This is a genomic window from Pseudundibacterium arcticum (assembly GCF_042646465.1).
GTDB lineage: Bacteria > Pseudomonadota > Gammaproteobacteria > Burkholderiales > Burkholderiaceae_D > Undibacterium_A > Undibacterium_A arcticum.
Map to the genome: position 1 here is coordinate 1 of NZ_JBHRTP010000031.1, position 57,671 is coordinate 57,671.

A 57,671-nucleotide genomic window follows, 5' to 3' on the forward strand; every position below is an offset into this window, starting at 1 on the left:
GCTCGGCTTGATGTCGAAGGTCCACTTCATGGTGAGCATGGCCCACAGCAGGAAGCCGCCGGACGAATGCTGGACCCCTTTCGGGGTGCCGGTCGAGCCGGAGGTGTAGAGGATGAACAGCGGATGCTCGGCGCTGACCCATTCCGGCTCGCACACATCGGCCTGGTGCGCGACCAGCTCGTGCAGCCAGCTGTCGCGCCCGCTTGCCATAGTGATCTTGCCGCCGGTGCGCTGATACACCACGACGTTCTTGACGCTGTCGCAGCCGCCCATCGCCAGCGCGTCATCGACGATGGCTTTCAGCGGCAATGCCTTGCCACCGCGCAATTGTTCGTCGGCCGTGATCACGGCCACCGCGCCAGCGTCGATGATGCGTTCCTGCAGCGACTTGGCCGAGAACCCACCGAATACGACCGAGTGCGTGGCGCCAATGCGGGCGCAGGCCTGCATCGCGGCCACGCCTTCGACCGACATCGAGACGTAGATGATGACGCGGTCGCCCTTCTTGATGCCGAGCGACTTGAGGCCATTGGCCAGCTTGCACACTTTCTGGTGCAGTTGCTGATAAGTCACCTGGGTGACCTTGCCGTCGTCGGCTTCGAAGATGATCGCGGTCTTGTTGGCGTTGCCGTTTTGCAAGTTGCGGTCGAGGCAGTTGTAGGACACGTTCAGGTGGCCGTCCTCGAACCATTTGTAGAGCGGCGCAGTCGATTCGTCGAGCGTCTTGGTGAACGGCTTTTGCCAGATCAGGTTTTCGCGCGCCAGCTTGGCCCAGAAGCCTTCAAAGTCCTGCTCGGCTTCGGCGCACAGTGCATTATAGGCGTCCATGCCGGAGATGGTCGCGTCTTTCACAAACGCTGCCGACGGCTGATACCGCTTCGGCGCGTGCGTTGACAGTTCAATGTCATCCATTTTCATCCTGCATCCATTTTGTTCATTCTCACACCAATTGGTCCGGAATCCAGATTGCCCGGGTATTTCACGGATTGCCTGTTGCGTCGTGAAAGCCGGTTCTCTCGAAAACAGGAATATAAAAAAGGCTGACGACGGTAGTCGTCAGCCAAAGCACCCAAGGCGGTTCGAAGAAGCCAAGGCGTCTTCAATGCCTTATGGCCTGGAGACTCGTTACTTGGCCGGAAGCTTGAATACCCATACGGAGCCGCCTTGCTCGAGGAAGTTAACCTTCTTGGCAACTTCACCGCCCCACAACGGTACCGCACCGCCCCAGCCAGACACCACGGCTACATACTGGGTATCGCCTTCCTTCCATGTCACTGGCGGCGCCACGACCCCGGAGCCGGTCTGGAATTTCCAGAGCTCCTTGCCGGTTTTGGCATCGACCGCATTCAGGAAACCTTCCGGCGTGCCGTAAAACACCAGGCCGCCGGCGGTCGTCATCACACCGCCCCACAGCGGCGCAGTATTTTTGCGTTCCCAGACAATCTTCCCTGTTTTCGGGTCGACCGCGCGCATCACGCCGATGTAATCCTCGTTGACCGGACGAATGGTGAAACCGGCACCGAGGAAAGCACCACCCTTCTTGTAGCTCACCGGCTCATTCCAGATATCCATGCCCCATTCGTTGGCAGGAACATAGAACAGCTTGGTCTGCGGGCTATACGCCATCGGCATCTGATTCTTGGCGCCAAGGAAGGCCGGAGCTGCAAACACGGTCGTTCCCTTCTTGCCTGCTTCCCCTTTGGTCGGATCGCCAGGGCGTCCCTGCGCAATGAATTTAGGGCGGCCTGTTTTCAGGTCGATGCCAGAGGCCCACGTAATTTTTTTGACGAATGGAAAAGCGTTTTCCAGTTTGCCGTTTTTGGCGTCAATCACATAAAAGAAGCCATTACGATCGGCTTTTCCACCGAAGCGTTTGCCATCCATGTCGAACGTGACGAACTCGTTGACGCCGTCGAAATCCCAGCCATCGTGCGGGGTAGTCTGATAACTCCACTTGATCTGGCCGGTGTCGATATCCAGCGCAACAGTGGATGCCGAGTACAGGTTATCGCCAGGGCGTAAATGGCTGTTCCAGGGAGCTGGATTGCCGGTGCCAAAATAGGCCAGACCGGTCGACGCATCGTAAGTCCCGCCCAGCCACGTTGCACCGCCACCGGTTTTCCACAAATCACCAGGCCAGGATTTGTTCGTCGTACCGGTAATGCCGTTTTCAATTGCCTTACCGTCCTTGCCGTATTTGTAGCCCATGTGTCCTTCAATCATCGGACGGGTCCAGATTAGCTCGCCGGTCCGCGGATTGCGTGCCTCAACCCGTCCCACGACGCCGAACTCGCCGCCCGACACCCCTGTCAGCAACATCCCTTTGGCGATCAGAGGTGCGGCGGACATGGAGTAGCCGGCGGCATAGTCGTCGACCTTCTCCTTCCAGACGATCTTGCCGGTGTCCTGATCCAATGCAATCAATTGCGCGTCGAGTGTGCCAAAGATCACGAGGTTGTCGTACAAGGCGGCGCCGCGATTGACGACGTCGCAACAAGGCATGATCCCGTCAGGCAAACGATGTTCGTATTTCCATAGCTTGGCACCAGTCTTGATATCGATCGCATAGATGCGAGAATACGATGCAGTGACAAACATTTTCCCGTTATAGATCAGCGGCTGCGACTCTTGCCCACGTTGTTTTTCACCACCGAACGAAAACGACCAGGCCGGCGTAAGCTTGCTCACGGTCTGGGTATTGATTTGCGTTAATGGCGAGTATCGTTGTCCTTGCGTGCCCATCCCCCACGACAAGACGTTGTTCGGCGCCTTGGCGTCGTTTGCAATCATCGCATCCGTTACGCCCGCCGCGTGGGCAGAAAACGAGCTGCTCACAACAACGCTGAACAGTGCACCTATCAGCTTTTTATGCATGTCACCCTCCTCATGTAAATTGGATACTTCACTTTTTTATTTCAACCAGCGTGACACCTATAGGCAAAGCGCATGCCATCAATTCTTTGTACTCATCACAGCATTTTTGGCTCAAATCCCGGCAAACTGGCAAACTCGGCTGCGCTAGAATTTGGCAGCTGTGACAGAACAGAACAAACGGCTGCTGCGCTTGCCAGCTCCACTGTCTAGACCGGAGCGCCGCCTGCATCGGGTCCGGTCGGCACCGTTTCAGATTCCAGCTGTGCACACTCTTCGTCGGAAAACAGTCTCGAGCGCGTCAGAAAACGCGATCCCGTGCCGTTATCAAGCGAGAACATGCCGCCCATGCCCGCCACAACGTCAATCACGAGCTGCGTATGTTTCCAGTATTCGAATTGCTCGGCACCTATGTAGAAGGGCTGGCCATCCAGTGTTCCCAGAAAGACATCGGCCGGCCCGATACTGAAATCGCCCGATGGGTAGCACATGGGGGAACTGCCGTCACAGCATCCGCCCGACTGGAAAAACATCAATGGCCCGTATTTTTCGCGTAACAACCGGATGAAGCTCAAGGCAGCTTCGGTCGCGACCACGCGACGGATGGCAGATGGATTCATTTTCTTCTCGCACTGAGATGCACGGCGTGCCCGACAGTTGGCAGGCACGCCGGCAGCGGCGCCCGATCAACGTTTAAAAGAATCCCATGGCGTTGGGACTGTAGCTGACCAGCAGATTTTTGGTTTGCTGATAATGCTCGAGCATCATCTTGTGATTTTCACGTCCGATGCCGGATTGCTTGTAGCCGCCGAACGCCGCATGCGCTGGGTACAGGTGATAGCAGTTGGTCCACACGCGGCCAGCCTGAATGCCGCGTCCTACACGGAAAGCACGCGAGCCGTCGCGCGTCCATAGACCCGCGCCCAGGCCGTACAGCGTATCGTTGGCAATTTCCAGTGCATCGGCTTCGTCCTTGAAGGTGGTGACCGACACCACCGGGCCAAAGATTTCTTCCTGGAAGATGCGCATCTTGTTATGGCCCTCGAAGATCGTCGGTTGCACGTAATAGCCGCCTTGCAGATCCCCTGTCAGATTGCTCCGGTCACCACCGATCAGGGTCTTCGCCCCTTCCTGTTTGCCGATATTCATATAGGACAGGATCTTTTCGAGCTGCTCCTGCGACGCCTGCGCGCCGATCATGGTCGATTTGTCGAGCGGATTTCCCTGCTTGATCGCAGCTACACGCTTGACCGCACGTTCCATGAAGCGTTCATAGATAGATTCCTGAATCAGAACGCGCGACGGGCAGGTGCACACTTCGCCCTGATTCAACGCGAACATCGCGAAGCCTTCAAGACACTTGTCGAAGAAGGCATCATCCTGATCCATCACATCGGCAAAGAAAATGTTGGGCGATTTTCCGCCCAATTCCAACGTGACCGGAATGATATTTTGCGCGGCGTATTGCATGATCAGGCGGCCGGTACCGGTTTCTCCGGTGAACGCAATCTTTGCGATGCGCTTGCTGGATGCGAGTGGCTTGCCTGCTTCCAGACCGAAGCCGTTGACAACATTCAGCACGCCCGGCGGCAGCAGATCTGCGATGAGTTCCATCAGGACCAGAATGGAAGCGGGCGTTTGTTCAGCCGGCTTGAGAACGATGCAATTTCCCGCTGCCAGCGCCGGCGCCATTTTCCACACCGCCATCAGGATCGGGAAGTTCCAGGGAATGATCTGCCCGACCACACCAAGCGGTTCATGGAAATGGTATGCATATGTTTCAGCATCGATCTGCGCGACGCTGCCCTCTTGCGCGCGAATGCAACCGCCAAAATAACGGAAATGATCTATCGCCAACGGGATGTCTGCCGCCAGCGTTTCGCGGATAGGTTTGCCGTTGTCGATCGTCTCGGCCGTCGCCAGAAGTTCCAGATTCGCTTCCATCCGATCTGCAATCCTATTGAGGATATTCGCACGGTCCGCGAGCGAGGTTTTTCCCCAGCTGGCTTTGGCCGCGTGCGCAGCATCCAGCGCCAGTTCTATGTCTTCCGCGGTGGATCGCGCAACTTCACAAAAAGCCTGGCCTGTAATCGGTGTAATATTTTCGAAATAGCCACCCTTCACCGGCGCCACGAATTGGCCGCCAATAAAATTTCCGTAGCGTTGCTTGAATGGGTTTTTGACGCCGAGTTTGCTGATGTCCGCCAGATTCATGTCATCCTCCTGTTGAAATATGTTGAGTCAAGATCTTCGGAGTAGGTACCTCCGAACACAGTACCTACTCAGCAATCGCCATGCCAGCTTTGTCGCATGGATCGAATCGGCTCCAGCACGCAGTAGCTCGTGCAAGTCACGCCATGGACTGACCAGCAAAACGACACTGGGTCACGGATTTAAACGAAAACGCCCAGTACTGGCGTCGATTGCGTCTGGCTGTGCATTCTTTCCCTGAGCAGAGCGGTACTCGAAGGGCATCCGTGCGCGACCATGCCGCGGCCAATACATCGCTGACCTGTTTCATTTTTGAACACTTGGCAAACTGACTGTTCCAAATTGTTCACTCATCGGACCCGCTGTTATTCAGATCCGTCTGTTGATGCGATCCGCCGTATCCGCATGCGCCGTCAATTGACGAAGAAACGAGCACCTTCAATCCGCTCTGAGGAACGTTCTGGAAAAACAATGTGTCGCGCTGGCGGTATGCGCGGGGATGCAGCGCTCGTGGCATTTTGCAATGAACATGAGCGCGATCAGGATATGCAGGAAGGTGAGATCGCCCGGATTTTGTCGGGGCGTGGACGGACGTCGCCAGGAAATAATATTGTTCGGCGACGCCCGCGGCCGCTCAACCGCTAACAGCTCAGGTTGAGATCCAGACAGCGCAGTTAGAAGCTGTGATTGATACCCAGCTGTACAGCGGTGGTTGTTTTTCCTGCAGCGGCAAGGAAGACATTATTGTTTGCCACCCCAAACGGGGCGCCGGAAGTATAGCCACTCCCCGCATTCACCCCGGCTACCAGGGCGTAGAGGGTGGTGCGTTTCGACAATGAATAATCATCGCTCAGGATCCATGTTCTGGATGTATCGCTTGCGCCGTCTTTGTTGCTGGAATAGTAGTACGCCAAGGTCGCGCTGTTGCTTGCTGATGTTCGATAATTCAGCCCTGCGCCATAGATTCGATACGCGGCCAATTCGACTCCGGAGGCAGGATCGCTATTCTTGTCGTTCAGGTAGTTGACCGTCACCGTGGCATCGCCAAACGTATAGCCGGCACCAAGACTATATTTTCTGGTTTGCACGCCGTCTCCTCCGGTCAAACCGGCCGGCCGACCATTCTCCGACTGGTAAGCGGCGGACAGAGTTACAGGGCCGGCGTAGGTCGCACCCAGCGCAATGACCCGGTTCGCGGCAGTGCTGCCGGGATTTTCGCCCAAGCTGTAGGAGCCGCTCAAATTGACATCTGCAATTTTTGTGCTGACGCCAATGGCATTCGCGACAAAAACGTCAATGACCGAATTGGAGTTTGCCGGGGCGGTCGCCGTTCCGACGTTTAAAGGACTTTGCGTTAATGCCCAGGACAGCAAGCCAGAAAAGGTCTCTTTCAAGCCACGCGGATCGGTTGCGGCAAATGCCAGTACCGCAGGCGAGTATTGTTTGCCCAATGTCAATGTACCGTAACTATTTGACAGACCAACGTTCGCCTGACGACCAAACAGCCCGCCCCATTGACCGCCTTCACCGGTGCCCGAAAAGAAGTGGCCTTCGAGATTGAAGTTGGCTTTCAAACCGCCACCGATATCTTCCGATCCTTTGAATCCAAAAATGCTGGGGCTCAGGCCACCCGTGTTGAATGCAAATGCGTTTCCCGTACCGCCGCTGGATTTTTTTTGATTATTGACATTGACAATACCCGCATCAACCACACCGTAGACGGTTACTGACGATTGCGCGTGTGCAGCGCCAGCAATTGCGCCCAACGCCATAAATGCCAATATCGACTTCTGTCCATCCAATATCTTTTTCACCGAGATCTCCTCTATCTATCCGTTTTTTTTCAAAATTACATCGCGTGTTGTTGCATCAGGCTATTGGCAAAATACATGCCTGTGGCAATCCGCGATGGACGTTCGAGAGCCTTGCGATTCATCGTGGAACCGCTGTTGAATTGCATCGAGGATTGAATAATCGATGGGCGTTCGTATGAAACGCCCCGATTTAAGGACTGTCACGTCGCATGATCAATGCTGCGCGGGTGGATCAGAAAGGGGGCCTGACGGTAGGGAATCCAGGTCATTCAGCGAGCGTGGCATGCGTCAAATCGGATCACATCGACATCGGTCTGTTCAGATTCTGATCGCAGTTCATCGCAGGCAGATATGCCTCAACTATGGCAGCATCCGGCTAAATACGCGGTCGCGATCGACCAGCAGATGCTTGAATGCTGCCAGCACATGCAGCGCGATCAGCGCAGCAAACACGACCGCGATGATCTGGTGAAATCCCATGAACAGATCGCGCAACTGCCTGTCCTCCCAGGCCCAGTTGGGCAGAGCGAAGCCGAAGAACTTGACTCCATACTTATTGAACGAAGATGACAGATAGCCAGTCGCGGGCTGCAGTACCATGCAAAGGTACTGCAGCCGATGACTCCACCTTGCCGCTCTTGTCGACCAGTGCGGCATGCCATTCGGCATCGGTGGCGCCGCGTGCGTCAGACGCCACCCTAAGCGCATCAATATCAGCACCCCGGCCAGCACGCCGAAGGACTTATGCAGGTTGAAATACAGTGCCCGGTCTGGCGTCCCCTTCGGAATCCCGACCATGTAGTAGCCTAGAAACAGCATACCGATGATCAGCACCGCGATCACCCAGTGCAAGCCAATCGCCGGCAAGGCGTAACGTTCGCCCCGCTTGCCTTCCGCTAATGGCAGCGTGCTCATCGGATCACCACGCCCCAGGGCAGCGCGCCGACTGCCACTTCCTTGCTGACCGTATTGGTTTCGGTATCGATGACGGACACCGAGTCGGATCGGCCGTTCGCCACATACAATTTTTTGCCGTCAGGTGTGATCGCCATGTTCCAGGGACGCTTGCCGACCGGGATGGTGGCGATGACTGCGTTGTTGGCGGTAGCGATCACCGATACCGTGCCGTCTTTGCCATTCGATATATAGACCCGGCTCCCATCCGGGGCCATGGTGACGCCATTCGAAAAATTACCGCCCTTGATCTGCGCCACGACCTTTTGCGTGCCCACGTCCACCGCATAGATCATGCTGGCAATCTCGGCCGCGATGTAGACCTGACTGCCATCCGGCTTGAAAGCGATGCCGCGCGGGCGCATTCCCAGTGTTACCGACGCGACCTGCTGCCGTTTTGAGACATCGATAATATCGATCGAGTCAGCCTCCTCTGCACTGACGTACAGCCATTTTCCATCCGGGCTGAATTCCGCGTGCTCGGGATTCTTCCCCGCCGTCTTGACGCTGAATACCTTCTTGTTGGTTGCAGTCGATATGAAGCTGACCGAATTCGTTATTTCGCTGGCTGCAACGACCCAGTCTCCTGCCGGCGAAATGCCGACCCCTTCGGGCGACTCACCCAAAGGCACCGTGCCCACTACCGCTCTTTTCCGCAAATCCACAATCAGCAATGCATTGGCCGGCTGATCGCTAACGTACAAGGTGTTTCCGTCATGACTGACGGCCAGGCCGCGCGGTTTGGTACCGGCCTGAATGTGTCCAACCACACTATCGCTGGCGCAGTCAATGATGGATATGGTCCCGGATTTTTCATTCGGAACATACGCAAATGGACTCGCGATCGACGGGCAAGGCATCAGCAGGGCAGACGACAGCACCGCGCCAAGCAGGGGCAAGCGCCGTCTAACGGCTGCGAACAAGCCGAGCCCATGCGGTGTCCGGCCAGGAAACCCGTGGGGCGATAAAGTCAGGCATTCATTTTGAAAATGATTAGTGTTCATGACGGTGGAACCTCTCGAAATTTTCGGCAGGATTAACAATCGGAATTCAGCCTCAGCTGCACGCGTCACAACACCCGGGCGCGTCCTGACACATTATTTTTCATATCATGGCGCTTCATCACTTCCACGAGTACTTCAAGCCGACCCACGCCCCGCGCGGTGCGCCCGGGCCAATGAATTGCTCGTTGCTGATGTTGGCACCGTCGAAAGAGTGTCCCGCCCCGTTGAAGAAATTCTGCCCAAGCACGCCAAAATTGGCATATTGCTTGTTGAACAAATTGTTCACTCGTGCAAACACTTGCAGATGCTTGGTGACCGCATAGGTCGTATCGAGATTGACCACGGTGTAACCCGCGATCTTGCCATTACGGTCCTGGTTATCTTCGTCGCCACGCGCAAAAATCGCACTGCGATATAGCAGGTTGGTAGCGATGTTCCAATTCGGCGACGCCGCATAGTCCAGGCGCAGCTTGATGGTGTTTTGCGGCACGCCCGTCATCTTGTTGCCGCGCCGAATGACAATGTCGCCATTGGCGTTGGCGCTGGAATTGCTTGCACTGTGCTGTACGAAGGCGGTCTGATACGTGGCATCAATGTAGTTGTAGCTGAGGGTCGCGTCGAGTTTGCCCATGACCGTGTGGGCCGCGACTTCCAGACCTTGTCGGCGCGACTTGCCGACGTTCTGAAAATAGCCAGTGGCGGTGGATGCTCCGCTGCTGCTAATGAATTGGATGTCGTTGTCCAGCGCGGTCCGAAACACCGATGCGCTCCAGCCAGATGCAGCGCCCAGCTTGCCGCGCACGCCGAACTCGGCGGTTTTGGCAACCACCGGCTTCAACGGCGGATCGGCGATGAAGGAATTTGGAAGCGAACATGGAGCGTCCGGATCTGCACAAGCCAATTCGATGGCGGTGGGAGTGCGCATTCCTTCGTTGTAAGCGGCATAGGCGGTCAGTGCTGGCGTCGGATTGTAAGTTACGCCAAACCCCGGATTGAGGCGCGAAAACGCATGATCGCCGTCAAGCAACGGCTGCGCGCCGCTGCGATCGTTGATCTTGACCCGTGCATGATTGTAACGGCCGGATGCGGTGACGGACCAATGATCGTTGAGCGACAAGGTATCGGAAAAGAAAACCCCAAGGTTGCTGTTACGGGTTTTTGCATCGGTATTCAGCCCATAGTCGCTGGAGCCGACCGTGTTGCGGTCAGCAATAAAGCGTGCGTCTTGGCTCGACTGCCGGAATTGTGCATTCGCGAAATCACCGGCGATGCCGACCACAAGCTGATTGTCCATGGCGGCCAATTTGCCAAAGTAGCTCAGTTGCAGGCTTAAGCCATAACTGCTCTGATCAACGATGGAGCGGGCATTGCGCGCCTCGATCGGATCGCTGGCGCCGTAGTCGCCGTTGACGTTGCTGCTGGTATTCTCGTTGCGGTAGTTGCGATGGTAGGCGTTGGCAGACAGCTGCAATGTTTCGTTGAAATGATGACTACCCGACAAACTCCACAGCGTCGCGCGGTTCAAATTTTGATCTGGAAAGGTGTAGGACTGCCGACGATTGTCGAGAAACGAACGCGGAATTGTTTGCGAACCCTGCAATTCGTTATCCGCCGCGGTCAGGCTCATGTTCAAGCTGTTATCGACATCCTGATAACCGACCTTGCCGAATAATTGCTTGACGCGACTTGCATTGTGATCAGCCCAGCCATGATCCAGTGCATCGTTGGCAGTCACAAAGTAGTTAAGCTTACCGACCGTACCGCCCTGCTCCAGCTCGACGGTCCTTCGACCGAAGGAGCCGCCCGAGATTTCTACCTGGCCACCGGGATTGGTTCGCCCGTTCTTGGTGGTGATGGCGATTGCTCCGCCAAGGGTGTTCAGTCCAAAGATCGGGTTCGAACCCGGCATGACCTGCAGGTGTGCAATCGCCGATTGCGGCAGCAGGTCCCAGTTGACGACATCGCCGAAAGGTTCGTTGATGCGGACGCCGTCCTGAAATACCGACAGGCCCTGAGGGGTGCCCAGCAGTGGCGACGCGGTAAAGCCCCGGTAGCTGATATCCGGCTGATAGGGATTGCCTTGCGCCGAGTTGATGGTGACGCTGCTCAGGTTGTGTTCCAGGTACTCGGTGATATTGCCGGCGTGTTGCCGCTCGATCGCCGCGCCCTTGACTGTCTGCACGTTCGCGGCAACATCGCGCAACGGCAGGCCGAGACCGGGAAGCGGCATCGTACCCGTCACGACGACGGTGGGTAATTCTTGTTCGGGCACAGTCCCCGCGTCAGCAGCCAACACCTGAGCTCGCACCATGACCAGCGCACCGACCAGCATCACTTTGGTGGCGCCTGCCAACGATTTCCAACGAAACATTTTGTCTCCGGTCTTGTCGTTCTTTGTCTGCAGAGTGATCGGTGCGTGGCGCAATGTGGTATCGCTTCAATTCGAATCGTTTCTCGGTACGATCTGATATTTGATGAGCGCCGTCCGCAACAAGCTCCGACAATAATCTACGTTGCGCAATAACCGTGCCGATCAAAAAAGCGATGCCGCATGCAAGTTCGTTGGTGCTACTCGCAGGCTATTGCCAGGTGACGAATTGTTTCAAATACACACAGCTTGAATTAATTGATCCAAATTGGAACAGTGATCAAGCTCGGCGCAATTTTATGAAAATCCGATGCCTGCACCATGGCATTGCGATGCAATAGCGACGCAATGGCGACGCAAATGAATTAATTCCAGGGAACTTTGTCTATTGAAAATAGCACCGGCAGGTGGAAAATGAAGGTCAGCAAGACATTTCCGATATCGACTTCGCCGGGCATGCATACAGGATTGCGCCATCGGGCGCGCACGTGATGGAGAATGTTGTCAGTGCCTGACGTGTGAATGGAGCGCCGACCGGCAATCCGAATGATGAATCAAATCAAAAGGCTGGCGGGTTTCACCGGATTGACCAGGTTAACCTTTAACCAATGAAAATTCGATATATTCAATCATCTTGAGGAAATGAAGCGATGATCAATACCGTGCTCGAATCGGTGCTGACATGCCCGCACTGTGGCTATGCCAAGCGCGAAATTATGCCGCGGGATGCCTGTCAGTTCTACTATGAGTGCAACTCATGTCACGCGTTACTGCGCCCAAATCCGGGTGACTGCTGTGTGTTCTGCTCGTTCGGGTCGGTGAAATGCCCGCCCATTCAGGAGAACCAATCGTGCTGCGGGTGAGCATCCCGAAATCATCAGATAGGAGCGGGCCATGCCCACGATCGGCAATACACAATACTTATCGCGGGCATGGCCCGCCCCTCCGCCTCATTTTTGCGTCAGTCCGAAGAACCCAATCTCAGTGTATGCACATACAACGACACAAGGTACTGCGATTATGCAGCCAGCATCAACGATGGTGCCCCGTCTTCTCCTTGCGCAGCTTGTGCAATATCCAGCCGCTTCGTATTGGCAAAGAACGTTAATCCGAGCGACGCCGCATCAAAAATTCCTTGCGCAGCAGTCTCGGATTCCCAAGGCTTGCGTTTGTGCGGCAGCCATGCAGAAAACGCAGGAATCATGCGCACAATGACGCAGCCGATCTCGTACTTTGTCGCTGCACCGACCTGTGAGAACACTTCCTTGATAACCCTTCGGGGATACGCCTCCATTGCGATCCCACGATGCTCCGCATAGAGCGCGATGCCACGATGGAGCCGCCGAATGCGCGGGAAACGACGTGAGCCGCGCTCGTGCGTGTCCTCGATCACGAGGACATCGGGATGAAAACGATCGATCAGTTGCTTTGCAGCACGCATACCGTCCGCATGCTTATCTCTGCCGCGAACTTCTTTGGTGCCCCAGTCGTGTGGCACAAGTGGGGGCAGTGAAAAGAACAAATGCGACCCCTCGTCTGGTCACGTAAAGCGCAAGGGTGCGCGGGAATTTTGCAGAGTGCTTCATACGTTATTTTTTATGAGCTCATAGATTCGATCCGCTCCTTTGCCGCGCGCAGGATGTCGCACTTGCGCTTGGATTTAGGATTTTTGGCGCCATCACAAGCGCCGATCTGCGACTGTATGTCTTCCCATAATCCATTGAGGACTTGGTCGCAAAGGCCGGGAACTAATTTTTCTATCGGAACGCCGAAGAGAAATTCATAACGCAATGCCTGCTCCAGCTTTGGGACGCGTTTCCCTCTCTCCACTCGGGAGAGATTCGAACGGTTCTCAAATCCCATGAGGCGAGTAATTTCGCACCGAGTAAATCCTGCGGAGCGGCGACACGTCCGCAAGAAATCTCTCGAATGTCTTTGGTGCATATATCTGCTGCTGTGAATAATGGTTTAAAAGGATAGTTGCTGTCACTTTTAAACTTGTACTATTTTCGCAAAGCAATGGGGTTTTGTGGGGGTGAATGTGCCTCCGAGGCACGTTTTTGGACGTGGGGCATGGGAGCGTTCTAAATCATGGGTGCTTTAGGAAACACATGGGTTTTCAAAGCCATAAAACAAAAGGGATGCCCTGCTTGGCATCCTGATACAACGTCTCCATGTCCCCACGTCTCACGTAATTGCTGACTTATGCAGAGGTACATCAGTCGCCGCAGCAAAACTGCATATTGAGTTCAGTCAAGCCGCAGACTTGTAATACCCCGACGTAGATTGACAGAGTTATTGGATGGACTACAGTTAATTTTGGACTAACCCGCTAGCGTGGCAGTCGCCATTACCAGCTTCATTCGTTAACCCCATATCACCCCCCGCAGGAATCGTTTTTTCTACGATGAAACTAATCAAGTCTTTTGGCTTCGTTTTTAAAAAAGAGCAAGTGAATAGCCTTGGCGGAAGACCAGGCGATAAAGTTGGCCCGCGCGCAGGTGACAGGGAGTAACAAAGTAATTTGAAAGTAGTTTGGACACACCGCAGAAGCTTAAAAACAGCTTGCAGGAAAATGAAACGCATTTTCAATAGTTTCCAAAGGAGGTGGGTGTCGCTTAAAAAAGGTCAACAAAAACTCAAGTTTTGCTTTTTATGCTTTTATCTGCCTTTCGTTAAACAAGGAGATTCATAATGAAAAAGAATATATTCGCACTCGCAGTCCTCAGTGTATTTGGCATGTCCGCTGCACATGCAGTTCATGTCGGAAGTTATGATGTGAACAGTTATTGCGGGCTATTCGATGGGAACAATAATGCTAGTCCCGTTCTTGTTGGCGAACTCAAGAATGTTATTCTCCAGAGCGGCGACAAGGTTTCAATATTGAAGTGCACCGGCAGTGTCACGCCTCCCACTACCGGTCGCGCTGTACAGTACGATTACGCATCGACGGGGGTGTCCTGCGTGATACCCAATGTGCTCGGTGCGCAAACTACTAATAGGTGGAATCAAACTGTGTCGGCGACCGGTGAGGCAACATTGACCTGTCTCACGCAAAAATGAGAGAAGTGTTGCGGCAAGGAAGGTCGGTTAGTTTCTTTCATTTTCCGGAGTTGCCGGCCAAACAGCCCCGCGTCGGTAAACATCGATTGCGGATTATTCGGATCTACGCCTTCAAGCAATTTGTCCAGCGTGGCTTTGTCGATTGTTGTCATACGTATCCTTTCCAAGGATAAATTTTATCGTATGACTTCTTTCACACAAGAAATCTGACAGGCTCCGAAATTATGCCGCGGGATGCCTGTCAGTTCTACTATGAGTGCAACTCATGTCACGCGTTACTGCGCCCAAATCCGGGTGACTGCTGTGTGTTCTGCTCGTTCGGGTCGGTGAAATGCCCGCCCATTCAGGAGAACCAATCGTGCTGCGGGTGAGCATGTTGCCTTATTTCACCTTCGTCACGACATAGTCGCCATCTTGCTTGGCAAACTCGACCTTTACTTTCTTGTTCACCGCCAGCTTATCGAAGAGCATCTTGTCTTTCACCACGAAACGCATCGTCATTGCTGGCCAGTTCAAACTTTTAACCGGTCCGTGCGCGAGGGTCACCGACCCTTTCGCTTGATCGACCGCCTTCACCACGCCAGACGCCTGATGAACGGCCGCATCCTTGGCTTTCTTGCCCTTGTGCATGTCCATCATCCCTTCGCATTTCTGCCTGTCCATGCCGTTCATGCCCTTCATTTCCATGCACTGCTTCATATCCATGTCCTTCATGTCGCCAGACTGCGCAAATGCAACATTAGATGCGGTGAATGCAAGCGTCAGGAACAGCGTTGTGAGTTGTTTCATTGTGTTCTCCTTGGTTAGTTGAGTTGAGGGGTAAAAAGTCGGGGTAAAAAAATATGTTTTCAGGCCTCTATCGAGATGCAACCCAGTCTATGTTCCATAACCGATTGCCCCCTGATCCGACATCGCGGCGCGCATGGCACGCAATTGCCGACGACGCATCAGCAAATACGCTGCCGGCATTACCAACATCGACAACAATGGTGCGGTGATCATCCCGCCCACCATCGGCGCGGCGATGCGCTGCATGACTTCTGATCCGGTGCCCGCACCGAGCATGATCGGCACCAGACCCGCGATGATGACCGGGCGTCAGCTTCACCTTCCTGGCGACCGCTTGCTGCATATCGTGCACCGTTGAACCGAGATCACGACCGCGAATATCGACATAGACCCATCGTTACGCGCATCCGAGGCGCACAAGGATGTAACCGGTTAAAACTCGGACCGCGTGCGAATGTGGAAAAATTTATCCACCGACAACACCGCCAAGATACCTGCGCCCGGGATATCGGAGTGCGCTACATCCATAATGGCATTCGTCAACTCCTCAACCTTTGACTCTTCCAAAAAAATTTCCACTTTGAGGTGTTCTGTCAGATGGTTTTTTGAAAAGAAGTCGGTGTACTCGCCGAATCCCTTTACCTTCGTCACGGTCAATCCTCGTACATGAAGGCTGCCGAGTTTGGTTTCCAGCGCCGCCAAAACGTCGGGGCGAATAATGGCAATCACATATTTCAAGTTCATTCTGCTCTCCACGTAATGGATGATTCCGTCATCCCCAATCAATCACTCCCGCCAATCACATTGACAGTGTGTCTATAAGCCGGATCCAGTCGCCCCGTCGCGGGAAAAACCTCGGTATCTGCCGCATGTAATCCTGATAGGCGGTACCGAAGCGGCTGACCATTTCTCGTTCTTCCTGGCGCGCGAGCCGAACATAGACCAGCACAATCACGGGAAAGAGTATTAAGGTAATGAGCGTCGGCCAGTGCACGATCTGGCCGAATACCGCCAGCATGATGCCTGTGTACTGGGGATGACGGATCACGCCATACGGCCCGTCCTTGACAAAACGCTCTTCGCGACGTGCTTGGTAAACTTTTCTCCAGCCAGCGATTAACAGCACGACGCCCAACAGGATAAAAGCGCCGCCGAGCAGCATTTCGGTCATCGCGCCACCCGGACCGTAACCAAGGAGCGAAGCCCATAAATGGCCGGTATGGGCATACATCGGAAGGTCGATACCGAGAAATTCCGTCAGCAGATAGATCGTCAGGGGAAAACCGTACATTTCGGCATACAGCGCGATAATGAATGCCTGAATCAATCCGGCACCGCTCCATTCGCGCCAGCCCTTGGGTGCCGCGTAGCGATATAGCATCCAGGACACGATCACGACAATAATCGCGACCCATCCCCAATGTCCATAGTGCCCGGCAAAACCACTTAGATCACGCATGGCCTGCACTCCTTGCGGCACACCAGCGCCGCTGAGTTGAATCGAACGACTTATTCTCGGCGATCAATCATTTGTCCTCCCCGTTACTTCACCGCGCTAACGACGTAATCAGCGTCCTGTTTGATGAAATCGATGGTCACTTTCTTGTCGACGGCGAATTTGTCGAAGAACGTCTTGTCCTTCACAACGAAGCTCATCGTCATTGCCGGCCAATTCAAGCTTTTGACAGGCCCATGTGCCAGCGTCACCGTGCCCTTTGAAGGATCAACCGCCTTCACGATACCTGTCGCCTTATGGGTTGTGGCGGTAGCGGTGGAATCGGAAGTCATTTTGTCCATCTGCATGGTCTTCCTGTTCATGTCTTTCATATCCATATTCTTCGTGCCACCAGACTGCGCCATGGCGAGACCGGAGGCGGACAAAGCGAGGATCAGGGATACGGTTGCGGTAAATTTCATTGCAATTTCCTTCATTGGCTAAGGTGGGGTTGGTACCACAAAACATTATCGATAGCTGCCTGGGCTGTAGCGACCTCTCCTGGGGGCATGGCCGTCCTGAGAGATCGCATTAGGCTTCAAAAACGGGTTAAGACTGCTTCATCATTTCCTGACAATCCTTCATCATTTGATCCATTTTTTCATGCATTTTCGGATCCATTTGATGGTCCATTTTGTTGTCCATTTTGCGGTCCATTCCGGCTTGATGATCTTTACTGGCTGCCGCCTGTGCCAGTTGAGCGTGCTTGGCCTTGCGCCCTTGTTCAATCACCTGCCAGTCGGGACCAGCGAAGGCCGAAAATGCGGTGGCAACGGTACTGACGCAGAGCAGAGTAAGAAGTAACTTTTTCATGATGAATTCCTCTGTAAATTGGCTGTGCTGTGAGTAGGAAGGCTTTCGCGCATTCACATCGTCGCCGCGCTAATTCAACCAGCGACAGTACAAAACTCGCAGCGCAAGCGCTGGCCGTACTGAACCCTCCGGCACAAATGCATGAGAATCGGTTGGTAGATCAAGCCGCATTATCCAAGAGGCAGCCGCAACATCAGGATGGTCACCGCTTCCGGCCATGCGCGCAGCAGAAGGTGGTGCCATATAGCAGGAGGCGCATGGCAGGCAATCTGCCATTGCCATCTGCTGCTTGATCGCCGCAGCTGCACGCACGTCGATCTGCAGCTGCAGCTGCAACGGCAACGCCTGCGCATGGCCGGCCCAGACCAAACAGATCAGCACAACCGTGCGCCTCACGCAATGCGTGATGTGCTTGCCCGAACGGTGTGCACCAAACAGTTTCATAAGGACTATGCCTCCACTTGCGACGCCATACTGGTGGCGCGAATCTGACGCCGACGCAACAGCAGATAGACCACAGGGACCACAAACATCGACAGTAGTGGCGCCGTGATCATCCCGCCTACCATCGGTGCGGCGATGCGCTGCATGACTTCCGACCCGGTGCCGGTGCCCAGCATGATTGGCACCAAACCGGCGATGATGACTGCCACCGTCATCGCCTTGGGGCGCACCCGTAACACCGCACCTTCACGAATCGCATCGAGCAGATCGGCTTCACTACCATTACCGTTGGCCAGACGTTCGTCCCAGGCATGTTTCAAATAGAGCAACATGATCACGCCGAACTCGGCCGATACGCCCGCCAATGCAATGAAGCCGACGCCGCCAGCGACCGACAGCTGATAATCGAGCAACCACAACAGCCAGATACCACCGGCCAGCGCAAACGGCAGCGTCCCCATGATCAATGCCGCTTCATCAAAGCGCTTGAACGTCAGATACAGCAGGACGAAGATAATGAGCAAGGTTGCTGGCACCACGATTTTGAGTTTGGCGGTGGCGCGCTCCAGATACTCGAACTGTCCCGACCACGCGATAGAGTAACCAGCTGGCAATTTGACTTCCTTGGCCACGACCTGCTGCATGTCGTGCACGGTGGAGCTTAGATCGCGATCACGAATATCGACATAGACCCAGCCCGACAGGCGCGCATTCTCGCTTTTCAGCATCGGCGGGCCATCGTTGATGCGAATCGCCGCGATATCCCCAAGTCGGATTTGGGCGCCGCGTTCAGTCAGCACCGATAGCTGGCGCAGTTTCTCGACCGAGTCGCGCACTTCGCGCGGATAACGCACATTGATGGGGAAGCGCTGCAAGCCCTCGACGGTTTCGCCAATGTTGTCGCCGCCAATCGCCGCCGACACAATGCTTTGCACGTCCGCAATATTCAAGCCATAGCGGGCGGCCGCATCGCGGTCGATATTCACATCGATATACCGCCCACCGTTCAAACGTTCGGCCAGCGCCGACGACACGCCCGGTACGTGCTTGACGGCGCGTTCTATTTCGCCGGTAATGCGGTCAATTTCCTGCAAACTGACGCCTGCGACCTTGACCCCGACCGGACTTTTGATGCCGGTGGCCAGCATGTCGATCCGATTGCGAATCGGCGGCACCCAGATGTTAGACAGTCCGGGCACCTTGACGATGCGGTCCAGTTCCTGCACCAGCTTGTCCGGCGTCATGCCGTCTCGCCACTGATTGTGCGGTTTGAACTGGATCATGGTCTCGAACATTTCGAGCGGTGCGGGATCGGTTGCGCTCTCGGCGCGACCCGCCTTGCCGAACACGCTTTGCACTTCCGGCACGGTTTTGATCAGCCGATCGGTCTGCTGCAATAATTCGGACACCTTGCCCGCCGACAAGCCAGGCAGCGCCGACGGCATATACAGCACGTCGCCTTCATCGAGCGGCGGCATGAATTCGCCGCCGAGCTGTGACATGGGCCAGATCGTCACGATGGCCACCAGCGCTGCCACCAGTAAGGTCGTTTTGGGGAACCGCAGCACGCCATCGAGCAACGGACGGTACGCTGCAATCAGAAAGCGATTGAGCGGGTTCCTGTCCTCATCGGGAATGCGGCCACGAATCAGATAGCCCATCAATACCGGGATCAGGGTCACGGCCAAGCCAGCGGCCGCCGCCATCGCATAGGTCTTGGTAAAGGCCAATGGGGAAAACAGGCGTCCCTCCTGCGCTTCCAGCGTGAACACCGGAATGAAGGAGAGCACGATGATCAACAGCGAGAAAAACAGCGCCGGCCCCACCTCGGCTGCGGCGTCGCCGATCACGCTCCAGTGGTCATTGCTTTTCAATTTTTCACCGGGATGGGCGTGGTTCCACGCTTCAATATGCTTGTGGGCATTCTCGATCATCACCACGGCGGCATCGACCATCGCGCCGACGGCAATGGCAATGCCGCCAAGCGACATGATATTGGCATTGACGCCCTGGTAATACATGACGATGAACGCTATCAGGATGCCAATCGGCAGCGTGACGATGGCGACCAATGCCGAGCGCAAATGAAACAGGAAGATCGCGCAGACCACGGCAACGACAATGAATTCCTCGACCAGCTTTTCTTGCAGATTGGTCACCGCGCGTTTGATCAGGCTGGAACGGTCGTAAGTCGGAATGATCTCGACACCGGCTGGCAGGGTCGCTTTCAACGTTTCAAGTTTGGTCTTCACCGCCTTGATGGTTTCCAGCGCGTTCTTGCCGGAGCGCATGATGATCACGCCGCCGGCGACTTCGCCTTCGCCATTCAGTTCGGCAATACCACGCCGCATTTCCGGCCCGACCTGGATGCGCGCCACGTCGCTCAACCGTACCGACACCCCGGCGTCGGTCGTCATCAAGGGAATCTTGCGGAAGTCGTCCAGCGATGTCAGATAACCCGATGCGCGCACCATGTATTCGGCCTCACCCAGTTCCAGCACCGAACCGCCGGTTTCCTGATTGGCCTTCTGCACCGCTTCGATCACTTTGCCATGCGCGATGTTGTAGGCGCGCATCTTGTCCGGGTCGAGCACGATCTGGTATTGGCGCACCATGCCGCCGATACTCGCCACTTCGGATACGTTCGCTACCGCCTTCAGCTCGTATTTGAGGAACCAGTCCTGCAACGCGCGCAGCTGCGACAGGTCGATCTTGCCGCTGCGATCCACCAGCGCATATTCGTAGACCCAGCCGACGCCGGTGGCGTCCGGCCCGAGTGCGGTCTTGGCCTGCGGTGGCAGGCGCGATTGCACTTGGTTTAGATATTCGAGCACGCGCGAACGCGCCCAATACGGGTCGGTGCCATCCTCAAACAGGATATAGACGAAGGAATCGCCGAAGAACGAATATCCGCGCACCGTCTTGGCGCCGGGTACCGACAGCATCGTGGTCGTCAATGGATAGGTGACCTGGTTCTCGACGATCTGCGGTGCCTGGCCGGGATAACTGGTGCGGATGATGACCTGTACATCCGACAGGTCGGGAATCGCATCGAGCGGGGTGCGCGCCAAGGACCAGATGCCCCAGGCGGTGACCATGAGTGTCGCCAACAACACCAGAAAACGATTCGCGATCGACCAGCGGATCAGTCTGGCGATCATTTGCCCGCTCCGGACGGTTCGGCAGGCGTCTTCATCGCGCGATCCATTGCTTTATCTTTCCGGTCCGACATCGGTACCGCCGCAGTCGGCGCAATTGTAGTGATCGTGAACGCGCCATCCTTGGCCGCCTGAATCTCGAACACGACACTGTCGCCTACCGCAATGTCCTTGGGCGGGCCGCTCGCCGGCAACTTGAAAGCCATCGTCATCGGTCCCCACTGCAGGGTCGGAATCGGACCATGCGAGATCGTGATCTGGTCCTTGTCGATACTTTCGACCTTGCCTTGCCCGTGATGCGTCGGCCCGGCCGCCTCGTCGCCGTTCGGTCTATTCTGTCCATGCTGTGCTGGCATGTCGCTCATGCGCGTTGCGGTTCCTTTCAGACTCGCTTCGGAATCGATCAGGAACTGCCCCGATACGACCACCTTCTGCCCGGCTGCCAGGCCCTTGCGGATTTCGCTCTGGCCGTTGGTCTCGGTTCCGATCTCGACCTCGATCGGGATGAACTTGCCATCGCCCTGCGCCAGCATCACGACGCTCCTGGTTCCGGTCTGGATCACCGCCTCGGTCGGCACCAGCAGCACGTCCTTGCGGGCGATGGACGTGAAACTGATCGTGGCAAACATGCCCGGCACCAGTTGGCCGGACGGATTGGCCAGTTCAACCCGCGCCTTCAGCGTGCGCGTGGCAGGATTGACTTCGGGCAGGATCGCACTGACCCGGCCTTTGAAGCTGGTTCCGGGTAACGAAGGCGTGCGCGCTTCCACTGCAATGCCCGGGCGCAGCTGCGCGGCCAGGTTTTCCGGGACGTCGGCATTAACCCATATCGTGCGAAGGCCATTGATCCGGAACAAGGGCGCGCCAGCCATCACGGTCATGCCTTCGCGCGCAGACAGTTCCGACACCACGCCGCCGATCGGGGCGAAAATCGTCAGGCGAGGCTGCACCTTGCCGGTGGTTTCCACCAGCCGCAGCTGGTCATCGGTCATACCGGCCAGGCGCATGCGTTGGCGGGCGCCGTCCAGCAATCCACTCACGCCATTGCCCTGCATGCGCCTGACCGACAGGTACTCTTCCTGGGCCGCTACCCAATCGGGCACATACAGTTCGGCCAGCGCTTGCCCCTTGCGTACCGGGTCGAGCGGCGCCCGCACCAACAGTCGTTCCACGAAGCCATTGCTGCGCGCCTGCACCAGCGCCACATCGCGCTCGTTGTAGGCGACGCTTCCGACCGCTTCGACTGCCGAGGTCAAATTACCCTTGGCGACTTCGGCGGTACGGATACCGAGATTTTGCTGCACCCGGGGATTGATATTGACCATGCCGTCATCAGCTGCATTGCCGGCCGCATCGTCCGCATACACCGGCACCAGCTGCATATCCATGAACGGCGATTTGCCCGGCTTGTCGAATCTTTGACCCGGCACCATCGGATCGTGCCAATACAGCACCTTCTTGCCGTTGACGGCGTTCTGCGCACTTGGTGGTGACGATGCAGCGGCGTTCGGCACCGCGGACGCCATCTTGCTGCCATGGTTCACGCCGGCCGAATACAGACCGTACGCACTTGCCATAGCCAGCACCACCGCCGCGATGGCGACGATAATTTTCTTGTGCTTCATTTCGTATCCTTGTGTTTCAACATCGCCGCGTGCGCATCAGCTTCGTCGGTGGGAAACAGAAAATTGATTTTGGCCCACAGACGATCGGTATCGGTCGCCAGTTGCAGCGCCTGGATCCGCACGTCGATTTCGTTGCGGCGCGCCGCAAGCACATCGGCGAGGCTGGCCTTGGCGCCACGGTAGGCCGCGATTACCGCTTGGGTCCGGTCATTGGCCAGCGGGAGTAATTCACGCTCGTAGCGGGCATGCCGTTCGCGATCGCTTTGCCATTCGTCGATCATGGCGCGAGTCTCGGCAACATGACTGCGCAGCATTTCGTCGCGCTCCGCCTTTGCCTGTTCCACCAGCGCCAATTTGGACGACAACTCACGGTCCTGGCGGTTTTTTTGATCCCATTGCAGCGGAATCGACACGCCAAGAGACACCATGTTCGAAAAGGCTGGGCCACGCTGTTGGAACGCAAGCTCCATGCTCCAGTCGGACTTTTTATTGGCGCGCGCCAGTTGCGCTTCGGTTTCGGCGATTTCTTCCCGCTTAACGAGCACCGCAATGTCCGGATGGTGGAGCAGCTGGCTGTCGAGCGAGGCGGGCTCCAAACGGATCGCGTCGGTGGCAGGCTTGGCGGCCAACGGCAGGTCCGCCGCTGCGCCGATCCAGCGCGCCAACATGGTCTTGCCATTGCGAATGCGACGCTCGATGTCACTGGCGCGATCATCAAACCCAGCCAGTGCGCTGCGTGCCGCAAAGACGTCGGCCTGATTGCCGCGGCCGGCACGATATGCGCCCTCGGCCGCCTGGATTTCCAGTCTGGCTTGCGCCCCCTGCTCGGCAATGACTGCCGCCATCGCTTCGGCGTAATAGCGCTCAAACCAGGCCAGCGCGGCATCGCGCTCGATTGCAGCCACAGTCGCGGTTTTTTCAACGACGGCCTTGTCTGCTTCGCGTTGGAAGCGCGCGGCACGCAATTGGCGTTTGTCGGCGCGGGTGATTTCCTGGGTCACGCCAATCCGGCGCATGGTCATGAAATCGTTGGTAGCGCTGAAGCGGTCCTGGCCATTGACTGGCAGGTTGTCGATCCCGACCTTGAGCACCGGATCAGGCAATTGAGCAGCCGCGACCGCTAACTCGCGGGAAGCGGTGGCAGCATAATCTTGCGCCGCCAATTGGCGCGAACGTTCGATGGCCAGCCGTTGTGCGCGGGCCAAGGTCAACGGAACATCGGCCGCGTGCACCGCATGCATGAGCGCAAGCGCGCCAAGCACTGTAGAGAATGCGATGCTTCGCGGTAGTCGACGGATTTTTTTAAGCGCTAGCCCATGCGCTGAAAACAGGGAAGACATGAAACCTCCAGATGGCATGGAACAACATCGCCTGCGCATGACGCGCAACGATGACGAACTACACGATCTGGAAGGTCAAATGCGGAAACAGCAGTTACGTATCGCCAAAGGCGGCGCAGTGGTTCTGGTGAGAAGTGCCGCAGCCGGCGGCGTGCCAATGGCGCGAGCAATGATGGCTACAGGGCTCAATTGAACTGCGAGCCCAGCCGTGATAAATGGCTGGACATGTGGCAGCTCGGGCTTGTCCAGCGATTGATTGCCGATTTGCCCATGCGCGTGACACAGGCTCGGCTGGACTTGATCCATGTCCTGACAGCCCGGCATATCCTGATCCGGCATGTCGGCCGATGCAGACAGCATCTGGCCAGGCTGGTCCATGCCGAATGCCGGACACACGTAAGAAGCCACCGCCAGCTGCATGAATAGCAGGCTGATCAAGGTAATTAACGCGGCAACAAAACGCGATGAGCGGGACAGTTTCATAGTCACGACCGATAATACGTATGCTTCAGCATGGTGTCAATCAAGCAGGCGATACCTTGGTCCGCCCTGGCTGGTCGACCGCACTGATGCGATGAACCACGCAGGCTCGGACCAGGGCGATGCGCCGGCCGTGGGCTTCGCTCAGGATCCGGTGCAATAACTCAGCCTTGCCACTGCCGGGCAGGCCGGTGACGATGGTGACGGGAATTTGTTGTGGCATGAACAGTCTTTCGGTGCAGCAGACGCTGCGGCAAAATGGCACCGGCCGGGTGCCATGCTCAGGCAAATTCTGCGTGAGACTTGACGTTTGACCAGCGCGCAGCAGGACTCGCGGGGCGCATGGTTGGTGCGATCAGTGGTCGCGGACGCAGGAACCAGCGCGCAGCAGGACTCGCGGGGCGCATGGTTGGTGCGATCAGTGGTCGCGGACGCAGGCAGCGCAGCCGCATTGCCAAATTCAATGACCAATCATCGTGCGGCCGGCGACGCAATTGCGCTCATTGCCGCTCGAGCAGACAGACCGCCGTCAAATCAATGATGAAGGATGGATTAAGACGGAGCACGGACGCGCTGCGGCGCCTGCGCGGGAGGGCTCAGGTAGCCGTCAACGGCGACGAAGGATTTGATCGACTGCGGCGCAATACGACTCAACACCACGGTCAGCGCGACCAGTGCGACTACTGGCGAGGCCGGACCGCCGGACGGCAGTTGTGCGGCCAGACAGCAGCTGACGCAATCGGATGACGCCTCGGTCAGGTCGTGCCGATGCCAGGCCATGCCGAGCATTTGCAGCGTGAACAGGCACAGCAGCATCCAGCGCAGCAATGGGAGGCAGGGTCGCGTAGCACGCATTCTATGAAGGATGTTGTTTGCGCTGTGGGGCTTACCGTACCGTGCCGTGCCGGGTTCATCGAATCGAAAAAAGACGATCCGATGCGCCCGCGATCCGATGCGCCTGCGACCCGGAATCGCCACCCAAGCAGCCCGGTGCGGGTGTTGCGATCAACGGATCAGTATTCCAGCTTGCGCGGCAGGGTTTTGGCCTGCTCGATCCATTTGGTGACTTCGGCTTCGGATGGCACCCGACGCGTCAGTTTCTTTGCGGTGTTGACCGAAGCCATTGCGGCGGTCAGATTGGCGGCATTGCGACGCGCCAGTTCCGGCACTGTGTCGACACCGGCCGCTTCCAGCAGTTCGGAAAACTCGGAACCGACGCCGCTGATGCGGTACAGGTCGACCATGTTGGCAAATTTCAACACCTTCGTTTCGGTGACACCGCACTTTTCAGCCAGCTCCATGCGCTGTTGCGGCGTCAGGCTGTGCGCCAGCAATGTATCGGTATCCTTCACGCCGGCGGCGCGCAGTTTGTCACCGACGACCTGGCCGATACCTTCGACGTCTTCAATTTTGTAGTTCGCCATCGCCGACCTCCTAGTTGGTGGTTGAAATTGCAGGTTCGACCATTCGCAGGAACAATTTGGATAATGAAACAGCTCGGACTGAAAATCAATGCGGGATTGCACGTAAAAAATGTGGCGCCATATTGCTTGCATCAGGTTCTCTGTCTGTCGATCACAGCGCATTCTATTTCCTCGCGGCAAAATTCGTCTTTCGTATTGCCGCCGCCGCAGCCCCCATTCAACATGATATATTCGCAAGCATTTTGCGTATCCGTTGCGACTTGCGCAGCATAAGGAACTCCGATGTTAGGCATGGTTTTTACCGAGTTTATGGAAATGGTCGAGGATCGCTTCTCGCCGGCGATCGCCGACAGCGTGATCGAATCGGCCAAGCTGCCGCACGGCGGCGCCTATACGGCGGTGGGCTACTACGCGCATGAGGAAATCATCGCGCTGGTGGTAGGACTGTCAAAGCAGACCGGCATCCCGGTGCCCGATCTGGTCACCGCCTTCGGCCAGCATTTGCTCAAGCGCTTTAGCGAAATTTATCCGCAGATGTTTGCCAGCCACACCAGCCTGTTCAGTTTTGTTGCCAGCATAGATGCGGAGATCCACCGCGAGGTGCGCAAGCTGTATCCGCAGGCGCAACTGCCGCGCTTCACCGTCCTGGAAATCGAAGAGCGCGTGATGCGCTTGGCGTATGAATCGCCGCGCTCGATGGAGGCGCTGGCGGTCGGCCTCATGCTGGGCGCGGCGGAGCATTTCGGCGAACAAGTCAAGATCAGCCATACAGCAGGAACGGTGGAAGGCCGCCCTGCGACCGTGTTCCACATCGACAAAAATACATGACTGCGTTGCCGGCGCAGCAGGTGCAAGAACAGGCACCGCCGGCCGGCGCTGACGCGGCACTGCTGGAGCGCCGCATCGCTCGCGAACGAGCGGCCCGTAAATCCGCCGAGGCGCTCCTCAACAGCAAGAGCCTGGAACTGTACGACGCGCTGCAACAGACGTCGGAAGCGCAGCGCCAGCTCGAACTCGCGTTGTGGGCAAGCGGCGAGTCGATCTGGGAATGGAATGCCGAGAACAACGGCATCACTATCCGCACCTTCAGCACCGCCGACGGCGAGCCGAAAACGACGACGCTTAGCTTCGATACCTGCATCGCCCGCATCAAGCCGGAAGACACCGAGCAAGCGACCCTGATCTGGCGCATGCACCTGATGGGCAACACCGACGCCATCGACATGTCGGTGCGCTTCCTGTCGGCGCAAAACTGGCACTGGTTTCGCATCCGGGGGCAGGCGGTGCTGCGCGATGCGCAGGGCTGGGCGCAGCGCACGGTCGGTACGGTGAAGGACGTCACCCAGCACCGCGCGGCGGAAGAGTCGCTGCGCCTGATGGCGTCGGCATTTGCCAGTTCGCGCGATGCGATGCTGGTGCTGACCGAACAGTGGCAAATCATCGAAGCCAACGGCGCCTTCAGTGAATTGAGCGGCACGCGCGCGCAGCAGTTGATGGGCGAATCCTTCACGCGCTTCCTCGACTTGCCGGCCAGCATGCTGCAGCGCTTGCAGCAGTCCGGGCATTTCCGCGCCGAGGGCATGCTGCAGGCGGCGACTGGCAAGGCAATTCCGATCGAGATCGGCATCAGCCGTTTCGCCGCCTCCGATGGCAGCGCGCCATATCTGATCGCCACCCTGCGCGACATCACCGAACGCAAGGAGGCAGCGCAGGCGCTAGAGCAAATGGCAAAGCAGGATGCGCTGACCCAGCTTCCCAATCGCAACGCATTGCAGGAAACACTGGATGAGCTGCTCACAGGCATCAGCAAAGATAAGCCGGCCGCGATCCTGTTCATCGACCTGGACGGTTTCAAGTCTATCAACGACTCGCTCGGCCACCAAGCGGGCGATGAGCTGCTCAAAGTCGCCGCCGGCCGCGCGCTGGCGCTGCTGGCGCCGGGCGACCAGTTGACGCGCTGGGGCGGCGACGAATTTGTCGCGGTGCTGACGCAGGCGTCCTCGATTGATCGCATTGACGAGTTTGCCGCGCGACTGCTGGACGAGATGCGCATGCCGCTCGACGTCGGCGGCCATCAAGTGAGTGTCAGCGCCAGCATCGGCATCGCGCTGGCGCCAAGAGACGGCGCTGACGCCGGCACCCTGCTGCGCCGCGCCGATTCGGCCATGTATGCGGCCAAGAACGCCGGCCGCGACCGCAGCGAACACTATCGCCCGGAACTGGATAACGATGCGTTACGCCGCATCACGCTGACCAGCTTGCTGCGGCAAGCGGTAGACCGCAAGCTGCTGAGCTTTGTCGCGCAACCCAAGGTGCGCGCCGACGGCCGCATCGTCGGCTGTGAATTGCTGGTGCGCTGGACCACGCAGGAATTCGGTCCGGTATCGCCTGCCGCATTCATTCCGCTGGCGGAGGAAATCGGCGTGATCCTTGCCATCGGACATCAGGCGATCCGCGAAGCCGCGCAACTAGCGCGGCGCCTGAAGGACGGCGGCCTGGCAACCACGGTGGCGGTCAACCTGTCGCCGCTGCAGGCGCACGACCCGGAACTGGAAACGGTACTGCTGTCCGCGTGCCGCGCGGCGCAGATCCATCCCGGCCGCATTCAACTGGAATTGACGGAATCGACGTTCCTGGATAACAAGAAAGCCATCTTCGAGCTGTTGCACAAGCTGAAAGCGCATGGCTTCACGCTCGCGCTGGACGACTTCGGCACCGGTTACTCTTCGCTCAGCTATCTGCGCGACCTGCCCTTCGACGTAATCAAGATCGATCGCGCGTTCCTGCGCAATATCGATCTCGACCAGCGCTCTATGCAACTGCTGGCCGGCATCGTCGACTTGTGTGCGGCGCTCGGCATGGGGACGGTGGCCGAAGGCGTCGAGACCGCGAGCCAGCTCGCCGTGCTGAGCCGGCTCGGCATTGGCGAATATCAGGGTTTCTACTTTCATCGGCCGATGCCGCAGGACGAGTTTGTATTGCTGGCAACGCTCCGCCAGCTTGTCGAAACGACTTGAATCGCCAGATCTATACTGTATAAAAGTTCGGTGTGAGCGCCTGTTCCGAGCGAGGCTTGCTATGAACGAGAGGCAAGCTTATGCGGTCTTCCCGGCATAAACCCCCTGTTTTCGCGGTGCTTCATGCGATTACCCTGGTGGCGCCCCGGCGCTTTATGCACCGGCAGCGCAATTTCGGATAATATGGTGGATTAGCGCATTAGTTGCCAATCGTACATCGCGTTTACCCTATCTCGACCTGTCGCCAGCGTCCGCCGTCGCGCTGACATTGCGAGCAATGCTGATGCCGGACGCGCGCATAACTGATGGCCGACCTGGCGTCACCACTCTGAATCCGATCACTTGACGTTTCAATCAGAACCCGCAGAAGGCATGACGATGGAAGCAATTTTGAAACACATGCTGGACATCACCTGCCATCGCGACCATATGCTGCTGGATCGTTCGGTGATCGCGGCGATCCAGCAACTGGCCGGCGCCAGTCAGGTGTGGGTGTGGAGCATCGCTTCCCATCGCGGCGAGCTGTTCATGCGGCCCGCAGCGTGGACGCAGGACGACCAAGGCGCAGCAGACTGGCATCCGCCGGCTCAGCCGGAATCGCAGGAACAGCCGCTGCGCGATTTTCCGGAGCTGGCTGCCTGCGTGCAGCAGCGCAACAACCGTGCCCACCAGACCGGCTCGAATGGCGAGCACATCCTGTGGCTGCCGGTGTGGTCGAGCGATACGCCGCGCTGCTGTGTCGAAATTGTCAATCACCAGCCGTACAGCCAGCAGGCGCTGAATATGATCGACGGCATCCTCGGCGTCTATCGCAACTTCCAGAACCTGCTCGATTACAGCGAGCGCGATTCACTCACCGGGCTGTTGAACCGCAAGACCTTCGACGGCAATTTTGCCACCATGCAGTCGGCCACCGTGGTGCCCGGCACACCAACGGCGCCGCAACCGGAACGGCGCCATTACGAAGGCGACAAGGAACAATGGCTGGCGGTGGTCGACATCGACCATTTCAAGCGCGTCAACGACCAGTTCGGCCATCTGTACGGCGACGAAGTGCTGATCCTGATCGCCAATCTGCTGCAGACCTCATTCCGCTCGCAGGACCGTATCTTCCGCTTCGGCGGCGAGGAATTCGTGATCCTGCTGTGCTCTGCGACACCGGCACAGGCGCACACAGCGGTCGAGCGCTTCCGCAGCAATGTCGAAACACACTACTTTCCGCAGATCGGCCAGATCACGGTCAGCGTCGGCTACACTAATATCAAGTCCCAGCAGTCACCGGTCATGATTCTCGGCCATGCCGACCAGGCGCTGTATTACGCCAAAACCCACGGCAGAAACCAGACCTGTCACTACGACGAGCTGCTGGCACGCGGCGATGTGCAGACCGTCGTGGCCAACGACAGGGTCGAATTCTTTTAAGCCGCCCGCCACCAGCCGGTGTTGCGCGATACGCATAGGCTGGCGCCGGCCCGCAGTTAGCCCCCTCTCGAAGCAGAGTAGCGGGTCAGCGCGTTACGGATTTGATCGGGTCGATGGCGCCCTAATGGCGTCGCCGATCGGCGTCGACTCCTCGGTCTCGCCGCGATTCCTGACGCGGTCGATCGCCTTGTTGATCCGGGCCATGCTGGCGGGCACAGCTGCGACCGCCCAAATCGATCAGTATCGACCACTTGCTCTGGCAACACTGATATTTATTGGGAGTATGCTAATGATTGCGATTAAATTAAAGTGGATATGACATTGTACCTAGCCAGTATATAAAAAATGCCGAGCATGGGCCGGCATTTCCCGAGCGCTCGGCCACGGCTCAGGTCCTGAACCTTTGGCAGCCACCGAAGCGGGCGGGGTATTTTTCGCGGCCGCAGGCCCGGCTCACGCCAGCTCGCCACCCACTGCAGACACCGGTTTCGCGGCTTTCGGCGCCGCCTTGGCCATGGTCAGCAACACCACGCTGACCACGATCACCGCCATCGCCACGCCTTCGCGGGCGGTGATCTCCTCGCCGCCGAGTCCGACGCCCAGCGCCACCGCGATCAGCGGATTGACGAACGCATAACTGGACGCCAGCGCCGGTGGCACTTTCGACAACACATACATATAGGCCGAGAAGCCGACCAGCGAGCCGATCGTGACCAGATAAATCCAGGCCGCGATCGCCTTGCCGTCCAGCGGCAGCTGTACCGCCTCGCCGCGCAGCAGCGACACGATCAGCAAGAACGCGCCGCCGGCCAGCATCTCGCTGGCAAAACCCATCGGACCGGGCGCCAGCTGCATCTTCTTTTGTGACAGGATCGAGCCCAGCGACCAGCAGCAGACCGCGACGAACAAAGCGATCAGCCCGACCGGCTGGCCGGCCAGACCGGCGCCGCTGGCCAGCAACAGCACGCCGCCAAAGCCGACGCCGATGCCGAGCCATTCGCGCCCGCTGGGCCAGCTGCCGAACAGGAAACCCGACCACAGCGCGAACAGCAGCGGCGACACCGCGATGAATACCGCGGTCAGGCTGGAACTGACGGTTTGTTCGGCGAACGCCACCACGCCGGTGCCGCCGCCCAGTAGCAAGATGCCGACCAGCGCGCCGTCGCGCCATTGACGCAGCGTCGGATTCGGTGCGCCGCGCAATTTCAGAAAGCCATACAACAATAGCCCCGCCGCCAGAAAGCGCGTGCCCATCTGCAGGAATGGCGGGAACGACACCAGCGCGTAACGGATCGCAAAGTAAGTCGAACCCCACACCACATACACCGTCAATAGGGCAGCGAGGACGAATTTAGGCAGGGAGCGCATGATGGTTCTTTCGGCAGGCAAGGACACAGGGAAGTAAACAGTGTATGCGCCACAAACTGTGCTTTGAATGGATAATACAAAGAAAAATCACGAATTATCATTGTGTTTAATTGAAATAACGAGGATTGACGATGAAACTTGAACTGGACGCGATGGACGCCAGGATCCTGGAAATCCTGCAAGATGACGCGCGCAGCACGCTGGCCGAAATCGGCCGCCGGATCCATATGAGTCAGCCGGCGGTGGCCGAGCGCGTGAAGCGGATGGAGAGCGCCGGCGTGATCGCCGGCTACCATGCGCGCGTGAATCCGGCCGCGCTGGGCTACGGTATCACCGCCTTCATCCGGGTATCGAAGCGCGGTCACGACACGCCGGTTGAGGTGGTCGCGGCGCAGGTGCCGGAGATCGTCGAATGCCACTCGATCACCGGCGACGACTGCAGCATCGTCAAGGTAGTGGCGCCGTCGGTGGCCGCGCTGGAAACCGTGATCCTCGCGCTGACGCGCTGCGGCGTGACTTCGACCTCGCTGATCCTGTCGTCCAGCGTCGAGCGCAAGGCGATCAAGCCGGCGGCCTGACGTATCATCTCGCCATGGACATCCCTAAAAATCGTCGCGAGCGGCACAGGACCGGGGCGACGAACTTGCCAGATACTGCAAGTCGTACGACCGTACGACGAGCATCGCAGGCCCGATATTGGGTTGCGCCGTAGATTTATAGAGATGCCCTAATGGAACTGCGCCAACTACGCTATTTTGTCGCCATCGTCGATCACGGCTCGTTGTCGCGCGCGGCGCGCGTGCTGCACGTCGCGCAGCCGGCGCTGACGCAGCAGCTGCGGCAGCTGGAAGACGAGCTCGGCGCCCAACTGCTGCACCGTTCGGCACAAGGGGTGCTGACCAATGACGCCGGCAAGATTTTTTACGAACATGCGCAGGCGATCCTGAAGCAGCTCGGCGATGCGCGCTCGGCGGTGATCCAGTCCAGCGCCCGGCCCGGCGGCGCGGTTGCGCTCGGCATCCCGCAAAGCGTGTCCGGCGCGCTGGCGCTGCCCTTGCTGACCGCGGTACGCGCACAGTATCCCGATATCAACCTGCAACTGTCGGAGGAATTGTCCGGCAACCTGATCGAACAGCTGAAGTCTGGCCGCATCAATCTGGCGGTGCTGTTCGACGATGACCAGCTGACGCCGTTCACCACCACCCCGCTGGTGGAAGAGCAATTGATGTTCATTACGCGCAGCGATTCGCGCTTCGCCTCGAAGGCAGCGTCGATCACGCTGGCCGACGCGCTGCGCGTGCCTTTGATCCTGCCGAGCCTGCCGCATGGCGTGCGGCCGCGCATCGAGAAGCGGGTGCAGGCGAGCGGACTGGCGATCGGCCAGGTCATCGAAATCAATTCGATCGCCATCCTGAAATCGGCGATCCTGGCCGATCTCGGCGCCACCATCTTGCCGGCGGCGCCGGTGCTGGCCGAGATCGAACACGGCAGCATGCGTGCGCAAGCCATCACCGAACCCGGCATCACGCGCGAGGTGGCGTTGTGCGCATCGAAATCGATCCCGCTGACCACGGCGGCGGCGGCGGTCGAGCGGCTGGTACTGGAAGTCACGCAGGACTTGTGCGGCAGCGGGCGCTGGCTCGGTGCACGGGATTTGACGCAAGGGATTTGACACAAGGGATTTGGCACAAGGGATTTGGCACATTTAAGGCTGTGATAGACTGCCGCCATGACGCGCGTGCTCCGAACCCTGATGCTATGGTGCTTGCTGCTGGCCCTGCCGCTGCAAGGGGTTGCGGCCGCCACCATGATGCCTTGCGCGGAGACACACGGTCACACGGCAGCCACCGCCATGGGTGCGCTACCGGATGCAAGCCCTGATCATCACCACCAGCAACAGGATATTGCTGCGGCGCATGATGACGGACAGGCCAGCCACGATCACTCTTCCGCGCCAGATCATCAATCCGACGCGAAATGCAGCCATTGCTCGGTCTGTTGCGTCGGTGCCGCGTTGCTGCCCCCCACTTTGAATGTATCTCCCGTCTTCCACAGCCTGACCCTGCAGCTCGCCTCGGCCGCGTTGCTGTTCAGCGGCACCAGTCCCGACCGGCTCGAACGCCCTCCCCGTCTTATCCTCGTTTAATTCGTTGCAATGAATAGGTTGGCGTCGGCATAGGTTTGCCGCTTCAACCTATGTCATGTGAATACTCGCGCGTGCCATTTCGTGCGTCGAGTTAATTAACTACGAGGAAATCATGCGTTTAGCAAGCTCGATGGCATTGGTCGTCTTGGCGACCCTATCGACAACAGTTGTCGCCGCCGAAAATCATCAGCCCCTCGATCCGACAGACCCTGCGGCCATCGTCCCCGTCGTGCCATACGAATCCGCGTTTGTTGGCCATAAAACCTTACGCGAAAGCAGTGAATCGCCGGCAAAAGTATGGCGCGATGCTAACGATGAGATGGGGCGCATTGGTGGCCACGCCGGTCAAATCAAGGACGCGGCCGATCAAGCGACGCCCGATGCACCGGCGAGTATGCCGATGCCGGACAAATCGACGCAACAGACAAAAGGGTCCGACGGACATCAGCGCAAGTCTGGCGTGGACACCATGCCGCCAGGCCACGACATGCAAAATATGAAGAAGGAAAAATGACCATGTCCGGAACATTTAGCGTAAAGCCGATTGCAATCGGCGTGCTGGTCTTGTTCGTGGGTGGTTGCGCGACATTTTCAAAGGATGGCGGCTTCGACGACGTGTCAGCGATAACACAGGAACGTGTCGGCCAGCCAGTCGGTCGTGTGCGCGACGACAACGCCGGCGCAACCGAGGCGCGCATCAAAGAAATCCTGGCGCAACCCTTAACGCCCGATAGCGCGGTTCGGATCGCCTTGCTAAACAACCAGGGTTTGCAAGCGATGTTCGCTGAACTGGATGTGGCTGAAGCGGATCTGGTGCAAGCCGGTTGGTTGCGCAATCCGGGCTTTTCGTTTTCGCGGGTGCACACTGGCGATAACTATGAAATCAACCGCAGCATCATGTTCGATTTTGTAGGGTTACTGACGTTGCCCGTCAAAAGCAAAATCGAACGTCGCCGCTTTGAGCAAGCCAAATTGCAAACAGCGACGGAAGCAGTCCGCTTGGCGGCCGACACCAGGCGCGCCTATTTCAATGCGGTCGCCGCACAGCAGACTGTGGCATTCATGGAGCAGGTCAATATCTCGGCAGAAGCCGGTTCTGAACTCGCGCAACGCATGGCGCGGATCGGCAACTTCAGCAATCTCGATTACGAACGACAACAGATGTTTTCTGCCGACGCGACGGCGCAATTGGCGCGCTCCTTGCACAATGCGACGGCAACCCGTGAACAGTTGACCCGTTTGTTGGGACTCTGGGGGCCAGGAACCGCGTTCAAACTGCCGGATCGATTGCCTGATTTGCCCAAGTCGGCCAAAGAAATAACCGACATCGAAGCGCAGGCGATGCAGCAGAGGTTGGATGTGCAAATGGCCAAGCGCAATACTGAAGCGACTGCCACTGCCTTGGGTTTGACGCAGGCCACCCGCTTCATCAATGTGCTGGACGCGGGTTATATCAACAAGAGTCAAACCAACACGCCGCGCGAAAATGGATATGAAGTCAGTCTTGAGATCCCCCTGTTCGATTGGGGCGGCGCTCGCACCAGGAAGGCGGAATCGCTGTACATGGCGGCAGTCAACCGCACCGCCGACACTGCCATTCGCGCCCGTTCGGAAGTGAGAGAAGCGTATTCCGCCTACAGAACCGCGTATGACATATCAAGGCACTATCGCGATGAAATTGTCCCGCTGCGCAAGAAGATTTCCGACGAAATCGGCTTGCGCTACAACGGCATGCTGACCGGGGTGTTTGAACTGCTCGCTGATGCGCGCGAGCAAGCGAATAGTGTGAATGCTGCGATTGAGGCCCAACGCGATTACTGGGTGGCCGATACAGCGCTGCAATTTGCGATCAATGGCGGCGGCACCACCGACATGCGCAACAATTCCATGGCGTCCGACGCCATGTCACCACGATAACGGAAGGAGTGAACATGGTTTCTCGCAGAGGATTTTTGTCCAGTACGGCAACAGTGCTTGGTGCCGGACTGGTCTCCCGCGCCGGTGCGGCATCGATTCCGGAAGCAATGATCATCACTGACGCCAAGACGATGCCACCGCCATTGCCGCCGAATGGTCGCCCATTTAATCCGGTCGTCACATTGAACGGCTGGAGCGCGCCCTGGCGAATGAAGGATGGCTGGAAAGAGTTCCATATTGTTGCGGAGCCGGTGATCCGTGAAATGGCGCCCGGTATGAAAGCGACTTTATGGGGCTATAACGGCAGCAGCCCCGGTCCGACGATCGAAGTGGTCGAAGGCGACAAGGTACGTTTGTTTGTAACCAACAAACTGCCGGAAGCCACCACCATTCATTGGCATGGTCAGCGTCTGCCTAACGGCATGGACGGGGTTGCCGGTTTGGTGCAGACACGGATACCGATTGGCAAGACTTATGTCTATGAATTTGAAGCCAAGCGTCCCGGCACCTTCATGTACCACCCGCATGCCGACGAAATGACGCAGATGGCCATGGGCATGATGGGCTTTTGGGTGACCCATCCGAAAAATCCGGAGCAACACCGGGTCGACCGCGATTTCGTTTTTTTGCTGAACGGCTACGATATCGAGCCGGGTGCGTCCACCCCAAAAACCAGCACCATGCTGGATTTCAATTTATGGAGCTGGAACAGCCGTGTCTTCCCTGGTATCGATCCGCTGGTGTGTCGCCAAGGCGATCGGGTACGGATACGCATCGGCAACCTGTCCATGACGAGTCATCCGATCCATTTGCACGGCCATGAATTTGAAGTGACCGGCACCGACGGCGGCTGGGTACCGAAGTCGGCGCGCTGGCCGGAAGTCACGACCGACGTCGGGGTGGGGCAGATGCGGGCAATCGAATTCGACGCGACCGATTTAGGTGACTGGGCCTTCCACTGTCACAAGGCCCATCACACGATGAACGCGATGGGACATGACGTGCCCAACATGATTGGGGTCGACCATCGAAAGGTGGCCAATAAGATCATCAAGATCATCCCGGACTATATGGTCATGGGCGAACGGGGCGGCAGCGACATGAGTGAGATGGAAATGCCGATTCCGGACAATACGCTGCCGATGATGACCGGCACCGGGCCGTTCGGCCCGGTCGAGATGGGCGGCATGTTTACCACCGTCAAGATCCGGGCCGGGCTGACGCGCAATGATTACAAGGACCCCGGCTGGTACCAGCACCCCAAAGGCACGGTCGCGTACGAATTGAAATGACGCGTGCAAACCGTTGCGATTCCCGCAATACCTTTTTATTCAACTAGTTTTAACTCTCTCGAAAGGAGAACAAGCATGAAATCCCGCATCCTCGCTTCCACACTGATCCTGGCGCTGTCCTCATCCATGGCATGGTCCCATGGCGATGAAAGCCATGAAAAGAAAACCTTCGATCCGGCCACGGTCGAACAAATGGACTTCGGCAAAGCCGGCGACCCGAAAAAGATCAGCCGCACCATCAAATTTGAAATGACCGACCAGATGCGTTTTACGCCGGACCGCATCGCGGTCAAACAGGGTGAGACCGTCAAGTTCGTCGTGATTAATAATGGCAAGATCATGCATGAAATGGTGATCGGCAGCATGAAGGAACTTCAGGAACATTCAGAGCTGATGAAGAAATTTCCTGAGATGGAGCACAGCGCGCCACATATGGCACACGTCAAGCCAGGCAACACCGGGGAAATCGTCTGGACCTTCAATAAACCCGGCGAGTTCAATTTTGCGTGCTTGATGGCGGGCCATATGGAGGCCGGCATGCTGGGCACGATTACGGTCGCCGCAAAGAAACGCAAAACTGCCGGCTAGTTCGAACAGATACGCGGTCTCACCCTAGCTCGACTCCCTTCCATCCGGGCTGCCTTCCAGCGTCCGGGTCAGCCTCACCACAATTTACAGGACACGATCATGAAATCAATTTCCAAGTTTGCAACAATCAGCAGTGTCGCGCTCGCCCTCGGCTACGCCGTCGCGCCGATCGCTTCTGCCACTGATGCTTCCGCATCCGGTCAGGCGCAGGTGGCGGATGCCAAGGCCACCATGACGGATGGGGAAATCAAGAAAATCGACAAGGACGCCGGCAAGCTGACCATCAAACACGGCCCGATCAGCAATCTCGACATGCCCGGCATGACCATGGTGTTTCGGGTAGGTGACAACGCGATGCTCGACCGGGTCAAGATCGGCGACCATATTCAGTTTGTCGTCGAAAAGCTCAATGGCGCGCTGACGGTGACGCGACTGGAGCCAGCCCAGCAATAAAGACATGTTAATTTTCATATACTCCGCTGCACAGCCATGTGCATGCGCTTATCAATAAATATTAGTTTTAATATACTGGCAATAATGATGGCTGATCACAATCGACATTGTGGCAGCCACAACCCCGATCGCGTGTCGCGACCGGGGTTGCCGCCAGTGCCCGCCGCTGTGTTGGCATTGCACGGTACGGCCCATCTAACCATGCCATCATTTTTACTTATACCCCTATCCCGATAAGGTATTTGCGGCGCCCGCCGTCTGCGCCTACACTCCCGCCCATAGCGCATTCCAGCAACCGGAATTGCTGCTCAGTTGAATCCCGGGCCACCGCCCGAAGCCGCAGCTCGCAAGCCCCCGCCTTACCCGGCGTCCAATGCCAGCTGCCATCTGAAATATCATTTTGGAGCACACCATGTCCAACCCAACGCCGGCGCAATTCGTCGCGTCCTCACCTAGCGCACAGTCTGCTGCACAGACGCCGAACGATCGCCTGACCACGGTCAGCCTCGACGATAAATACACTGCCACCTCCGGCACCATCTTCCTGTCCGGCATCCAGGCGCTGGTGCGTTTGCCCTTGATGCAGCGCGAGCGCGACCTGGCTGCCGGCTTGAATACGGCCGGCTTCATTTCCGGTTATCGTGGCTCGCCGCTGGGCGGACTCGACGAAACCCTGTGGAAGGCGCAAAAACACCTGGCCGCCCATCACGTGCAGTTCGTGCCCGGCGTCAACGAGGATCTGGCCGCGACCGCGGTGTGGGGCTCGCAGCAGGTCGATCTGATCGGCGAAGCCAAATACGACGGCGTGTTCGGCATGTGGTACGGCAAGGGCCCGGGCGTCGATCGCTGCGGCGATGTGTTCAAGCACATGAATCACGCCGGCACCTCGGCCAAGGGCGGCGTGCTGCTGATCGCCGGCGACGACCACGGTGCGTATTCATCGACCCTGCCGCACCAGTCCGACCATATTTTTTCGGCCTGCATGATCCCGATGCTGTATCCGTGCAACGTGCAGGAATACATCGACCTCGGCCTGCACGCGTGGGCCATGTCGCGCTTCTCCGGCTGTGCGGTCGGCTTCAAGGCACTGGCCGATACGGTCGAATCGAGCGCCTCGATCGATGCCGATCCGCACCGTCTGCAGATCAAGATCCCCGACGACTTCGTGATGCCGGAAGGCGGCCTGAATGCGCGGCTGTCGACCGACCCGCTCGGCCTGCAGGCGCGCAAACAGGAAGCGCTGATGCAGGATTACAAGATCTACGCGGCGCTGGCCTATGCACGCGCCAACCGGCTCAACCACACCACCATCGACAGCGACCACGCCAAGCTCGGCATCGTCGCGTCCGGCAAGTCGTATCTGGACGTGCTGGAAGCGCTGGACGAACTCGGCATCGACGAGCAGATGGCGGCCGACATCGGCATCCGCCTGTTCAAGGTGGCAATGCCGTGGCCGCTGGAACCGGATGGCGTGCGCGAATTTGCGCAGGGACTGGACGAGATCCTGGTGGTCGAAGAGAAGCGCCAGATGGTCGAATACCAGCTCAAGGAGCAGCTGTACAACTGGCGCGACGACGTGCGCCCGCGCGTGATCGGCAAGTTCGACGAAAAGGGCGAATGGGTCGCGCCGCGCGGTGAATGGCTGCTGACCTCGAAGGCCGACTTCTCGGTGGCGCAGATCGCGCGCGTGATCGCCGGTCGCATCGCACGCTTAGTTACCAACACCTACACCAGCGACCTGATCAAGGCGCGCCTGGCCTTCCTCGAAGCCAAGGATGCGGTGCTGAAGAAGGCGGTCGACACGCCGTTCCGCCCGGCCTATTACTGCTCCGGCTGCCCGCACAACAGCTCGACCAAGGTACCGGCAGGCAGCTTCGCGCTGGCCGGCATCGGCTGCCATGTGATGGCGACCGCGATTTATCCTGAATACAACAAGCTTACCACCCACATGGGCGGCGAAGGTGCGCCGTGGATCGGCCAGGCTGCGTTCTCCAAGGTGCCGCACGTGTTCCAGAACCTGGGCGACGGCACCTATTTCCACTCCGGCTACCTGGCGATCCGCGCCACCGTCGCGGCCAAGGTCAACCTGACCTACAAGATCCTGTACAACGACGCGGTCGCGATGACCGGCGGCCAGCCGGTCGACGGCATCACCTCGGTGCCGATGATCGCGCAGCAGATGGCGGCCGAAGGCATCACCCGCATCGCGCTGGTGACCGAAGACCTGGCGCGCTACGCCGATCGTTCCAACCTACCAGCCGCCGTCACGCTGCACGACCGCAAGGACATGGACGCGGTGCAACGCGAGTTGCGTGAGGTAAGCGGCGTGTCGGTGCTGATCTACGACCAGACCTGCGCCGCCGAGAAGCGCCGCCGCCGCAAGAAAGGCGAATTCCCCGACCCCGCCAAGCGGCTCGTCATCAACGAGGCGGTGTGCGAAGGTTGCGGCGACTGCGGCGTGCAGTCGAACTGCACCTCGATCATGCCGCTCGAGACCGAATTCGGCCGCAAGCGCACCATCGACCAGTCCTCGTGCAACAAGGATTATTCCTGCATCAAGGGCTTCTGCCCGAGCTTCGTGACGGTCGAAGGCGGCGCGCTGAAGAAATCGAAGACCGGCGTCGGCCAGAAGAATCAAGCCGATGATTTTGGCCCGATTCCGGATCCGGTGCTGCCGGCCTGCACTGCGCCGTTCAACATCCTGATCAACGGCATCGGCGGCACCGGCGTGATCACCGTCGGCGTGCTGATGGGCATGGCCGCCCACCTCGAAGGCAAGGGCGCATCGGTGCTCGACATGACCGGCATGTCGCAGAAAAATGGCTCGGTCACCTCGCACGTGCGCATCGCGCAGACGCCGCAAGCGATCCGCGCGGCCCGCATCGCCACCGGCGAAGCGGACCTGATCCTCGGCTGCGACATGCTGACCGCCGGCGCGCAGGATGCGATCTCGAAGATGCGTCCGGGCCGCACCACGGCGGTCATCAACCTGCACCAGCAGCCAACCGGCACGTTTGCGAAGAATGCGGACTGGCAATATCCGGAACAAGAAGTCAAGGCGCTGATCAATGAATCGGTCAACCACCACGCCGACTTCATCGACGCCACCAGGCTGGCGACCGCGCTGATGGGCGATTCGATAGCGGCCAATCTGTTCATGCTCGGTTATGCGTTCCAGAAAGGCCGCATCCCGCTGTCGGAACCAGCGCTGCTGCGCGCGATCGAGTTGAACGGCGTCGGCATCGAATCGAACAAGAAGAGCTTCCTATGGGGCCGCCGCGCCGCGGTCGACCTGAAGCGGGTCGAGGCGATCGCGCTGCCGGCCAAGGCCATCGTGTTACAGATGCCGAAGAGCCTCGACAAACTGATCGAAACCCGGGTCGCCTTCCTGACCGACTACCAGAATGCGGCCTATGCCGAGCGCTATCTGGACTTGGTGCAGCAGGTCCGCAGCGCCGAGGAAGCACTGGGCCAAGGCAACAAGCTCAGCCTGGCGGTCGCGAAATACTATTTCAAGCTGATGGCCTACAAGGACGAATACGAAGTCGCGCGGCTGTATACCGACGGCCGCTTCATCGAACAGCTGAAGAGCCAGTTCGAAGGCGATTTCTCGCTGAAATTCAACCTGGCGCCGCCACTGTTCTCGAAGAAGGACGTGCACGGCCATCTGGTCAAGGCGCAGTACGGTTCGTGGATGTGGCAGGCGTTCAAGCTGCTGGCGAAGTGCAAGCAGCTGCGCGGCGGCGCGTTCGACGTGTTCGGCAAGACCGCCGAGCGCAAGATGGAACGCCAGTTGATTGTCGACTATCGCGGCATGATCGAGTCGCTGCTCGGTCAGTTGCATGCCGACAATCTCGCGATCGCGGTCGAGCTGGCCAGTCTGCCGGAACAAATTCGTGGCTACGGCCATGTGAAGGAACAGGCAGTAGCGGAGTTCCGGGTCCAGAAAGAAGGATTGCTGCGCGAGTTATCCAGCGGCAAGAAAGCCAGGCTGCACGCGGTCTAGTCCCTCCCTGGCGCCCGTCTCCCACTTGAGGGAGACGGGCGCCAGCAAGTAGGATGGGTGCAACCCATCTTGTGAACGTGGGTGATGGGTTGCACCCATCCTACCGCGCTGTAAGCATGTCCTGAACTTATCGGAGGGGACGGGGCGAGAAGCCTCAGCCAGCAACGATCTTGATGTAATCGCCGCAATCCCACTTGGCCTTTACTTGACGTATACGTCAACCTAGGCTACCGTAAGCCATTCCCGCCCCACGATTTCCGGGCACCCTGCCCGTTCAAGGACGCACCATGACCGACCTCTCTATCCTCGAAAAACTGACCGAGTACAAGCCTGCCAACAAGATCCGCTTCGTCACTGCCGCCTCGCTGTTCGACGGCCACGATGCGTCGATCAACATCATGCGCCGCATCCTGCAGGCCAACGGTGCGGAGGTGATCCACCTTGGCCACAACCGTTCGGTCGATGAAATCGTCACCGCCGCCTTGCAGGAAGATGTGCAGGGCATTGCGATTTCAAGTTATCAGGGCGGTCACGTCGAGTATTTCAAGTACATGATCGACCTGCTCAAAGAACGCGGCGGCGCGCATATCAAGGTGTTCGGCGGCGGCGGCGGCGTGATCGTGGCGGAAGAAATTGCCGACTTGCATGCGTACGGCGTGACCCGCATTTTCAGCCCGGAAGACGGCCAGCGCATGGGCCTGGTCGGCATGATCCTGTCGATGATCCAGATGTGCGACACCGATCTGTCGGCGTACGCGCCGAAAAAACTCGATGGTTTGCAACAAGGCGATGTCGCCAGCAAGCAGCGACCGCTGGCGCAACTGATCACCGCGCTGGAAAACGACAAGGTATCGGCTACGCTGAAGACCGCGCTGCATAAGGCGGCGCAGGACATCAGGACACCGACGCTGGGCATCACCGGCACCGGCGGCGCCGGCAAGTCGTCGCTGACCGACGAGCTGATCCGTCGCATCCGGCTGGACCAGGACGACGCACTGAACATCGCGATCATCTCGATCGATCCGTCGCGCCGCAAATCGGGCGGTGCGCTGCTGGGTGACCGCATCCGCATGAACGCGATCAATCCGTGGCGCGGCCAGATCCGCGTCTTCATGCGCTCGCTGGCCACGCGCGAAGCCGGTTCCGAGATTTCGCAGGCGCTGCCAGATGTGATCGCGGCCTGCAAGGTCGCCGGTTTTGACCTGGTGATCATCGAGACCTCGGGCATCGGCCAGGGCGACGCCGCGATCGTGCCGCACGTCGATGTCAGCATGTACGTGATGACGCCGGAATTCGGCGCCGCGTCGCAGCTCGAGAAGATCGACATGCTGGACTTCGCCGATTTCATCGCGATCAACAAGTTCGACCGCAAGGGCTCGCTCGACGCACTGCGCGACGTCGCCAAACAATACCAGCGCAACCGCGAACTGTGGAGCAAGCGCCCGGAAGAAATGCCAGTGTATGGTACCCAGGCATCGCGTTTCAATGATGACGGTGTCACCTCGCTGTATCAGGGCCTGTTGCCCAAGCTGGTCGAATTCGGCCTGAAAACCGGCCCCGGCAAACTGGCACCGATCACGCTGCGCTATTCCAGCGGCAAGAACGTGATCGTGCCGCCGGCCCGCAGCCGCTACCTGGCCGAAATCGCCGACACCGTGCGCAATTATCACAAGTTCAGCGCCAAGCAGGTGCGGTTGGCACGTGAACGGCAGCAGCTGCAGGAATCGAAACGGATGCTGACGGACTCCTCCCCCTTCAAGGGGGAGGCTGGGAGGGGGATGGGTTTGGCTGCGGCAGGAACCACCCATCCCCCCTTGCAGGGCGCGTCTGCGCTTGCAAGCGCAGACCGTTCCGCTGGCGAACAGCATGCTGCTCGAAATCCCTGCTCCACCCCTAACCCTCCCCTTGAAGGGGAGGGAACATACCGCCAGCTAGATACGCTCATCGCCGAGCGCGACGCCGCGCTCGACGCCGGTTCCAAGAAACTGCTGGCCATGTGGCCCGACATGCAAAGCGCCTATGCCGGCGACGAATATGTGGTCAAGATCCGCGACAAGGAAATCCGCACCAACCTGATTTACCACACGCTGTCCGGCACCAAGATCCGCAAGGTTGCGCTGCCCAAGTACGCCGATCACGGCGAAATCCTGCGCTGGCTGATGCTGGAAAACGTGCCGGGCTCGTTTCCCTTCACCGCTGGCGTGTTCGCGTTCAAGCGTGAGGGCGAGGACCCGACCCGCATGTTCGCCGGCGAAGGCGACCCGTTCCGTACCAACCGCCGCTTCAAGCTGGTGTCGGAAGGGATGGATGCGAAACGCCTGTCGACTGCCTTCGATTCGGTCACGCTGTATGGCGCCGACCCGGCGCTGCGCCCCGACATCTACGGCAAGGTCGGCAATTCTGGCGTGTCGATTGCGACGCTGGACGACATGAAGGTGCTGTACGACGGCTTCAATCTGTGCAGCCCGAGCACCTCGGTCTCGATGACGATCAACGGCCCGGCACCGACCATCCTGGCGATGTTCATGAACGCCGCGATCGATCAACAGCTCGACAAGTTCCGAGCCGACAACAAGCGCGAGCCGACCGACGACGAAGCCGCGAAGATCAAGGCGTGGGTGCTGCAGAACGTGCGCGGCACGGTGCAGGCCGACATCCTGAAGGAGGATCAGGGCCAGAACACCTGCATCTTCTCGACCGAATTCAGCCTGAAAGTGATGGGCGATATCCAGGAATACTTCGTGCATCACCAAGTCCGCAATTTCTACTCGGTCTCGATCTCCGGCTATCACATCGCCGAAGCCGGCGCCAACCCGATCTCGCAACTCGCGTTCACGCTGTCGAACGGCTTCACCTTCGTCGAAGCCTACCTGGCGCGCGGCATGCACATCGACGATTTTTCGCCGAACCTGTCGTTCTTCTTCTCCAACGGCATGGACCCCGAATACACGGTCATGGGTCGGGTCGCGCGCCGCTTGTGGGCGGTCGCGATGCGCGACAAATACGGCGCCAACGACCGCAGCCAGAAGCTGAAATACCATATCCAGACCAGCGGCCGCTCGCTGCACGCGCAAGAAATCGACTTCAACGATATCCGCACCACGCTGCAGGCGCTGATCGCGATCTACGACAACTGCAACAGCCTGCATACCAATGCCTACGATGAAGCGATCACCACCCCGACCGATGAATCGGTGCGGCGCGCGCTGGCAATTCAACTGATCATCAACCGCGAATGGGGTCTGGCGAAGAACGAAAATCCGAGCCAGGGCTCGTTCATCATCGAGGAATTGACCGACCTGGTGGAAGAAGCGGTGCTGCAGGAATTCGAACGCATCGCCGAGCGCGGCGGTGTGCTGGGCGCGATGGAAACCGGCTACCAGCGCGGCAAGATCCAGGAAGAATCGATGCTGTACGAACACCAGAAGCACGACGGCACCCTGCCCATCATCGGCGTCAACACCTTCCGCAATCCGAAGTCGACCGGCACCGCGATCAAGGTCGAACTGGCGCGCTCCACCGATGAAGAAAAACAGTCGCAGTTGAAGCGCCTGGCCGAATTCCAAAGTCGCAATGCCGACCGGGCGCCGCAGATGCTGGCGGCATTACAGCAGGCGGTGATCGACGATCAAAACGTGTTCGAGCGGCTGATGGACGCCGTGCGGGTCTGTTCGCTGGGGCAGATTACCGATGCGCTGTTCGCCGTGGGCGGTCAGTACCGGCGCAACATGTAGTGCTGGTGACCGGGGCCGCGTGATGCGGCTTCGACACCAGTGCTGAGAGAGATTTTAAGCCTGACGCAGCAATCGTAGGATGGGTGCAACCCATCATGCCGGCCAGATCAACATGATGGGTTGCACCCATCCTACGTCTTCACCACGGCGGGCGGCATTGTTAACAGATCTTAGCGCGTCATTGGCGCCCGTACTTCTGCCGGTATTCCAATGGCGCGAGTCCAGTCAACTCCTTGAACATGCGCCGCATACCGGAGTCGCTACTGAAGCCCAAATCTGCGCTGATGGTGGTGGCTGGCGTCGACGTCAACATCAGGCGTTCGCTGACCTGGTTCAACTTGATTCGCCGCACATAGGCTGCCACCGCTGACCCGGTTTCCGCCACCACCTTCCTGGCAAGGGTGCGCTCTGACATATGCAATTCCGTTGCCAGCCGTCGTACCGTGATGTCGGAAGCGGGGAGTGATTCGACTACTGCATGCAATTTGCGCAGCATGCGACCAGACTGCTCGATCAAGCTCATTGCTTGAAACACGGGGTGGGCCGGGGCCGGACGTGGCAATACCATCAAGGAAGTCAAATAGCGAAAGGCTTCTGCATCAAGAGACTGTTCGATCAGCGCCTGTGCGATCTGTGAATAACCACTTACGCCTGATGCGGTCGCGGTGCGTTCATTGAAAATGCAGTTCTGCTCGCTCTGCCAGATGACGCTTCCATGTCGCCGCAGCATCGTATCGGCCAACCACCACGTCACGGTAGCTGGCTGATCGCTTAGTTTGCCGCTGGCAGCCAGCAGGCAGACCCCGGTGCAGTAACCCCACAATTGCACCCGCTTTGGCAGGCCGCGCAGTGTCGATACCAGTTCTGCATTGGCGGTCACCGCATCGCTGACCTGTTGTGGCGACTCCGCCCAAAATCCGGGGATCAGCAATGCGTCCAGATCGGTACCATCCAGACACCCCGCCGCCAGTCGCATACCGTGCGCACATTCAATAACTCCATCATGCGTGCCAACAAAGCGGGTCTCAAACAGCGGCCGCCCACTGTAGCGATTGGCGCCATGCAGTAGATCGGCAAAGCCGAAAAGTCCGGTCGGCATGCAGTGCGGGTACAGCAAGAGCCCAATGCGACGTGGTGATCGAATGCGTGATGACATGGCAGAAAATGATCTATTTATGTCGAATTCAGCCATTGTAGCGAAGCGACAAGACCCTGACAATGAACCATCTTTTGGAAGGGACCGCGATGAAAATTACCCAGTTGCGCAATGCGACGATTATTGTGGAATTCGGCGATTGCCGTATCCTGGTCGATCCCATGTTAGCTGGCAAAGGGGTGCTGCCGGCGCTGCGGATATTTGATGGCCAGCGGCAGCGCAACCCGGTCATCGATCTGCCGCCAGAGGCCAGCTCGGCGCTGGAGTCAGTCACGCATTGCCTGATCACCCATTGCCAAAAGGGGCATTTTGATCATTTGGACAAAGAGGCAAAAAAATGGCTGCGCGAAAGGCAGATTCCGGTCATCTGTACACCGCACGATGCTCGCTATTTACGCGAACGCGGCATCAATGTTCATCCCTTGCCTGAAAGCCATCAACAAGAAAATCCATTTTTCAATGGCACAGTCAGAACCGTGCGTTGCACGCATGGCGTAGGTCTCGTCGCCATGTTTATGGAACACGGCGTTGGCTACCTGATAGAAATTCCAGGGGAACCACGTCTGTATCTATCCGGCGATACCGTCCTGACGCCGGTCATCCGCGATTTTGTTTCACGTCATCAACCGGACGTATGCATCGTGCCCGCGGGCGGCGCGCAGTTCGACATCGGCCAAGAAATCATCATGGGCGTCCCCGAGGTCATTGAACTGACGCAGATCTCACGCGGCATCGTGATCGCCAACCACATGGAGGCACTGAGCCATTGCCCCGTAACGCGTGACGAACTGGCCGCAGCATCAAAACGTGCCGGACTCGACTCCCGGCTATGTATTCCCTACGATGGCGAAACGATGGAATTTTTACACTAAGCGCAATCTCAATAACGCTGTCGGCGCAATCCGGAATCAAAGGCTCTACGGGTAAGCCGCACCCAGATGTGGTCACAATTCGTTCGGCTGTGCGCTGATACGTCGACGAGATCAAAAAATAGCGACACGTTATCTCGACGTGTCGCCGACGGCGACACATGCTGCAAACCTGTCGCAATACTCAACTTTGGCCACCATGACAGGTGCGCAGCCGCTCTGGCGAGCCGACCGCCCCTACCATGAACTGTCCCAACTCCCTCCCTTGATCGAGCTGGAGACCAAGGCAGTGCTCAAGCTGGCGGCTGTCCGAATGGTAGGACTGCTTGTTGTTCACCCGTCAGCTACCCGATTCCGCAACGACCTAGCGCAAGGATTATAACTATCGCGTATCTGAAACCTGCGAAAGTTAGAAGATACTTGCATAAGTGTCGAAGGCGCACAGCGGCAGCCCGCGTGACCGCACAGTCGGAAAAATTACTTGGATGGAACTTGGCAGGTGGCGTTGAGCGATGCGATGCGCACGAAACCTCTTGATCGGGAAAATGCTGAAACCGATGCCAGTACCGGCAAATCCTATCTCAGGACCCGGCAACCGTGCAGCGCCTTGCCGAGGCGCTGAGCGGATTGCTCTCAGGGTTACGGCGCTAAAACAATGCATCAGGTCCATCACTATGCACAAATTGACCATCAACCGCGACGATCTCATCCAGGCGCTCACTTTTCGTTTTGAAGCGTTGCAGGGTGGTTCCTATCTCGACAAGGCGACCGGCAACATCCTGCTTGTCGGCGACGGCGCTGACGACGCTCCGGAAAACATCGAGGAGGATCCACGCTACCTTTGGATCGAGCCGATTGACTCCCATGAGTCATATCGGATCATGGAAGATTTCATTGCTACGGTAGACGCTCCCAACGCATCGGCTCGGCTTGCCCACGCGATCGAGGGCGCCAAACCGTTCCGTCGCTTCCGGGATGCTCTGTATGATTTCCCATCACTGCGGGAGGCTTGGTTCGCATTTGAGAATGCAGCCCATATCCGGCTCACCGAAACCTGGTGTGAAGAGAACGGCATTGACGCGGATTGGAGTTGAAGCGTTCGAAGCTACGTTTGACGTTTTTTTTGTGTTGACTTGTTCGTCAACTTTTCGCGCCAGTGCGCAAATTCAGAAGGACGCAATCCGTATCGCGCAAGCACACCTTCGTGCAGTCGCCGCAGCTCTTCAACGATCAGCGCATGAACATTTTCCCGATCCGATGCGGCTGCATGCAAGACGACGTTGCGCCCGATGATCGCAAGCGCCTCTTCGTCAGGTTGCACCACGACGTCGTGAATCGTTTGTTTGATCATCTTGCGATAGGCCAGGCGCACCGGGTCCGGTTCGGCAAGGTCTTGCTTGATGGCCAGATATTCCTGCGTCGAGCGCTCGTAAGCCCATACATACAAATCGCGCAGTAGTTCAATCCGCGTCAGCTCATACACACCCAGGATCGCTCGGCTATAAGCTTGTTCCGGCACATCGAGAAAGGTCAGCGGGCACAGGTTGGCCCGGATCAACGGCAGGTTCGCAGCGAGCCGTGACACCCGCTTGTTGATGTCGGCGAACGGTTGCAGGTAGGGCAGATGCACCATGACGAAGAAAGACTGTTCAAACGGGTCCTTGATCCGGGTCGCCTTGGCCAGCAACACATCCAGCGTTTCGCTGATCTGATTGGGTACGGAGAGTGGCCGATACACGCTGTGGCCGATTTCAACAATGTGTTGGCGGATGCGGCCCTCGTCAGCGGGATTGGGCAGCAAGTTTTCTGACAATGCGCTGTGCAGGTTGAGAATGGTATAGCGGTTGAAATTCACAGAATCCACGTTCTCGACCAGCAATTCGATTGCGGTTTTGTGATTCAGAATCATTTGGGTTTCAAGGGCGGCCTTGCCTTGCGCGACCGTACCGTGTTCGATCAATTCGCGGGTATCGAGTCGCGTATAAGTATTGCCTTCCAGATGGCTCGATGCCCACGACAGGTCGATCAGCAGCCGGTTCAGGATGGCGTGACCGTAAGTGCCGGCAGGCAGGCTGCTTTGCCCGGTGTCGCCCATTTTTCTTAATTGACGACGCAGAGGTTCCGGCAGGTACCAGGTTTTGTTCGGCTGATACGCATCCAGAAAGTCGGGTTGGTATCCCACCGGCTTGCGTGCTTGCAGCGGCTGGTCAATATAGGCGAGGATGTCCCGACTGTCTGCAGACAGCGGGATGGCATTTGGAAACGCGTCGTCCTCGGCGCCTGGGATGGTGACGAGGACCTTCTTGACCACACGATAGCGCCGGGCGCGCCCCTGCCCATCAGCGGAAAGCTGGCGCTGGTTGATCAACTGGCTAATCCAGCGCTGTGCGGTCCGCCGTGGCACGTCTGGATGCAAAGCGAGGAGTTCGGTCAAGGTCGGGGCCTCGGCAGATTTTTGTATGCTTTGCAGTAATTGATCAGGGGATTGCATGGTGTTGTTTGGCGCGCTTTGATGTGGTTATGGCGCGATTATGGCGCGGTTTTTGAAACTGCGCCATTTTTTGGCTGGATTCTGGCGCAGTTGTAAAATGAGGCGCCCCTGAATCGAATCATTTTTGCAACATGCGGCGATCATTCTGCGGTTCGGCGACTACCGTATACTGGTCGATCCCATGTTGGCGGGCAAAGGGGGAGCTGCCGGCGCTGCGCATATTTGATGGCCAACGGCAGCGCAATCCGGTCATCGATCTGCCGCCAGAGGCCAGCTCGGCGCTGGAGTCAGTCACGCATTGCCTGATCACCCATTGCCAGAAGGGACATTTTGATCATTTGGATAGAGAGGAAAAAAAGTGGCTGCGCGAAAGGCGGATTCCGGTCATCTGTACCCCCACGATGCGCGCTATTTACGCGAACGCGGCATCAGAAAACGGAAAACAAAGCACGCGATCCCGCATTTAAGTCAGTTCGCTGTTCCGTTGCTCCCCTGACCCCAACTAGGCTCTCTTTTTCCAGTTTGTGCGGAAGCCTAAATCTCGATTGAGGACAAACGGGTCGCACCAATGCACGCCGACCTCTTTGCATACATCGGGCAGATGGCGGTTGTGTCTTTTTTTGGATGGCTTGGACACTTCGACAGTCACGACGCATCTGTCTTCTTTGTGTGTCATCGCATGCGCAACCAAAAACGGATCTCGGCCTATCTGCTCAACTTCATCATCGGTTAAATCAGCTCCATAGCCAGTAATGACAACGGTCTGAACATTAGCAATATCAACCTGCTCATCAAGAATAAGGGCTTTTTTGCTTTCGTCCTGCTGTATCCAGGAAAACAGCAAATCCTTTTCCGCATCCTTGGGGCCATCCTTTATTTCTTCAAAAATTTCCAACGGAATTTTTACGCGTCCGGACTGACCCATGTGCAGAAGCCATTCCCAATATTCAGGAATTTGATCGACAGGATAATAAGAATTGTTCGCTGTTATCAAAACGCTCGCATCTAGTAAATACAGCATTAAACATTTCCTCCGGCACTGGCCCTAAGACCAGAGCGGAAAACGTCTACCAATAACGGATGAACACTTCTTGGCTTTACTCCGAGAATTTTGGCGGCTTTAACAGGTGATAAAACTCCTGAACTGACCGTGCGGCTTGCAAACTCCAGCATTGCTTTTCCCAGACGATGACGACGCACAACGTAATAGCTAGGGCCAGAATCACTAGTCTTGGGCTTCGCCTTAATTTTCGCTTTTTCTTGCGCCCACATTTCCCGAAGCTTCGAGTCCAATGCGTGCCAATTATTCCAAGAAATGAAACCTGTTCTATAGAGCTTGTAGGCCACCATGGACCTGCTTAAATTTCTATCTTCAGCAAATTGTGAAATGGCTTCTATAGAGGCGTCCAGGCCCCAACTGGCATCGAGCTTGATCTTGCCGAGCTCGGTCTTGGGAAGTAAAAACTCGCCTGCAACATCATTGCAAAACTGTTCAATGGCCACGTCCGACAGCGCGCCACTGACTCCAGTGGTTCCGAGACATAAATGGGCTATTTCATGTAGCAGGGTGAACGACCATGCAGTTTTCGCATCTTGATCGTTAATGACAACGAACGGTGCAATTGGGTCGGCAATTGCAAAACCTCGAAAAGTTTCAACAGGTATGGCCGAGTGATGACTACCGAGATTTCCAATCAAAAGAACAAAAATGCCGACCGCCTCTGCACGCTCACGCAACAATGAAAAGGCATCTTCCGCTTTTTTTTGCGCCCTGAAGTCAGCAAGATTGAGCTGCAACGCATCCTGAATTGACCGCAACGTCGCAGTGATCCCATCAGCCATTTTTGTTGAACCGATAAATGCGAGAGGCTCGACTTCTTCGTCTTCCAGAGTGGAGTGAACAAGACTTTGTCGCGCGCGCAGATCGCGAATAAGGGCGTCAAGAAGGGCATCCGACGCTACGGAACGATCAGGTGTAACGGTTCTAAAATCCTGTCCTCTATCCCCTTTTTTCGGGGGTGTGGGAAGGTAAAAAGTCAGCAGAGACCGCCTGTATTGCTTGGACATTTTCAGTAAAACTGCACGGGATGGCACTTCTTTGCCTGCTTCTAAAGCAGCAAGACGCCCGGCTGCAGTCATGCCAAGCGCATGAGCGGCATCCTCCAGGTTTAACCCCGCAGTTTCCCGTGCCCATTTTAGAATTTCAGGATTCAACACTTGCATCTTTCAAAACTTGTCTTTGGCGGCATCTCTGATCCATTGGATCACGTCAAATCATCGATTATTAACAGTATTGCTCTTGCAACGCAGATTTTACTGGGACGTATATTTTCATAATAATCTTTTTTGCTGGTTTCTATTCCCTGGCAATGAAAAACATCTGAACACTGTGCGTTGCCGGAATTTAATAAGCAATACGCGCCACGTTCCTTGATGTATGCCATGCCAGTTCCGCCAATCGTTGATAAAGCGCTTGGTCCGGATTTTTGCCTTCCGGCAGATTTCCGGTAAAGGCTCGTTTTTGTATCCTTTTGGGGAGCCGTAGACGAAAAAAAAGCACTCCGATTTCTCGTAAGTGCTTGATTTTCTACTACAGATGTTCTGGCTCCCCGACCTGGACTCGAACCAGGGACCTGCGGATTAACAGTCCGTCGCTCTACCAACTGAGCTATCAGGGAAAAGAGGCCGCATTATATGTGGCGCCGGGCGCTTCCGTCAAAAGGTTCTTGCAAAAATTGTGGCCCGCCCGCTCGGCGCGGTTAGTTGAATGCCAAATCGGCAGCGCCTTTCTATGCCGGCCGGGCCGCCATCGGTTATCCTTGCAGGTTCTCCATCGCATTCAACATACCGCACCGACTATGGCCAATTACGTATACACCATGAACCGCGTGGGCAAGATCGTGCCGCCCAAGCGCCAGATTCTTAAAGACATTTCGTTGTCCTTCTTCCCCGGCGCCAAGATCGGCGTGCTGGGCCTGAACGGGTCGGGTAAATCGACCTTGCTGAAGATCATGGCCGGCATTGACACCGACATCATCGGCGATGCGGTGCCGATGCCGGGGCTGAATATCGGCCATCTGCCGCAGGAACCGCAGCTCGATCCGGAGCAGACCGTGCGCCAGGCGGTGGAAGGCGGGCTGGGCGAAGTGTTCGAGGCGCGTGCCAAGCTCGACGCGGTGTATGTCGCCTATGCGGACCCGGATGCCGACTTCGATGCGCTGGCGGCGGAACAGGGGCGGCTGGAGGAGATCATCGCAGCGTCCGACGGCGGCAATCTGGAGCTGCAGCTGGAAATGGCGGCCGATGCGCTGCGGCTGCCGCCGTGGGATGCCAGGATCGGCGTGTTGTCGGGTGGCGAAAAGCGCCGCGTCGCGCTGTGTCGCCTGTTGCTGTCGAAACCCGACATGCTGCTGCTGGACGAGCCGACCAACCATCTGGATGCCGAATCGGTCGAATGGCTGGAGCAGTTCCTGCTGCGCTTCCCCGGCACCGTGGTCGCGATCACCCACGATCGTTACTTCCTCGACAACGCGGCGGAGTGGATTCTGGAGCTGGACCGCGGCGCCGGGATTCCGTGGAAGGGCAATTACAGCTCGTGGCTGGATCAGAAACAGGCCCGCCTGAAGCTGGAAGAGGCAACCGAATCGGCGCATCAGAAATCGCTGCAACGGGAGCTGGAGTGGTCGCGCCAGAATCCGAAGGCGCGCCAAGCCAAGAGCAAGGCGCGGCTGGCGCGTTTCAACGAATTGTCCGAGCATGAATACCAGAAGCGCAACGAGACCCAGGAGATCTTCATCCCGGTGGCCGAGCGGCTCGGCAATGAAGTGATCGAGTTCAAGAATGTGTCGAAGGCTTTCGGCGACCGGCTGCTGATCGACAACCTGAATTTCCGGATTCCGGCCGGTGCGATCGTCGGCATCATCGGCCCTAACGGTGCCGGTAAATCGACGCTGTTCAAGATGATCACCGGCAAGGAACAGCCCGACAGTGGCGAGGTCGTGATCGGTTCGACCGCGCGGATTTCCATCGTTGACCAGTCGCGCGACTCGCTGGCCGACAACAAGACCGTGTTCGACGATGTCTGCGCCGGCGCCGACATGCTGACCGTCGGCCGCTTCCAGATGCCGTCGCGCGCCTATCTCGGCCGCTTCAACTTCAAGGGCGGCGACCAGCAGAAGATGGTCGGCAACCTGTCCGGCGGCGAGCGCGGGCGCTTGCATCTGGCCAAGACCTTGCTGCAGGGCGGCAATGTGCTGCTGCTCGATGAGCCGTCCAACGATCTGGACGTCGAAACCCTGCGCGCGCTGGAAGATGCGCTGCTGGAGTTTGCCGGCAGCGTGATGGTGATCTCGCATGATCGCTGGTTCCTGGACCGGATCGCGACGCATATCCTGGCGTTCGAAGGCAATTCGCAGGTTGCTTTCTTCGACGGCAATTATCAGGAATACGAAGCCGACAAGAAGAGGCGTCTGGGCGAGGAAGGTGCGAAGCCGCATCGGATCCGCTACAAGCCGATCAGCCTGTAATTTTTGATCGATTGGATCGCCGCTGCAGACAGCAGCGGGGTCAGGCAAGCGGATACTCCTGGAAGTAGGGGTAGTGCGGTCGATGAATGAAGCACGTTGTCGATTGACCGCCCTACCCCCATCCCAACCTTCCCCCTGCATGGGGGAAGGGGCTAACAGCATTAGCCAGCAACGATCTTCATGCAATCGACTACGGTCTTGCGACGGAGTCTGGCGTCGTACCAGCGCGCAGCGGACGGCGGCGTCCGCTGGCTCAGCGTGGCCGCCCAGTCAATGCAACATCAAACCCACTGCGGTACCGAGCATCAGTGCCACGACCGCCAGCAAATTGATGCCGAAACCGGCGCCGCGCTTGCTCGGGTCCTGGTAGTAACCGAGCGCATACATGACGCGGCCGACGATCCACAGCGCCCCACCCGCGGCAGCCCAGCGGTCGCCGAGAAAATACGCGCACAGCCACAGTGCCGGCAACAGCATCACCAGCTGCTCGACCGTATTGGCGTGCACCCGTTGCGCGCTCTGGAATGCGAGCGGACCGTCCATCGACGGCGCCGCTACCTTGTGGTGCTCACGGGCGCGGCCGGCATTGAATATCACCCACAGGTATACCGCCAGCACAGCCAGCGTGGTCCAGGCAGTCCATTGCATCGTCATCCCCTTGTTAGTATTTGAATCGAATGGTTGAATCGGTGCGGCGACTCGCTTAGTCGAATCGATGCATCAGAATAGCGGAATCAGGCGCGCGCAAAAAATTCCTGGAAGGCCGCCAGTGCGTCACCGATCTGCGCCGCCGACACGTCCAGATGGGTCACCAGCCGGGTCCTGGGCCGGATCTGCGCGACCACGCCGTGCGCTGTCAGGTGTGCTTCGAGGGCGGCGGTGTGCGCCTGCGGCACGTGGACATACACGATATTGGTTTGCACCGGCTCGACCTGCAGCTGTTCGATCGCGCCGAGGCCGGCCGCCAGTTGCGCCGCATGCTGGTGGTCGTCGGCCAGCCGCTCGACATTGTGTTCCAGCGCATACAGTCCGGCCGCGGCCAGCACGCCGGCCTGGCGCATGCCGCCGCCGAGCATCTTGCGCCAGCGTTTGGCGCGCTCGATGAAGCTTTGATCGCCGCACAGTACCGAGCCGGCCGGCGTGCCGAGCCCTTTCGACAGGCACACCGAGACCGAGTCGAATTCGGCGCAGACTTGCTGCGGCGTCAGGCCCAGCTTGACCGCCGCGTTGAACACGCGCGCGCCATCCAGATGCAGGGCCAGTCCGTATTTGGTCACCAGTCGCGCCACCTCGGTCACATAGCCGGGCGGCAGCACCTTGCCGCCGATGGTATTTTCCAGCGCAATCAAACGGGTGCGCGCGAAATGGATGTCGTCCGGCTTGATCGCGGCCTCGATATCGGCCAGCGCGATGCTGCCGTCAGGCTGATTGCTCAGCGGTTGCGGCTGTATGCTGCCGAGCACCGCCGCGCCGCCGCCTTCGTAGCGATAGGTATGCGCATCCTGGCCGGCGATGTATTCGTCGCCGCGCTGGCAATGCGTCATCAGCGCGATCAGGTTGCTCTGGGTCCCGGTCGGCACAAATAACGCGGCCTCGAAGCCGCAGCGTTCGGCCACGACTTGCTGCAGACGGTTGACGGTCGGATCTTCACCGTACACATCGTCGCCGAGCGGCGCGTCGTGCATGGCGGCCCGCATCGCGGCGCTTGGGAGGGTCACGGTATCGCTGCGCAGATCGATCATGGTTGGCTCGCTTGTTTGAGATGGAATTGGATCGTCATACAATCAGGACTTACGCAAAAACAACGAAAAATCGCAAACTGTGTTGTCGTTCCTGCGAAAGGTGTAGCAGGGAATTCGGACAGTTTGCTGTCCGCCTGCGGAACGGTCTGCGCTTGCAAGCGCAGATGCGCCCTGCAAGGGGGAACCCAGCGTCGTTGGTTGATCAACGGAAGACACTGGATTCCCGCGTTCGCGGGAATGACACGGTAGTTTTAATAATGCTCTGCGTAAATCCTAACAAGATGGCGAGTATATGCATATTCTGCTTTATTTATTTGCGGAATGAAATGACTAACATGGGAGTATATTATCAAATCCCGGCGCGCGGACGACCGGCGACGGTGGCCCGCGCTGCCGCGATCAGTGCTTGTTCAGCACCTGATTGAAGAAGTCATACACGCCGTTGTCGCCCATATGGCGCGCGTCGGACAATTCGCCACCCTTGCTGGCGTATAGCACCTGATTGTCGGACGTCAGCAGCACGGCGGCCGGGATGCCCTTCTTGATCGGGTTGCCATAGGACTTGGCGAGCTCCAGGTTCTTGTCGAACTGACCGACGTCGACTTTGACCACGATGAACTTGCCGTCGATCAGCGCGGCGCTCTTGCCGTGCAGCGCCTTGTCGAGTTCGCGACAATCGGGGCACCAGTTGGCGCCGAACACCACCAGCACCTTCTTGTTGCTGCTCTTGGCCTGACTCAAGGCCTGCTTCAGGTCGGCGTTGGCGTCGGCCTTTTCATCGTACGGCAGGTTGGTGGCGCCGACGGCGGCGGTGGCGAACACCGCGCCGAACAGAGTTAGCATGGCAATCAGCTTTTTCATTGGTATCTCCTGAAGTTTTATCGTCGGAATTCAGGGGTGCCGTACGCATCCCCTGGAATGCCCTTTTGGCTGGTGAATGACGCTTGCGCCTGTGACATAGGAAAAATTTCTCTTGCCTTACTATGCGCGTGAAGTTTCTGGCGCCACTGACTGTTCCAATAGATTCGCCTTTAGGTGTGAAAGTGCGCGCGCAACGTACTCATCTTTTTCGCCCACGGGAGAGAAATAAT

The 57,671-nt window shown here is 57.8% G+C and carries 52 protein-coding genes, 1 tRNA gene and 1 pseudogene (1 of these 54 running past the window's edge); 20 read left to right on the forward strand and 34 right to left on the reverse strand.

The window, feature by feature from the left end; translation table 11 throughout:
- The 8 genes from ACFOFO_RS10370 to ACFOFO_RS10405 form a co-directional block, all read right to left on the reverse strand.
- The coding region (locus tag ACFOFO_RS10370; RefSeq protein WP_390331499.1) for an AMP-binding protein at window positions 1-912 on the reverse strand (912 nt) is incomplete at its 3' end.
- A 213-nt stretch (window positions 913-1,125) separates the two neighbouring features.
- Window positions 1,126-2,874, reverse strand: coding sequence for a PQQ-dependent methanol/ethanol family dehydrogenase (locus ACFOFO_RS10375; RefSeq protein WP_390331500.1), 1,749 nt, complete (start codon window positions 2,872-2,874; stop codon window positions 1,126-1,128).
- Window positions 2,875-3,080: 206 nt separating this feature from the next.
- Window positions 3,081-3,491 (reverse strand): DUF779 domain-containing protein, encoded by a 411-nt coding sequence (locus tag ACFOFO_RS10380; protein WP_390331501.1) that lies wholly within the window; start codon window positions 3,489-3,491, stop codon window positions 3,081-3,083.
- A 73-nt stretch (window positions 3,492-3,564) separates the two neighbouring features.
- A complete protein-coding gene (gene adh / locus ACFOFO_RS10385) occupies window positions 3,565-5,085 on the reverse strand; it encodes an aldehyde dehydrogenase (protein WP_390331502.1) in 1,521 nt (506 codons plus the stop codon).
- Window positions 5,086-5,756: 671 nt separating this feature from the next.
- Window positions 5,757-6,896 carry a porin gene (locus tag ACFOFO_RS10390; protein ID WP_390331503.1) on the reverse strand — a complete coding sequence of 380 codons (1,140 nt, stop codon included), beginning with the start codon at window positions 6,894-6,896 and terminating at the stop codon, window positions 5,757-5,759.
- Between the two features lie 360 nt (window positions 6,897-7,256).
- Window positions 7,257-7,811, reverse strand: coding sequence for a cytochrome b (locus tag ACFOFO_RS10395; protein ID WP_390327643.1), 555 nt, complete (start codon window positions 7,809-7,811; stop codon window positions 7,257-7,259).
- Window positions 7,808-8,854 (reverse strand): beta-propeller fold lactonase family protein, encoded by a 1,047-nt coding sequence (locus ACFOFO_RS10400; protein ID WP_390331504.1) that lies wholly within the window; start codon window positions 8,852-8,854, stop codon window positions 7,808-7,810. The genes ACFOFO_RS10395 and ACFOFO_RS10400 overlap by 4 nt, the downstream gene beginning before the upstream one ends.
- Before the next feature lie 118 nt (window positions 8,855-8,972).
- A complete protein-coding gene (locus tag ACFOFO_RS10405; RefSeq protein ID WP_390327648.1) occupies window positions 8,973-11,225 on the reverse strand; it encodes a TonB-dependent receptor family protein in 2,253 nt (750 codons plus the stop codon).
- 647 nt (window positions 11,226-11,872) lie between these two features.
- On the opposite strand from ACFOFO_RS10405, the gene ACFOFO_RS10410 reads away from it, so the two are divergent.
- Window positions 11,873-12,085 (forward strand): GDCCVxC domain-containing (seleno)protein, encoded by a 213-nt coding sequence (locus tag ACFOFO_RS10410; RefSeq protein ID WP_390327649.1) that lies wholly within the window; start codon window positions 11,873-11,875, stop codon window positions 12,083-12,085.
- Between the two features lie 155 nt (window positions 12,086-12,240).
- On the opposite strand, the gene ACFOFO_RS10415 is transcribed toward ACFOFO_RS10410, so the two are convergent.
- The 3 genes from ACFOFO_RS10415 to ACFOFO_RS10425 all read right to left on the reverse strand — a co-directional run bounded on the left by ACFOFO_RS10415 (window position 12,241) and on the right by ACFOFO_RS10425 (window position 14,437).
- The gene (locus ACFOFO_RS10415) at window positions 12,241-12,744 is read right to left on the reverse strand and encodes a hypothetical protein (protein WP_390327651.1); all 504 of its coding nucleotides are present in this window, start codon (window positions 12,742-12,744) and stop codon (window positions 12,241-12,243) included.
- 74 nt (window positions 12,745-12,818) lie between these two features.
- Complete coding sequence (locus tag ACFOFO_RS10420; protein WP_390327653.1) at window positions 12,819-13,166, reverse strand: helix-turn-helix domain-containing protein; 348 nt, start codon at window positions 13,164-13,166, stop codon at window positions 12,819-12,821.
- Window positions 13,167-14,230: 1,064 nt separating this feature from the next.
- Window positions 14,231-14,437, reverse strand: coding sequence for a hypothetical protein (locus tag ACFOFO_RS10425; protein WP_390327655.1), 207 nt, complete (start codon window positions 14,435-14,437; stop codon window positions 14,231-14,233).
- Between the two features lie 72 nt (window positions 14,438-14,509).
- Here ACFOFO_RS10425 and ACFOFO_RS10430 point away from each other — a divergent pair, with 72 nt between their 5' ends.
- The gene (locus ACFOFO_RS10430) at window positions 14,510-14,656 is read left to right on the forward strand and encodes a GDCCVxC domain-containing (seleno)protein (RefSeq protein WP_390327657.1); all 147 of its coding nucleotides are present in this window, start codon (window positions 14,510-14,512) and stop codon (window positions 14,654-14,656) included.
- 10 nt (window positions 14,657-14,666) lie between these two features.
- Here ACFOFO_RS10430 and ACFOFO_RS10435 read toward each other — a convergent pair whose 3' ends face one another.
- The 10 genes and pseudogenes from ACFOFO_RS10435 to ACFOFO_RS10480 all read right to left on the reverse strand — a co-directional run bounded on the left by ACFOFO_RS10435 (window position 14,667) and on the right by ACFOFO_RS10480 (window position 23,949).
- Entirely contained in the window at window positions 14,667-15,074 is a 408-nt protein-coding gene (locus ACFOFO_RS10435; RefSeq protein WP_390331505.1) for a copper-binding protein, read from the reverse strand.
- Between the two features lie 87 nt (window positions 15,075-15,161).
- A pseudogene (locus ACFOFO_RS10440) lies at window positions 15,162-15,377 on the reverse strand (efflux RND transporter permease subunit); the annotation flags it as partial.
- Between the two features lie 129 nt (window positions 15,378-15,506).
- Window positions 15,507-15,818: a P-II family nitrogen regulator gene (locus ACFOFO_RS10445; protein WP_390327662.1), complete on the reverse strand. Its 312-nt coding sequence runs from the start codon at window positions 15,816-15,818 to the stop codon at window positions 15,507-15,509.
- Window positions 15,819-15,873: 55 nt separating this feature from the next.
- Complete coding sequence (locus tag ACFOFO_RS10450) at window positions 15,874-16,533, reverse strand: methyltransferase family protein (RefSeq protein ID WP_390327663.1); 660 nt, start codon at window positions 16,531-16,533, stop codon at window positions 15,874-15,876.
- A gap of 83 nt (window positions 16,534-16,616) precedes the next feature.
- Window positions 16,617-16,991 carry a copper-binding protein gene (locus tag ACFOFO_RS10455; RefSeq protein WP_390331506.1) on the reverse strand — a complete coding sequence of 125 codons (375 nt, stop codon included), beginning with the start codon at window positions 16,989-16,991 and terminating at the stop codon, window positions 16,617-16,619.
- Window positions 16,992-17,118: 127 nt separating this feature from the next.
- A complete protein-coding gene (locus ACFOFO_RS10460) occupies window positions 17,119-17,382 on the reverse strand; it encodes a hypothetical protein (RefSeq protein ID WP_390327667.1) in 264 nt (87 codons plus the stop codon).
- Window positions 17,383-17,451: 69 nt separating this feature from the next.
- Window positions 17,452-17,826 (reverse strand): hypothetical protein, encoded by a 375-nt coding sequence (locus ACFOFO_RS10465; protein ID WP_390331507.1) that lies wholly within the window; start codon window positions 17,824-17,826, stop codon window positions 17,452-17,454.
- 5 nt (window positions 17,827-17,831) lie between these two features.
- The gene (locus ACFOFO_RS10470; RefSeq protein WP_390331508.1) at window positions 17,832-20,987 is read right to left on the reverse strand and encodes an efflux RND transporter permease subunit; all 3,156 of its coding nucleotides are present in this window, start codon (window positions 20,985-20,987) and stop codon (window positions 17,832-17,834) included.
- A complete protein-coding gene (locus tag ACFOFO_RS10475; protein WP_390327668.1) occupies window positions 20,984-22,609 on the reverse strand; it encodes an efflux RND transporter periplasmic adaptor subunit in 1,626 nt (541 codons plus the stop codon). The genes ACFOFO_RS10470 and ACFOFO_RS10475 overlap by 4 nt, the downstream gene beginning before the upstream one ends.
- Window positions 22,606-23,949, reverse strand: coding sequence for a TolC family protein (locus ACFOFO_RS10480; RefSeq protein WP_390331509.1), 1,344 nt, complete (start codon window positions 23,947-23,949; stop codon window positions 22,606-22,608). Before ACFOFO_RS10480 ends, ACFOFO_RS10475 begins: the two co-directional genes overlap by 4 nt.
- Between ACFOFO_RS10480 and ACFOFO_RS10485 the strand changes: the two genes are divergently transcribed.
- Entirely contained in the window at window positions 23,948-24,142 is a 195-nt protein-coding gene (locus tag ACFOFO_RS10485) for a hypothetical protein (protein ID WP_390331510.1), read from the forward strand. The genes ACFOFO_RS10480 and ACFOFO_RS10485 overlap by 2 nt on opposite strands.
- Window positions 24,143-24,472: 330 nt before the next feature.
- Here the strand turns inward: ACFOFO_RS10485 and ACFOFO_RS10490 are convergent, their stop codons facing one another.
- From ACFOFO_RS10490 to ACFOFO_RS10500, 3 genes are all read right to left on the reverse strand, one after another.
- Window positions 24,473-24,652, reverse strand: coding sequence for a GTP-binding protein (locus ACFOFO_RS10490; protein ID WP_390327672.1), 180 nt, complete (start codon window positions 24,650-24,652; stop codon window positions 24,473-24,475).
- A 329-nt stretch (window positions 24,653-24,981) separates the two neighbouring features.
- Window positions 24,982-25,245 carry a hypothetical protein gene (locus tag ACFOFO_RS10495; RefSeq protein WP_390331511.1) on the reverse strand — a complete coding sequence of 88 codons (264 nt, stop codon included), beginning with the start codon at window positions 25,243-25,245 and terminating at the stop codon, window positions 24,982-24,984.
- Window positions 25,246-25,442: 197 nt separating this feature from the next.
- Window positions 25,443-25,853, reverse strand: coding sequence for a DUF4332 domain-containing protein (locus ACFOFO_RS10500; protein WP_390331512.1), 411 nt, complete (start codon window positions 25,851-25,853; stop codon window positions 25,443-25,445).
- A gap of 282 nt (window positions 25,854-26,135) precedes the next feature.
- On the opposite strand from ACFOFO_RS10500, the gene ACFOFO_RS10505 reads away from it, so the two are divergent.
- From ACFOFO_RS10505 to ACFOFO_RS10515, 3 genes are all read left to right on the forward strand, one after another.
- Entirely contained in the window at window positions 26,136-26,681 is a 546-nt protein-coding gene (locus tag ACFOFO_RS10505; RefSeq protein ID WP_390327675.1) for a heme NO-binding domain-containing protein, read from the forward strand.
- Complete coding sequence (locus ACFOFO_RS10510) at window positions 26,678-28,870, forward strand: putative bifunctional diguanylate cyclase/phosphodiesterase (RefSeq protein WP_390327676.1); 2,193 nt, start codon at window positions 26,678-26,680, stop codon at window positions 28,868-28,870. Before ACFOFO_RS10505 ends, ACFOFO_RS10510 begins: the two co-directional genes overlap by 4 nt.
- Before the next feature lie 372 nt (window positions 28,871-29,242).
- Window positions 29,243-30,292: a GGDEF domain-containing protein gene (locus ACFOFO_RS10515; protein WP_390331513.1), complete on the forward strand. Its 1,050-nt coding sequence runs from the start codon at window positions 29,243-29,245 to the stop codon at window positions 30,290-30,292.
- 453 nt (window positions 30,293-30,745) lie between these two features.
- Here the strand turns inward: ACFOFO_RS10515 and yedA are convergent, their stop codons facing one another.
- Window positions 30,746-31,660, reverse strand: coding sequence for a drug/metabolite exporter YedA (gene yedA / locus ACFOFO_RS10520; RefSeq protein WP_390327680.1), 915 nt, complete (start codon window positions 31,658-31,660; stop codon window positions 30,746-30,748).
- Between the two features lie 131 nt (window positions 31,661-31,791).
- Here yedA and ACFOFO_RS10525 point away from each other — a divergent pair, with 131 nt between their 5' ends.
- The 10 genes from ACFOFO_RS10525 (at window position 31,792) to ACFOFO_RS10570 (ending at window position 45,796) form a co-directional block, all read left to right on the forward strand.
- A complete protein-coding gene (locus ACFOFO_RS10525; RefSeq protein ID WP_390327682.1) occupies window positions 31,792-32,238 on the forward strand; it encodes an Lrp/AsnC family transcriptional regulator in 447 nt (148 codons plus the stop codon).
- A 152-nt stretch (window positions 32,239-32,390) separates the two neighbouring features.
- Window positions 32,391-33,332: a LysR substrate-binding domain-containing protein gene (locus ACFOFO_RS10530; protein ID WP_390327684.1), complete on the forward strand. Its 942-nt coding sequence runs from the start codon at window positions 32,391-32,393 to the stop codon at window positions 33,330-33,332.
- A gap of 57 nt (window positions 33,333-33,389) precedes the next feature.
- Window positions 33,390-33,806, forward strand: a complete 417-nt coding sequence (locus ACFOFO_RS10535; RefSeq protein WP_390331514.1) for a hypothetical protein — start codon at window positions 33,390-33,392, stop codon at window positions 33,804-33,806.
- Window positions 33,807-33,918: 112 nt separating this feature from the next.
- Complete coding sequence (locus ACFOFO_RS10540; protein WP_390327688.1) at window positions 33,919-34,320, forward strand: hypothetical protein; 402 nt, start codon at window positions 33,919-33,921, stop codon at window positions 34,318-34,320.
- Window positions 34,321-34,322: 2 nt separating this feature from the next.
- Entirely contained in the window at window positions 34,323-35,723 is a 1,401-nt protein-coding gene (locus tag ACFOFO_RS10545) for a TolC family protein (protein ID WP_390331515.1), read from the forward strand.
- 14 nt (window positions 35,724-35,737) lie between these two features.
- Complete coding sequence (locus ACFOFO_RS10550; RefSeq protein ID WP_390331516.1) at window positions 35,738-37,015, forward strand: multicopper oxidase family protein; 1,278 nt, start codon at window positions 35,738-35,740, stop codon at window positions 37,013-37,015.
- 75 nt (window positions 37,016-37,090) lie between these two features.
- The gene (locus ACFOFO_RS10555; RefSeq protein ID WP_390327696.1) at window positions 37,091-37,603 is read left to right on the forward strand and encodes a cupredoxin domain-containing protein; all 513 of its coding nucleotides are present in this window, start codon (window positions 37,091-37,093) and stop codon (window positions 37,601-37,603) included.
- 99 nt (window positions 37,604-37,702) lie between these two features.
- Window positions 37,703-38,056 (forward strand): copper-binding protein, encoded by a 354-nt coding sequence (locus tag ACFOFO_RS10560; protein ID WP_390327698.1) that lies wholly within the window; start codon window positions 37,703-37,705, stop codon window positions 38,054-38,056.
- Window positions 38,057-38,468: 412 nt separating this feature from the next.
- Window positions 38,469-42,062: an indolepyruvate ferredoxin oxidoreductase family protein gene (locus tag ACFOFO_RS10565; protein ID WP_390327700.1), complete on the forward strand. Its 3,594-nt coding sequence runs from the start codon at window positions 38,469-38,471 to the stop codon at window positions 42,060-42,062.
- A 287-nt stretch (window positions 42,063-42,349) separates the two neighbouring features.
- Window positions 42,350-45,796 (forward strand): methylmalonyl-CoA mutase family protein, encoded by a 3,447-nt coding sequence (locus tag ACFOFO_RS10570; RefSeq protein WP_390327702.1) that lies wholly within the window; start codon window positions 42,350-42,352, stop codon window positions 45,794-45,796.
- Window positions 45,797-45,974: 178 nt separating this feature from the next.
- Here the strand turns inward: ACFOFO_RS10570 and ACFOFO_RS10575 are convergent, their stop codons facing one another.
- Complete coding sequence (locus tag ACFOFO_RS10575) at window positions 45,975-46,895, reverse strand: GlxA family transcriptional regulator (protein ID WP_390327704.1); 921 nt, start codon at window positions 46,893-46,895, stop codon at window positions 45,975-45,977.
- A 119-nt stretch (window positions 46,896-47,014) separates the two neighbouring features.
- Between ACFOFO_RS10575 and ACFOFO_RS10580 the strand changes: the two genes are divergently transcribed.
- Window positions 47,015-47,824, forward strand: a complete 810-nt coding sequence (locus ACFOFO_RS10580; RefSeq protein ID WP_390331517.1) for an MBL fold metallo-hydrolase — start codon at window positions 47,015-47,017, stop codon at window positions 47,822-47,824.
- Window positions 47,825-48,495: 671 nt separating this feature from the next.
- Window positions 48,496-48,915 carry a UPF0158 family protein gene (locus tag ACFOFO_RS10585; RefSeq protein WP_390327710.1) on the forward strand — a complete coding sequence of 140 codons (420 nt, stop codon included), beginning with the start codon at window positions 48,496-48,498 and terminating at the stop codon, window positions 48,913-48,915.
- A gap of 11 nt (window positions 48,916-48,926) precedes the next feature.
- On the opposite strand, the gene ACFOFO_RS10590 is transcribed toward ACFOFO_RS10585, so the two are convergent.
- Window positions 48,927-50,255, reverse strand: coding sequence for a Fic family protein (locus tag ACFOFO_RS10590; RefSeq protein ID WP_390327712.1), 1,329 nt, complete (start codon window positions 50,253-50,255; stop codon window positions 48,927-48,929).
- 188 nt (window positions 50,256-50,443) lie between these two features.
- Between ACFOFO_RS10590 and ACFOFO_RS10595 the strand changes: the two genes are divergently transcribed.
- Window positions 50,444-50,779: an MBL fold metallo-hydrolase gene (locus tag ACFOFO_RS10595; RefSeq protein ID WP_390331518.1), complete on the forward strand. Its 336-nt coding sequence runs from the start codon at window positions 50,444-50,446 to the stop codon at window positions 50,777-50,779.
- 35 nt (window positions 50,780-50,814) lie between these two features.
- Here ACFOFO_RS10595 and ACFOFO_RS10600 read toward each other — a convergent pair whose 3' ends face one another.
- The 3 genes from ACFOFO_RS10600 to ACFOFO_RS10610 form a co-directional block, all read right to left on the reverse strand.
- Window positions 50,815-51,333 carry a DUF4411 family protein gene (locus tag ACFOFO_RS10600; protein WP_390327714.1) on the reverse strand — a complete coding sequence of 173 codons (519 nt, stop codon included), beginning with the start codon at window positions 51,331-51,333 and terminating at the stop codon, window positions 50,815-50,817.
- Entirely contained in the window at window positions 51,333-52,535 is a 1,203-nt protein-coding gene (locus tag ACFOFO_RS10605; protein WP_390331519.1) for an ImmA/IrrE family metallo-endopeptidase, read from the reverse strand. The genes ACFOFO_RS10600 and ACFOFO_RS10605 overlap by 1 nt, the downstream gene beginning before the upstream one ends.
- 379 nt (window positions 52,536-52,914) lie before the next feature.
- Window positions 52,915-52,990, reverse strand: a tRNA-Asn gene (locus ACFOFO_RS10610).
- 180 nt (window positions 52,991-53,170) lie between these two features.
- On the opposite strand from ACFOFO_RS10610, the gene ettA reads away from it, so the two are divergent.
- Entirely contained in the window at window positions 53,171-54,838 is a 1,668-nt protein-coding gene (ettA, locus tag ACFOFO_RS10615) for an energy-dependent translational throttle protein EttA (protein WP_390327722.1), read from the forward strand.
- Window positions 54,839-55,108: 270 nt separating this feature from the next.
- Here ettA and ACFOFO_RS10620 read toward each other — a convergent pair whose 3' ends face one another.
- The 4 genes from ACFOFO_RS10620 to ACFOFO_RS10635 form a co-directional block, all read right to left on the reverse strand.
- A complete protein-coding gene (locus ACFOFO_RS10620; protein WP_390327724.1) occupies window positions 55,109-55,486 on the reverse strand; it encodes an MAPEG family protein in 378 nt (125 codons plus the stop codon).
- A gap of 86 nt (window positions 55,487-55,572) precedes the next feature.
- Window positions 55,573-56,580 carry a low-specificity L-threonine aldolase gene (ltaE, locus tag ACFOFO_RS10625; protein ID WP_390327726.1) on the reverse strand — a complete coding sequence of 336 codons (1,008 nt, stop codon included), beginning with the start codon at window positions 56,578-56,580 and terminating at the stop codon, window positions 55,573-55,575.
- A gap of 399 nt (window positions 56,581-56,979) precedes the next feature.
- Window positions 56,980-57,441 (reverse strand): thioredoxin family protein, encoded by a 462-nt coding sequence (locus tag ACFOFO_RS10630; RefSeq protein WP_390331520.1) that lies wholly within the window; start codon window positions 57,439-57,441, stop codon window positions 56,980-56,982.
- Between the two features lie 120 nt (window positions 57,442-57,561).
- Window positions 57,562-57,671, reverse strand: the final stretch of a protein-coding gene (locus ACFOFO_RS10635) for a DJ-1/PfpI family protein (protein WP_390327730.1). It continues 532 nt past the right edge of the window; the window shows 110 of its 642 coding nt (coding positions 533-642); the start codon falls outside the window, past its right edge; its stop codon occupies window positions 57,562-57,564.

Excerpts from the sequence above, each read along its gene's own strand:
- ACFOFO_RS10510 (WP_390327676.1), top strand. The coding sequence starts at position 26,678 with ATGACTGCGTTGCCGGCGCAGCAGGTGCAAGAACAGGCACCGCCGGCC.
- ettA (WP_390327722.1), top strand. The coding sequence starts at position 53,171 with ATGGCCAATTACGTATACACCATGAACCGCGTGGGCAAGATCGTGCCG.
- ACFOFO_RS10425 (WP_390327655.1), bottom strand. The coding sequence starts at position 14,437 with ATGACAACAATCGACAAAGCCACGCTGGACAAATTGCTTGAAGGCGTA.
- ACFOFO_RS10600 (WP_390327714.1), bottom strand. The coding sequence starts at position 51,333 with ATGCTGTATTTACTAGATGCGAGCGTTTTGATAACAGCGAACAATTCT.
- ACFOFO_RS10395 (WP_390327643.1), bottom strand. The coding sequence starts at position 7,811 with ATGAGCACGCTGCCATTAGCGGAAGGCAAGCGGGGCGAACGTTACGCC.
- ACFOFO_RS10405 (WP_390327648.1), bottom strand. The coding sequence starts at position 11,225 with ATGTTTCGTTGGAAATCGTTGGCAGGCGCCACCAAAGTGATGCTGGTC.
- ACFOFO_RS10545 (WP_390331515.1), top strand. The coding sequence starts at position 34,323 with ATGTCCGGAACATTTAGCGTAAAGCCGATTGCAATCGGCGTGCTGGTC.
- adh (WP_390331502.1), bottom strand. The coding sequence starts at position 5,085 with ATGAATCTGGCGGACATCAGCAAACTCGGCGTCAAAAACCCATTCAAG.
- ACFOFO_RS10540 (WP_390327688.1), top strand. The coding sequence starts at position 33,919 with ATGCGTTTAGCAAGCTCGATGGCATTGGTCGTCTTGGCGACCCTATCG.
- ACFOFO_RS10490 (WP_390327672.1), bottom strand. The coding sequence starts at position 24,652 with ATGCCACAACAAATTCCCGTCACCATCGTCACCGGCCTGCCCGGCAGT.
- yedA (WP_390327680.1), bottom strand. The coding sequence starts at position 31,660 with ATGCGCTCCCTGCCTAAATTCGTCCTCGCTGCCCTATTGACGGTGTAT.
- ACFOFO_RS10375 (WP_390331500.1), bottom strand. The coding sequence starts at position 2,874 with ATGCATAAAAAGCTGATAGGTGCACTGTTCAGCGTTGTTGTGAGCAGC.
- ACFOFO_RS10555 (WP_390327696.1), top strand. The coding sequence starts at position 37,091 with ATGAAATCCCGCATCCTCGCTTCCACACTGATCCTGGCGCTGTCCTCA.
- ACFOFO_RS10445 (WP_390327662.1), bottom strand. The coding sequence starts at position 15,818 with ATGAACTTGAAATATGTGATTGCCATTATTCGCCCCGACGTTTTGGCG.
- ACFOFO_RS10410 (WP_390327649.1), top strand. The coding sequence starts at position 11,873 with ATGATCAATACCGTGCTCGAATCGGTGCTGACATGCCCGCACTGTGGC.
- ACFOFO_RS10580 (WP_390331517.1), top strand. The coding sequence starts at position 47,015 with ATGAACCATCTTTTGGAAGGGACCGCGATGAAAATTACCCAGTTGCGC.
- ACFOFO_RS10525 (WP_390327682.1), top strand. The coding sequence starts at position 31,792 with ATGAAACTTGAACTGGACGCGATGGACGCCAGGATCCTGGAAATCCTG.
- ACFOFO_RS10630 (WP_390331520.1), bottom strand. The coding sequence starts at position 57,441 with ATGAAAAAGCTGATTGCCATGCTAACTCTGTTCGGCGCGGTGTTCGCC.
- ACFOFO_RS10495 (WP_390331511.1), bottom strand. The coding sequence starts at position 25,245 with ATGCTGCTGTGCCTGTTCACGCTGCAAATGCTCGGCATGGCCTGGCAT.
- ACFOFO_RS10570 (WP_390327702.1), top strand. The coding sequence starts at position 42,350 with ATGACCGACCTCTCTATCCTCGAAAAACTGACCGAGTACAAGCCTGCC.
- ACFOFO_RS10515 (WP_390331513.1), top strand. The coding sequence starts at position 29,243 with ATGACGATGGAAGCAATTTTGAAACACATGCTGGACATCACCTGCCAT.
- ACFOFO_RS10470 (WP_390331508.1), bottom strand. The coding sequence starts at position 20,987 with ATGATCGCCAGACTGATCCGCTGGTCGATCGCGAATCGTTTTCTGGTG.
- ACFOFO_RS10450 (WP_390327663.1), bottom strand. The coding sequence starts at position 16,533 with ATGCGTGATCTAAGTGGTTTTGCCGGGCACTATGGACATTGGGGATGG.
- ACFOFO_RS10530 (WP_390327684.1), top strand. The coding sequence starts at position 32,391 with ATGGAACTGCGCCAACTACGCTATTTTGTCGCCATCGTCGATCACGGC.
- ACFOFO_RS10595 (WP_390331518.1), top strand. The coding sequence starts at position 50,444 with ATGCGGCGATCATTCTGCGGTTCGGCGACTACCGTATACTGGTCGATC.
- ACFOFO_RS10565 (WP_390327700.1), top strand. The coding sequence starts at position 38,469 with ATGTCCAACCCAACGCCGGCGCAATTCGTCGCGTCCTCACCTAGCGCA.
- ACFOFO_RS10480 (WP_390331509.1), bottom strand. The coding sequence starts at position 23,949 with ATGTCTTCCCTGTTTTCAGCGCATGGGCTAGCGCTTAAAAAAATCCGT.
- ACFOFO_RS10460 (WP_390327667.1), bottom strand. The coding sequence starts at position 17,382 with ATGAAAAAGTTACTTCTTACTCTGCTCTGCGTCAGTACCGTTGCCACC.
- ACFOFO_RS10575 (WP_390327704.1), bottom strand. The coding sequence starts at position 46,895 with ATGCCGACCGGACTTTTCGGCTTTGCCGATCTACTGCATGGCGCCAAT.
- ACFOFO_RS10380 (WP_390331501.1), bottom strand. The coding sequence starts at position 3,491 with ATGAATCCATCTGCCATCCGTCGCGTGGTCGCGACCGAAGCTGCCTTG.
- ACFOFO_RS10400 (WP_390331504.1), bottom strand. The coding sequence starts at position 8,854 with ATGAACACTAATCATTTTCAAAATGAATGCCTGACTTTATCGCCCCAC.
- ACFOFO_RS10420 (WP_390327653.1), bottom strand. The coding sequence starts at position 13,166 with ATGCACCAAAGACATTCGAGAGATTTCTTGCGGACGTGTCGCCGCTCC.
- ACFOFO_RS10500 (WP_390331512.1), bottom strand. The coding sequence starts at position 25,853 with ATGGCGAACTACAAAATTGAAGACGTCGAAGGTATCGGCCAGGTCGTC.
- ACFOFO_RS10465 (WP_390331507.1), bottom strand. The coding sequence starts at position 17,826 with ATGAAACTGTTTGGTGCACACCGTTCGGGCAAGCACATCACGCATTGC.
- ACFOFO_RS10620 (WP_390327724.1), bottom strand. The coding sequence starts at position 55,486 with ATGCAATGGACTGCCTGGACCACGCTGGCTGTGCTGGCGGTATACCTG.
- ACFOFO_RS10505 (WP_390327675.1), top strand. The coding sequence starts at position 26,136 with ATGTTAGGCATGGTTTTTACCGAGTTTATGGAAATGGTCGAGGATCGC.
- ACFOFO_RS10475 (WP_390327668.1), bottom strand. The coding sequence starts at position 22,609 with ATGAAGCACAAGAAAATTATCGTCGCCATCGCGGCGGTGGTGCTGGCT.
- ACFOFO_RS10585 (WP_390327710.1), top strand. The coding sequence starts at position 48,496 with ATGCACAAATTGACCATCAACCGCGACGATCTCATCCAGGCGCTCACT.
- ACFOFO_RS10550 (WP_390331516.1), top strand. The coding sequence starts at position 35,738 with ATGGTTTCTCGCAGAGGATTTTTGTCCAGTACGGCAACAGTGCTTGGT.
- ACFOFO_RS10560 (WP_390327698.1), top strand. The coding sequence starts at position 37,703 with ATGAAATCAATTTCCAAGTTTGCAACAATCAGCAGTGTCGCGCTCGCC.
- ltaE (WP_390327726.1), bottom strand. The coding sequence starts at position 56,580 with ATGATCGATCTGCGCAGCGATACCGTGACCCTCCCAAGCGCCGCGATG.
- ACFOFO_RS10435 (WP_390331505.1), bottom strand. The coding sequence starts at position 15,074 with ATGAAACAACTCACAACGCTGTTCCTGACGCTTGCATTCACCGCATCT.
- ACFOFO_RS10535 (WP_390331514.1), top strand. The coding sequence starts at position 33,390 with ATGACGCGCGTGCTCCGAACCCTGATGCTATGGTGCTTGCTGCTGGCC.
- ACFOFO_RS10605 (WP_390331519.1), bottom strand. The coding sequence starts at position 52,535 with ATGCAAGTGTTGAATCCTGAAATTCTAAAATGGGCACGGGAAACTGCG.
- ACFOFO_RS10455 (WP_390331506.1), bottom strand. The coding sequence starts at position 16,991 with ATGAAATTTACCGCAACCGTATCCCTGATCCTCGCTTTGTCCGCCTCC.
- ACFOFO_RS10485 (WP_390331510.1), top strand. The coding sequence starts at position 23,948 with ATGAAACCTCCAGATGGCATGGAACAACATCGCCTGCGCATGACGCGC.
- ACFOFO_RS10430 (WP_390327657.1), top strand. The coding sequence starts at position 14,510 with ATGCCGCGGGATGCCTGTCAGTTCTACTATGAGTGCAACTCATGTCAC.